This is a genomic window from Aromatoleum diolicum (genome assembly GCF_012910955.1).
Lineage (GTDB): Bacteria > Pseudomonadota > Gammaproteobacteria > Burkholderiales > Rhodocyclaceae > Aromatoleum > Aromatoleum diolicum.
In genome coordinates, this window is sequence record NZ_WTVQ01000029.1 from 1 (window position 1) to 57,278 (window position 57,278).

A 57,278-nucleotide genomic window follows, 5' to 3' on the forward strand; every position below is an offset into this window, starting at 1 on the left:
AGTGTGCCATCGCGCCCCAGTTCTGGCGACCGTGCTTGCGCAACCAGACCAGAACCGTCGACCGGCCTTGAATGCCGTAACGCTCCTGCGCCTGCTTGTAGGTCAGTTCGCCTTTTTCTACTTGCTCGACCACCGCCAGTTTAAAAGCCAGCGTGTAGTCCCGCTGTGTCCTCTTAATCCCCGTTTCCATCTGACTTCCCCTTTCTTTCCAGAAAAGGTGTCAACTTCTTTCAGGACGGGTCACACAAAACAAAAAAGCCACTCTTTCGAGTGGCTTTTCGCGGGAATCATTGGTCGGGGAAAGAGGATTCGAACCTCCGGCCCCTGCGTCCCGAACGCAGTGCTCTACCAGGCTGAGCTATTCCCCGACGCCTGTGCAGAAATCAGTAATTCCTGACAACTGCAAAGTCCGATAATTGTAGCAGCGCTTCTTTGAAAATGGAAGGGGGAAGTACGTCGATTGCGTCAATCGCCAGTTGCGCTTCAGCGCGCGCATAGCGACGGGCCTCCTCCAGCGCACCGGTCTGGCGGATCGCCGCCAGGATCGCTTCGAAATCGTCACGTCCGCCACTCTCGATGGCACCACGCACCAGCGCAGCCTGCTCGGGCGTACCGTGCTGCATTGCATGAATCAACGGCAGCGTCGGCTTGCCTTCAGCGAGATCGTCGCCGAGATGCTTGCCCGTGGCCGCTTCATCGGATGAGTAATCGAGCACGTCATCGATCAGTTGAAACGCGGTGCCGAGATGCATGCCGAACGAGGCCATGCGAGCTTCGAGTGCCGCGTCGGCGCCACCGAGAATCGCTCCCAGACGGGTTGCCGCCTCGAAGAGTTTGGCCGTCTTGTAGCGGATCACACGCAGATAGTCGTCGATTTCGACGTCTGCGTTGTGACAGTTGAGCAGTTGCAGCACTTCGCCTTCCGCGATGACGTTGGTCGCATCGGCCAGCACCTGCATCACGCGCATGTTGCCAACACCCACCATCATCTGGAAGGCGCGCGAATACAGAAAGTCGCCAACCAGTACCGACGCCGCATTGCCGAAGGTCGCATTGGCGGTCTTGTTGCCGCGGCGCAGGTCGGATTCGTCGACAACGTCGTCGTGCAACAGCGTGGCCGTGTGAATGAATTCGACCACTGCGGCGAGTTCGTGGTGATGCACGCCCTGATAACCCATCGCACCGGCCGAGAACAGCACCAGCGCCGGGCGCAGACGTTTCCCCCCGCTGTGGATAATGTACTCCGCCACCTGGCGGATGAGCACGACGTCGGAGTGAAGACGCTGACGGATGACCGCATCGACCGCTTGCATATCGGCGGAGATCGGCGCGTAGAGCTGCTGGGTCGACAAGGCTGGCGCGCTCAATGGAAAAAGGCGGATGTTATGGGTGCAACTGGCGTGCCGTCAAGAAAAGCGGCCCGAACGGAACGGCGCACCGGGCGCGGACTCACGGGCGCAAGGAGCGCACGATGTCGGGACGGTCGGTAATCACGCAATCAACACCCCACTCGAACAAGGTTCGCGCACGTAGCGGGTCATTCACCGTGTAGGCCACGACCCACAAACCGGCATCCCGCACCGCAGCGACATTCGTCGCATCGAGGTGCTTGTGAGCAACATGCAGGGCCACCACACCGAGACGGCGACATCGCATCTGCCAGTCCTTCGGGATTGCGCTGACCAGCAGCCCCCTGCGCAACTCGGGCGCCAATGTCGCAGCGACTTCCAGGGCCCGCTCGGAAAACGAGGACAGCAGCAACTCGGATGCGCCGGCCCACAACTCGCGCGCGCGTCGCACAACGACCTCCGCGGTAGCCTCTTCCGCCCCCTCGGACGGTTTGATCTCGAGGTTGACTGCAAGCCCCAGCGCCTTGCAGCGCGCCGCAGCGGCTTCAAGCGTGGGTAGCGGCTCGCCGGCAAAACGCCGGTCAAACCACGCGCCGGCATCCAGTGCGCGGAGGATTTCGTCCGGGGTATCGGCAACAGGACCACGGCCGTTGGTCGTGCGCTCGAGCGTTTCGTCGTGGATCAGCACCGGCGAACCGCTGCCGCTGAGCATCACGTCGAATTCCACCCCGCCGCAGGCATTGCCCAACGCGGCGTCAAGCCCCGCCAGCGTGTTCTCGGGCGCCAGCGTACCGCCGCAGCGGTGCGCCAGCACCGCAGGGAGCGGCCAGTCGTGGCGGGGCATGCGCGCTCGCTCTGCTCAGCGGGGAATCGGGAGCAGAGCCTGCACGCGGCTGACCGCCGTATCTAGCGCTTCCTTGGCAGGTTTCCGGTCAGCCCACACGGCGCTGAGTTCTTCGTCGAGGATGCTCAGCACGCGCGCGCGCCCGACCATCGGCGATGAACTCGAGTCCACAGTCGCGGGTTTGTGGCTGAGCTGCGACACCGCCACCTTGACGTTCTCGAGATCCGGCCCGAGAACCTCACTCTGCGCGGCAAATAGCCCGGCACGGTTGAGCGGCAGATAGCCGGATTCACGCTGCCAGGCGACCTGGTTCTCCGGCTGCAGCCAGAACGCGACAAAGCGTGCAACCCCCTTGTAGTCGGCTGTCGGTTTTCCGGCCGCGACCCACAGTGCCGCGCCATCCGCGAGCGTATTCTGCGGCGCACCGGGGAAATCATCGTGATAGGGCAGCGGCGCGACGCCGACCTCGAACGCTGCCTTGCGCCGGAAATCCGTCCAGCTCGACGAAGGCGCGGCGATCACGGCACACTCACCAGAAGCAAAACGCTGTTCGGCGTCGCTGTCGGCATCGAAGGTACGCAGATAGCGCGCCCGGTGCCAGCTGGCCATCATCGCCACGTGCTTGACCTGCAACATGCCATTGAACGACGCGCGCTCGCCCTTGCCCTGGCGCGCCGCAACCGGTTCGTTATGCCAGGCACTGGTGTTTTCGATCATCACGCGACCGTGCTGCGACACCGTATAGGGACACTGGGAGCCGCCATCGAACAGCTGGCCAAGTACCTGTTGCAGATCGAACCACGTTTTCGGGGGAGCATCCGGATTCAGGCCGACGCGCTGGAATTCCTTGCGGTTGATGTACATCACCGGCGTCGACAATCCGACGGGCAGTGCCAGCAACTGTCCCTTCGCATCAACCAGCGCGCGGTTCATCATGGCGGGCGGCTTGAGCGTCTGCAGCGGCACGCCGGCTTCGCGCATCACGCTCGACAGTGCCTTGTAACGCGGCTTGCCGGCCAGGAACTGCTCCACCGCCTCGCCCTGCAGAATCGCCATGTGCGGCGTGTCGCCGTCGTTCCATGCACCGGCCTGCAGACTGAGGCGGTACGCCTTGTTGCTCTCGTTGAAGCGCGTGACCAAGTTCTGCAGCGCTTCCTCGCGCTCCGGGCTCAGTTGGTGCACCAGACGAATTTCCTTGACGCCGCCCGTCTCCGCCGGCACCTTGGCTGCCTTCGGCTTGGCATGCGCCGCGCCCGACAGACCGATGAGAACGCCACCGCACAACAGGGCGGCAACTCCCGCCGTAACACCATCTCGCAACACTCGAGCCAAGGGCTTCATTCCTGCTTCCTTCACGACCGTAAAATGCGGAAAAGACAGAAGTATAGAACCACTTACCCCCACCGGCGTCGAGGGCTTGCAGGACATTGCATCAAGATTTTTCCTGGGATGACGTTAAAGACCTCATATCCAGTCGAAGGTATCCTCAAACCATGTTCGCGCGACGCCTTTTTCCCCTCCTGCTACTGCTGACACTGTGTGGCTGCGAGCAAGTAAGCAACGCACTCGACCTCCCCGACCCGAAGAAGGCCGCGGCTTTAGCCGAGGCGGACGGCAAGGCGATCGGCAGCGCCTGCCGGCATGCCGGACGCTCGCTCGAGGATTGCTACGCACTCAACGCGAAAGCGCAGAAAGCGGCGGTGTTCGCCGGATGGCGCGAGATGAATGACTACATGATGCAGAACAACCTGCCGACGGTCCCGTCGCTTATCCAGAGCCCCGTGCAGGCGACACAGACGGCCCAATCTGCCACAGAGGCGTCACCCGCTGCTACGGAGCCCTCAAACACTGCGTCGCCAGCCGAACAGCGTCCCCCGCGCCGCTCGCGCGCCACGCAGTAGGCGCGCTACGCGGGGCACATGACCGTGCGTGCACAGCCGGCCGCAAACGCCGGACCTTTGCGACCGGACGCGCGCGGCTTATCATCCGCGGCGATCCCGCAAAACCGATACCACACGGCCAAGGCCGCAGCGAGCCCCAACTGATGTCCCATACCCCACAAAATCGCCTCGGCCTTGCCGTGCATGGCCTGCTCGCGCTGTGCCGCGCCGGGTTTGAGAAGGAAGTCGCCGCCGAGCTCGACGAGCTTGCCACCGGACTCGGTCTGATGGGTTTTGTCCGGGCCCAGCCCGGCAAGGCTTTCGTCACATTCGAGGCATACGAGCCGGTCGCATTCGCCGATCTGGCCGAACGCTGCGACTGGCGCAGCCTGACTTTTGCGCGTCAGCTCCTGCCCTGGTTTGCCCGCATCGACAACCTGCCGGAGCGCGACCGCGCGACACCGATCGTGGCGACCGCGCGCGCAGCTGAACAGCGCTTTGCCGAGTTGGTACTGGAAACACCTGACACTGACGATGCCAAGCAGCAGTCGGGCTTCTGCCGCCGCTTTGCGCTGCCGCTGCAACTCGAACTGGACAAGGCCGGCGTGTTCCGCGAACGGGCAAAAGGCCTTCCCGAACTGCACATCCTTTTTCCCGATGCCACCACGGCCTGGCTGTGCGCGGCCTTACCGGGACGCGCCGCACTTTGGCCAATGGGCATACCGCGTCTGCGCATGCTGCGTGAAGCAGCAAGCCGGTCGACGCTGAAACTCGCCGAAGCGATCTTCACGCTCCTCACCGAAGACGAGCGCAACGCCAGCCTGCGCGCCGGCCTGCGTGCCGTCGACCTGGGCGCCGCACCCGGCGGCTGGACCTGGCAACTGGCGCACCGTGGCCTGCGAGTCACCGCGATCGATAACGGCCCGATGGCCCCTTCAGTAATGGCGACCGAAATGGTCGAACATATACGTGCCGACGGTTTCACCTGGCGCCCCCAGCGCCCCGTCGAGTGGATGGTGTGCGACATGGTCGAGCAGCCGACACGCATCGCCGCGCTGGTCGCCGACTGGATTGCCACCGGACGTTGCCGCCGGACGATCTTCAATCTCAAGCTGCCGATGAAGAAGCGCCTCGAAGCAGTCGAGCAGTGCCGCGCAATCATCACCAAGCGCCTCGCCCAGGAGGGCCCGTTCGAGTTGCGCTTCAAGCACCTATACCACGACCGCGAGGAAATCACAGGTTACCTGGCCCTGCGCAATCCGCGCGGAGGCTGACCCGCGCAGGCCGAAAAAACAGGACCGACGGCGCAACATTCGCACCGGATCCCGCATGTATAATGCTCGTTTTACAGCACCCGGCCTGCCGGTTGGCGCGAGCCCTTCCGGAACCCAAGCGTTCCGGTCATCGTTCATCCAATCGCCTCTCCTGGCGTCGCGCCCCACGCGGCAGGCCTCCATGGAAGAATGGCGCCTATGAGTTTCGCCGACCTCGGGTTGATTCCCGAGCTGTTACGCGCAGTAACCGAGACCGGTTACACCACCCCCACCCCGATCCAGCAACAGGCCATCCCGGTTGTGCTGGCGGGCAATGACATGATGGGCGGAGCCCAGACCGGCACCGGCAAGACCGCCGGCTTTACGCTGCCGCTGTTGCAGCGCCTCGCCCGGCATGCCAGCACCTCGACCAGTCCGGCACGCCATCCGGTTCGGGCGCTGATCCTCGCGCCGACGCGCGAACTGGCGATGCAGGTCTTTGAGTCGGTCAAGACCTACAGCAAGTATGTGCCGTTGCGCAGCACCTGCATCTACGGCGGGGTCGACATGAAGCCGCAGATCCAGGATCTGCGAAACGGCGTCGAAATCGTCGTCGCGACCCCGGGACGCCTGCTCGACCACGTGCAGCAGAAGACCATCCAGCTCGGGCAGGTCGAAATGCTGGTGCTCGACGAAGCCGACCGCATGTTGGACATGGGCTTCATCCCGGACATCCGTCGCATCCTCGACCTGCTGCCGGCCGCGCGCCAGAGCCTGCTGTTCTCGGCGACCTTTTCGGATGAGATCAAGAAGCTCGCCGACCAGATGCTGAAGGAGCCGCAACTGATCGAGGTCGCGCGCCGCAACATGGTGTCGGAGACGATCACCCACCGCGTGCACCCGGTCTCGGCTGGCCTGAAGCGAAACCTGCTCGCGCACCTGCTGCGGCACGAACCGGATACCCAGGCGCTGGTGTTCGTCGCGACCAAGATCGAGTGCGGACGCCTCGCGCACTTCCTCGAACGGCACGGCATTGCCGCCGACGCTATCCACGGCGACAAGGGCCAGGCGCAGCGCACCGATACGCTCGAAGCATTCAAGTCGGGCAAGCTGCGCGTGCTCGTGGCAACCGATGTCGCCGCCCGCGGGCTGGATATCGACGACCTGCCGTCGGTGATCAACTTCGAGTTGCCGCATACCGCCGAAGACTACGTGCACCGCATCGGCCGCACCGGTCGTGCCGGTCGCAAGGGACATGCGGTATCACTGGTCAGCACCGAGGAAAAACATCTCCTCGCAGATATCCAGAAGCTCATCAAGCTGGAAATTCCGCAGGAACTCGTGCCGGGCTTCGATCCGGAGCCGGACTTCTACGAATCGGGCAGTCGTGGCAAACACGGCCGTCGCCCCGCGGCCGCGAAGGCGCCGGAAACGACGCATGAGACGCCCCGCGAGCTGCCCCCCACGCGCGCGCCGCGTGCCGCAAGCGCCGGAAAATCGACGGATGTGCGGCGACGCGGAAGGTCCACCGTTGCGGCCGACGGTTTCGATTACAGCAAGCCCTACGAACCGGTCAATCCGGTCGCCGAGGCTTCGACATCCGGAGCATCCGAGGCAGGCTTCGACACCCGATCCGGACTGCCGCGGCGCAACCCCCGCCCGATTGCGGTGCTGCTCGGTGGCCTGGGGCGCAAATAGGCGTTCGCGATGACCGATCGCTCCTCACGATCGATCGCACGGCCGAAGGTTGCAAACGTATGAGCGACTGGAAATAGGGCCAGCAAGCCCGCCTATTCCGCGCAATCGGATTGGCAGGTTCAAGTATTCTGGTGTGACGCCGATAAGTCACCCGAATACTTGGAATGACCGCCCAGATGAACGCAGCCCGTCGCCCCCAGGGCAACGAAAACCCCGAAGAGCCCTTCATCCCGGATTTTTCCGAGGGAGCGGAGACCGGCCTGTATCTCGCGCTGTTCGAACTTCTCGACGAAGGGCTCATCATCACCGGTGACGAAGTCGTGCTGGAAGCCAACAGTGCGGCGTGCCGGCTGCTCGAACGCGATTACCGGCAAATCGCCGGTAAGCCGCTGGCGGACCTGTTCCCCTCCGAGCGTGACTTTCTCGATGCGCGTGCGCGCCTGTTCATTCAGGGGGAGATGCGCGGCAGCCTGCGCGTGTCGCTGCCGGGCGAACGGCATCGCAATCTGCGCTTCGTTGCCGCTGCGCGCATTCGCCCCGGCATTCATGCGCTGATCCTCAGCGCCGACGTGATTGCCGAAGCTTACGCGGATGCCCCGTTTACCGACGCCGCCCCGATCGACACCCTGTGGCCGCGACTGGCCGCGGCGCTCGAGCAACCAGTCATCGTCATCGACGAGCAGGGCCGGATCGCCGCCGCCAATACCGCGGCACTCGGCACGCTCGGGCTGACTCGTGGCAGCATAGTTGGACAGGCGATCGACACTTGCATGGGCATCGAATGGCCGGCCGCCGACGCAGCGCCGGTTGCCCGCCTGACCGTCCCCGGACGCAGGGCCGACATTGCCGCACGCGTACTTCCTGGCCCGAAACCGGACTGGCGGCTGCTGGTCCTCCCGCCCGCCGAACGGACTACTGTGCGACCGGAGGCTCCTGTTCAAGCCCCCGCGACCAATCGCATTGTCCAGCCGGCAACGCCTGGAGCCGGCAGTTCCGCGGACGACGTGCTCGAACGCATGTTTGCCGACAGCCCGCTACCTACCCTGTTGTGCGAGGGGCCGACCTTGCACATCTTCGCGGCCAACAATGCAGCGGCCAGAGTGTATGGCTACTCGCGCGAAGCGCTGTGCACGATGTGCGTCGGCGACCTGCGCGTCTGTCCTGGAGATGGGCGCAAACCGTCGGAGCCCGGTATCTGGCAGCACCGGCGCCAGGACGGCAGCACTTTCGACACCGACATCCTGACTTACCCGGTTCAATCCGCCTGCCACCCGGGCGCCACCGTGGTGATGCACGACCTGCCCGAAGCACCGCTGATGGCCTTCGAGACACGCCTGCGACATGCCGTCGATCTCGATCAGCTGGAAGTCCATTTCCAGCCACTGATCGACGCACGCAACGGCTCAATACGCGGCGGCGAGGCATTGCTGCGCTGGCATCACCCGGAACTCGGTCTGATTCCGTTTCAACGTTTCGCGGGCGTCGCGCGTGATGCCGGCCAGCTCATCCGCATGGGCGACTGGGTACTGCATGCGGCGTGCGCGCAAGCTGCCGACTGGACGCGCGCCGACGGCCAGGCGGTGCGCGTCACCGTCAATGTCGCAATCGAACAGATGCTGCATGGCGACCTCGCCGAGCGCGTTCGCCATGCGCTTGCCGCATCAGGCCTGCCGGCCGCGCAACTGGAACTCGATCTCGACGAACGCGTGCTCAAGGATGAAAATACGCCCCTGCTCACGACACTCAATTCGCTTGCCGAAATGGGCGTACAACTGGCCATCGATGATTTCGGCCGCGGCCTGGCATCGATCCCGCGATTGAAGCGCTACCCGCTGCGCGCCCTCAAGCTCGACCCTTTGCTGGTCGGCGAGGTTGGCGTGCGCGAGGACAGTGAAGCGATCGTCGAAGCGATTTCCAGCATGGCTGGCGTATTGGGGCTGGAAGTCCTGGCTCGGGGTGTTGCAGGTGAAGCGCAACAATCCTTCCTGTCGGCACTTGGTTGCCACCTGCAACAGGGGCCGCTATTCGGTCAGCCAATGACGGCTGATGCCTTCCGCGCCTATCTGCAACAAACGGGCGCGCGCAAAGCTCAGTAGGCGAGCAGCGTCCGACAGCTTTCCGTGCGGCCGGTGATGCGGCTGAAACTCGCGAGCTGCGCCTTCACGAATTCGTCGGACACGCGCTCATCGGCACAGTAATCACGCAGCTGCAGCGCGTAGGCGAGGTTTTGCATGTCGCGCACGGTGCGCGACAACGCAGGATAGCGGTAACCCGTGGTATCGCGGAATGACTCGACCGGTTTCCCGGCGCCCTCGGCAGTCGCAGCGGTGGCCGCACCCGACGGTGCTGGCTGGGCGCCGACGCCACCAGCCAGCAGCATTACAAAACACACGATCAGCGGGCGCGGCGACATCTGCCTACCCTCCTTGAAGCACGCGATGTCCCTGTAACGGCATTCATCGCGGCCATCTTGAGGGCTGCGGCCGGCCACCCATGCAGCGGTGACCGGCACACGGCCCTTATACACTCAGACCTCCAGCGCCTTCACGTGCGTGATCACCTCGCCGATGATCTGCTGCGCACTGCCGTACAGCATGCGGCAGTTGTCCTTGTAGAACAGCGCATTCTCGATGCCCGAGTAACCGGCCCCCTGGCCCCGTTTGACGACGATGACGTTGTGCGCCATATCCACGTTGAGGATCGGCATGCCGTAGATCGGGCTCGACTTGTCGGTGCGCGCGACCGGGTTCACGACGTCGTTGGCCCCGATCACCAGCGCCACGTCCGCCTGCGGGAAGTCGGCGTTGATCTCCTCCAGATCGAAGATCTTGTCGTAGGGCACGCCCGCTTCGGCCAGCAGCACGTTCATGTGGCCCGGCATGCGGCCCGCGACCGGGTGGATCGCGAACACCACCTCGACGCCGCCCTCTTCGAGCAGTTGCGCCATTTCCCACACCTTGTGCTGCGCACCGGCCACCGCCATGCCGTAGCCTGGCACGATGATGACCTTGCCGGCATAGCGCATCACCGACGCTGCGTCGAGTGCCGAGAGCTCCTTCATCGAACCCTCGATCGCCTCACCGCCGCCGGCCGCCTCACCGGTTATCGGCGTGAAGATGATGTTGCGGATCGGCCGGTTCATCGCCTTTGCCATCAACTGCGTCAGCAGCGTGCCGGAGGCGCCGACAACGATACCGGCGACAATCAACGCGGGGTTGCCGAGCACATAGCCCTCGAGACCTACCGCCAGACCGGTGAAGGCGTTCAGCAGCGAGATCACCACCGGCATGTCGGCACCGCCGATCGGGCTGGTGAGGATCGCACCGAGCGCCAGCGCAACGATAAAGAAGGCAATCACGATCGCGGACGGGGGCGTCTCGACGACCACGATTACCAGCCCCAGCACCACTGCGAGCGCGGCGAGCCCGAGGTTCACCATGTTCTGCGCCGGCAGCCGCCAGGCCTTGGTCATGATGCCCTGCAGCTTGGCGAAGGCAATGCACGAGCCGGAGAACGCCACCGAGCCGATCAGCGCACCAAGCACCGCCAGCGTGGTGGCGATGGCGCCGTGCGAGCCGCCGCGAGCGAACTCGAGTGCCGCGATCGCTGCTGCGGCGCCGCCGCCCATGCCGTTGTAGATCGCCACCATCTGCGGCATGTCGGTCATCTTGACGACGCGCCCACTCCACCATGCGACACCGCCGCCGAGCACGATGGCGGTGATCATCAGACCGTAGTTCTGCATGCCCGGGGTGTAGAAGGTGACGAGCGTCGCGGCGATCATGGCGTAGCCGGCCCACACGATGCCCTTGCGGGCAGTCACCGGCGAGCTCATCGCCTTGAGGCCGAGGATGAACACCACGGCGACTGCGAAGTACACCAACTGGATGACGCCGCTCATTTGGCACCTCCGGCCTTGGTGTCGCGCTTGAACATCGCGAGCATGCGTTCAGTCACCACGTAGCCACCGGCGGCGTTGGCCGCGCCGAGGAACACCGCGACGAAACCGATCGCAAGTTGCGCGGGATCGGCCGGATCGGCATGGCCGAGCACGACCATCGCGCCCACCAGCACCACGCCGTGCACGAAGTTGGACCCCGACATCAGCGGGGTATGCAGGATCACCGGCACGCGCGAAATCACCTCGTAACCGGTGAACGCGGCCAGCATGAAAATATATAGTGCGCTTATGCCTTCCACGATTGCGTCCTCCGTCACAGTCCCAGTACCTGTTTGACGCCCGCATGCCGCAACTCGCCCGCGTGGGTGAGGCAGCAACCGGCCATCACTTCGTCTTCCCAGTCGAGCGCAAGCGCTCCGTCCTTGATGAAGGGGGAGAGGAAGTTGTACAGGTTCTTGGCGTACATCTCGGACGCATGCACCGGCATGCGACTGGCGATGTGGGTGGGGCCGATCACGAGCACGTCGCCCACCCACACTTTCTCGCCGGCAACCGAACCTTCGACGTTGCCGCCGGATTCAGCGGCCATGTCGACGATGACCGCGCCCGGTTTCATGCGTGCGACCATGTCGGCGGTGATGATGCGCGGCGCACGCTTGCCGGGAATTGCGGCAGTCGTGATCAGCGCGTCGCACTGGGCGACGGCTTTGGCGAGGCGCTCGGCCTGTTTCGCCTTCTCCTCGTCGGTGAGTTCGCGCGCGTAGCCGCCGGTCCCGGCTGCGGTAACGCCGGTGTCGACGAACTTGGCACCGAGCGACTCGATCTGCTCGCGCGTTTCGGGGCGCACGTCATAGGCTTCGATCATCGCGCCGATGCGGCGCGCGGTGGCGATGGCCTGCAGTCCGGCGACGCCCGCACCGATGACGAGCACCTTCGCCGGACGGATGGTGCCGGCGGCGTAGGTGAGCATGGGGAAGAACTTCGGACTGTGGTCCGCGGCGATCAGCGCGCATTCGTAGCCGGCCACCGCCCCCTGGCTGGAGAGCACATCCATGCTCTGCGCACGCGAGATGCGCGGCAGCAACTCCATGGCGAAGGACGTGATCTGCTTGTCCATCAACTGCTGCGCGCGCTCCGCGCCGGACCACGGCTGCAGCATGCCGATCAGCACGCTGCCAGGTTTCATCGCCGCGATCAACTCCGGCGATGGCGGCTGCACGCACAGCACCACGTCGGCCGTACTGCACACTTCGGCCCCGCTCGAGGCGAACTGCACATCCGCAAACATCTCGTCGCGCAAGTGGGCCGACTGGCCGGAGCCAGACTGGATCACCACCTGAGCCCCGAGGCCTTGATACTTCTTCACAACATCCGGCATGACCGACAAGCGTCGTTCGCCGGGAATGGTTTCCGCTGGCACTCCGATTAACAGAGGCATTGGCCGTTCTCCCTGACTGATTGGTGTGATGAACCCTCGCGCGGATCGACTCCGACGGTGGCTAGGCATGGCAACCAGGCTTCACGCCCGAACCGCCCCTGCCCAACTCCGGCGCTCCCCCGTATCCGCGGGCAAATCTGCAGGTGAATGCGCCATCACCCTATTATTTTCCGATTGCCTCATGCCCACACAACCATGCAGTGCACAAGCGGCGCTTGATGGATAATACCGTTACATTAATCGAGCGCAACCCTGATTCTGCAGGATCATTCCTATGGGCACTCCTCGCGTCAATGCCAAACGCAGAAAATCGAAAGCCCTGACTGCTGCAAAAGCCGGACTGCCGCCGGGAACTCTGGTGCATGTCGGCGACGTCAAGACGGTGCAACCGCAGATCTCGCTGATCGCATATGACGACAGTGGCATAGAGGAGAAACGCTTCTCCAGCATCGCGGAATCGCGGGCATACCAGCCCGGCCACGGCCGCGTGTGGCTCAACGTGTATGGGCTGCAGGATGCCGAAATCCTTGGTGAAATCGGCCGGCGCTTTGGCCTCCACCCGCTGGTCCTCGAAGACATCCTCAATACTCACCAGCGCCCGAAGATGGAGGACTATGGCGACTACCTCTACTGTGTGGTGAGGGTATTCGAATACGATCCGGTCACCCGCACGCTCAACTCGGATCAGCTGAGCATCGTGCTCGGGGAAAATTTCGTCCTGACCTTCCAGGAGCGGCGCACCGGCACCTTCGAGCCGATCCGCGAACGCCTGCGCACGCCGCAGGCGCCGAACCTGAAGCACAGCGTCGACTATCTTACCTACACGCTGCTCGACGCGATCATCGACCAGTATTTCGTTGTCGTGGAGCAACTGGGGGATACCGCCGAACAACTAGAGGACGACGCCCTCGCCAGTCCCACGCCGACCTTGCTGCGAACCATCAATCTGGTCAAGCACGACACCCAGATGCTGCGACGTGCCATCTGGCCGCTACGCGAAGTGCTCAACAGCCTTATCCGCGGAGAAAGCGCGTTCTTCCGGCCGGAAACACGGCTTTACCTGCGCGACATCTACGACCACACCATCCACGTTATCGAAACGCTGGACGCCGTGCGCGAGCTTCTCGGCGACCTGATGGACATCTATCTGTCGGCAATCAGTAATCGACTCAACGTCGAGGTACGCATCCTCACCGTGCTGACCACGCTGTTCCTGCCCGCAACCCTGATCACCGGGATCTTCGGCATGAATTTCACGCACATGCCGTTGCTGGCGGATTCACAAGGTTTCTATGTCGCACTCGCACTGATGGGCAGCGTTGCGACGGCGATGGCCGCGATGTTCTGGCGGCGCAACTGGCTACGCCTGTAGCGCGGGAGCGTCCACCAACTTGATCAGTGCAAGCGAAATATTGTCGCCACTGCCGGCGCCGCGCTGCCGCGCCCAGTCAATAAGAACCTCCGCCGCGTCGCGCGCGCGGCGTGTGGCGATTGCGGCACTCAGTTCTGCGTCGGACAGGTGCCCCCACAGGCCATCGGAGCAGAGCAGAAAACTGTCGCCGGCCTGCGGCCGGACCGGATTGCCCAAGGCTACCTCTGGCGCGCGTTCGCTGCCGAGGCAGGACAGCAATACATTGCGCTGCGGGTGGATACGCGCGCCCGCCTCATTGAGCCGTCCTCGACGCTGCAACTCTCCCACCAGCGAATGATCCTCACTGCGACTGACCAGCCTCGTGCCACGAAAGTGATAGAGACGCGAATCGCCGCAATGGGCCCAGGTCACCATCCCAGGCTGCAATATCAGGACGACGGCCGTGCTGTGCGGATCCTGTTCGCTGGTCAGACGCGTGAGGCGAATGACGACATGCGCCTCGTTGACGATCTCTTCGAGCAGCCCCCTGGGCGTCTCGCATTGCGGCGAGTAGTCTTCGAAATTTTGCTTCGCCCGCAGCAGCACCTGCTCCGCGGCCATTGCACCACCGCTGTGCCCACCCATGCCATCGGCAAGTACGGCCATCACCGTGCCACGCTGGCGCGGGTGCGCAAATACCCCGACCCGGTCCTGTTGCTCGCGCCGGTCTCCGATATGACTTGCGACACATGTTTCGACAGTGAGCGGCATGATGGATAGCGAAGGTTATTGCGGCAGATGTTAGCGCCAGCTACGCCATTTGAGGTAGCCGCATCCGCCCTGCTAATCTGCCGCTCGTGACGTGAATCACACTCGAAAGCACTCTGCTTTCCAATTCCTTTACCACGACCGGGAGCCCTATGTACCGAGGACGCGCATACAACGAAGTGAAAGTCGGCGACAGCTTCGAAACGACGATGACGCTAACGGAAACCCACATCGTGATGGGTGCCGGCTTGTTCGGCGATTTCAATCCGCTGCACGTCAATCAGCGCGTTGCCGAGCAAAGCCGCTATGGCACGCGCATTGCGCACGGCTACCTGACCACTTCGTTCATGGCCGCGCAACTGGGCATGGTGTTCCACGGCACGGCGATCGCCTACCTCGAACACACCTCGCGCTTCACTGCACCGGTGCGCGCAGGCGACACGCTGACGATCACCTGGACGGTGGGCGCTCTCGAAGACAAACCGAAACACCAGGGCGGCATCGTCTCTCTGGCGGGCCTATGCATCAATCAGGAAGGAGAGAAGGTCGCCGAGGCCGAAGCCAAGATGCTGATCGCGGAAAATCCGCCGCGCTGAGCGACTGCACGCGGGAGGAGTCCCGCACGCAGTCGCCCCTCAGCTAGATCGGAAAGCCGTTGAGACGGCTATCCACAAGCTCGACCCAGTGACGCACCGGTGTCGCCGTACCGGCCTGCAGGTGGGTCATGCAACCGATGTTGGCCGACGCGATCAGCGACGCTCCGCCTTCGCCCAGTGCCGCGAGCTTGTTCTCGCGCAATTGCTTTGACAGCTCCGGCTGCAGCAGCGAATAGGTCCCCGCCGAACCGCAGCACAGATGCCCGTCACGCACCGGCGTTAGGGCAAATCCCGCGGCAGTCAGCAGTCCTTCGACGACACCGCGGATTTTCAACCCGTGCTGCAGCGTGCACGGCGACTGGAATGCCACGGCCAGCGCGTCGCCGCGACGGGTCTGCAACAATGCCGCAAGCTTCTCGCTCTCGGCTGCGACGATCTCGCTGACGTCGCGCGTGATCTCGGCAATACGCGCCGCCTTCTCGGCGTAGGCGGGATCCTGCACCAGCAGATGGCCGTAGTCCTTGACCTGCACGCCACAGCCCGAGGCGGTCATCACGATCGCCTCAACCTCGCCGCGCTCCACTGCCGGCCACCACGCATCGATGTTGCGCCGCGCGTCGGTACGCCCGCCTTCCTGATCGTTGAGGTGGAAGCGCACCGCGCCGCAGCAGCCGGCACCGGCTTGCTCGACCAGGGAGATCCCGACGGCGTCGAGCACGCGCGCAGTTGCGGCATTGATCGACGGCGCCATCGCCGGTTGCGCGCATCCCGCCAGCGCAATCATGCGCCGTGCGTGGCGCGGCTTCGGCCAAGGGCCGGCCGGACGCAACGCAGGAACCTTTTCCTGCAGCGCTTGCGGCAACAGCGTACGCACCGCGCGACCGGCCTTCATCGCCATACCAAATACATCGCTGCGCGGCACGAATTCGCGCAGCGCCCAGCGTTTGATGCGATCGGCGCCACGCCGCGGCACACGCTGCTCGACGATATTGCGGCCAATGTCGGCCAGACGACTGTAGTGCACGCCCGACGGGCAGGTCGACTCGCACGAGCGGCAGGTCAGGCAGCGGTCCAGGTGCAGACGTGTCTTTTCGGTGACGTCATGGCCTTCGAGCAACTGCTTGATGAGGTAGATGCGCCCGCGTGGCCCGTCGAGTTCGTCGCCGAGCAGCTGGTAGGTCGGACAGGTCGCGGTACAGAAGCCGCAATGCACGCAGTTGCGCAGGATCGCTTCGGCCTCGCGCCCTTCCGGCGTGTCCTTGATGAAATCGGCAAGCTGGGTTTGCATGGTCAGAGTCCGTTGTAGAAGCGGCCGGGATTGAAGATGCCTGCAGGGTCGAAGGCCTGTTTCAGGCGGCCATGGATCACCATCAGCGGCGCAGCCAGCGGGTGAAACACCTCGCCCTCGCGGTCGAACCCGCGAAACGCCGTGGCGTGCCCGCCAAGGCTGGCGACACGCTCACGGATCGTGTCGGCCGCCGCATCCGAGCGCAGCCAGCGCAGCGCCCCGCCCCATTCGATGAACTGCTGCCCGGCGAGTTTCACCGGCGCCGCGGAACTCGGAAGCGACAGCCGCCACAGGACCTCGCCCGGCGCTGTGGCGGTGGCAAAGAAATCATCGGTGTGTTCGCGCACGCTCTGCCAGAAATTCCCCGCCATGTCGGCCGCCAGCACCTCGCCACCGAGCTTGCGTTCAGCTGAACGGACGGCCGCTTCCGCCCCCGACAAACGCAGGTGGAGCGCGCCTTCGCACCACGCCGAAGCGGACAAGGGCAGGGGCTGCCCGCCCCAGTCGTTGAGGCGATCGATCGCTTCCTTCTCCCCCATCGCGAAACGCAGCGTCGTCTCCGCGACCGGGCGTGGCAGCACCTTCAACGACACGTCGAGAATCAGTCCCAGGGTACCCAGGCTGCCCGCAATCGCGCGCGACACGTCGTAGCCGGCGACGTTCTTCATCACCTGGCCACCAAAGGACAACACATCGCCGCGTCCGTCGATGATCTTCACGCCAAGCACGAAATCCCGCAGCGCGCCCGCCGCGTGTCGTCGCGGGCCCGAGAGTCCCGCCGCGACGCAGCCTCCGACCGTCGCGCCGGCACCGAAATGCGGCGGCTCGAAGGCCAGCATCTGATTGCGCTCGGCCAGCAGCGCCTCGAGTGCCGCCAGCGGCGTACCCGCACGCACCGTCACGACCAGTTCAGTCGGCTCGTAGCTGACCACACCCGCATGCCCGCGCGTATCGAAAACTTCGCCCGCCGGGTTGCGGCCGTAAAACCCCTTTGTCGCGCCACCGCGCAACTGCAGCGCCGTACCCGACGTCGCCGCGGCGCGCACCCGCTCGCACCATTGTTCAGTCAAATCGCTCATTCGCTCTCCGCCTTGCTCTGTACCTTGCTCCGCGCTTTACGCACATCCACTCTGTCCTCGCGCCGTCCGGCCATCGTCCGCAATGCCAACCACGAGCCGATCAACGACAACACCGGCACCACGACGAGGAGAAACTGGATCCAGCCCCGATCCATCAGAAACGGGGGATATCCGGATAGGGAATGTGGCCGTTGCTGACCCGCATGCGGCCATATTCCGCACAGCGATTCAGCGTCGGGATCGCCTTGCCCGGATTCAACAAGCCCCGCGGGTCAAACGCGGCCTTCACGCGGAAGAACATCGTCAGCTCGGGGCGCGTGAACTGGCTGCACATCTGATTGATCTTTTCGATCCCCACGCCATGTTCGCCGGTGATCGTGCCGCCAAGGGCCACCGACAACTCGAGGATCTCGGCGCCGAAGCCCTCCGCCCGCTCCAGTTCGCCCTCCTGATTTGCATCGAACAGGATCAATGGATGCAGATTGCCGTCGCCGGCGTGGAACACGTTGATGCAGCGCAGCCCGTACTTGCCTTCCATTGCCTGGATCGCCTCGAGCATCTCGCCCAGGCGCTTGCGCGGAATCGTGCCGTCCATGCAATAGTAATCGGGCGAAATCCTCCCCGCCGCCGGGAACGCCGCCTTGCGGCCGGCCCAGAAGCGCATGCGCTCGGCCTCGTCGCGCGACACGCGGATCTCGGTCGCACCGCTACTCTCCAGCACCGCGCGCACGCGTTCGATCTCTTCGGCGACCTCCTCCGGTGTACCGTCGGACTCGCACAGCAGGATCGCCTTCGCGTCGAGCGGATATCCCGCATGCACGAACTGCTCGACCGCCGCAGTCGCCGGCTGGTCCATCATTTCGAGGCCGGCGGGGATGATCCCGGCGGCAATGATCTCCGCGACCGCCGCGCCCGCCTTGATGACGTCGTCGAACGCCGCCAGCACGCACTGCGCGAGCTGCGGCTTCGGCGTCAGCTTGACGGTCACTTCCGTGACCACCGCCAGCATGCCCTCCGACCCGGTCACCAGCGCCAGCAAGTCGTAACCCGGCGCATCCAGCCCATGGTTGCCGATCTCGACGATTTCACCGTCGATCGTCACACCGCGCACGCGCAACAGGTTGTGCACCGTCAGACCGTATTTCAGGCAATGCACGCCGCCGGAATTCTCCGCGACGTTACCGCCGATGGTGCAGGCGATTTGCGATGACGGGTCCGGCGCGTAATACAACCCATGCGGCGAAGCAGCCTCGGAAATCGCAAGATTGCGCACCCCCGGCTGAACCACCGCCGTGCGTGCATGCGGGTCCAGATGCAGGATCCGGTTGAAGCGCGCCAGCGACAGCACCACGCCGAACTTGTGCGGCAGCGCTCCGCCCGACAGCCCGGTGCCCGCACCACGCGCCACCACCGGCACGCCGATCTCGCTGCAGATGCGCAGCGCCGCTACCACCTGCTCCTCGGTCGTCGGCAGGGCAACCACCATCGGCAACTGCCGATATGCCGACAGACCATCGCACTCGTAAGGATGCAGGTCTTCCGACTCGTACATCAATGCGCCCGCAGGCAGCACCCGCGCCAGCGCCTCCACCACCCGAGCCTTGTCGACGGCCGAAAAGTCCGCCTCCTGCTCCCCCAGGATTACCGGGTCCGACAACATGTTCATCGCTCACTCTCCAGTTCGTGCTGCGCTTGCACCGCACACACCGCCACCTTGCCCACCGCTGCGCCCCAACGCTGCGCATCCAGCCCCAATCGCCGCGCCGCGCCGACCAGGTGCGCCACCGCGGCCGCGCGTGCTGCCACAGCGTCACCGGCCGCAATCGCGTCGAATATCCTCGCATGCTCCGCCTGCGCGTCGCGCGCACGGCCAATGCGGTGCCCCTCCGCACTCCAGGTCGGCGCCCGGGAATCCGAAAACTGCTGGCCCATGAAGACCTGAAAACGCTCAATCTGCGTGTTGTGTGTTGCCGCCGCGACCGCCACATGAAAGGCATCGTCGTCGGACACCGCATCCGCACCGGATACCAGCGCCTCTGCCATTCGCTGGAGAGCCGCAGCCATGCGCTCAAGATCGGTACCCGAGCGGCGCTGCGCGGCCAATTCGGCCGCCCCCGTCTCGACCAGATAGCGCAACTCGAAAATATCCGAAACTTCGCTGTCGGAAATCTCCGCCGCCGGCAACGCATGCGCACCCGACGACGCACGCACCAAGCGAAAGCTCCCCTGCCCCGGCAACGCAGCCACATACGCCCCTGAGCCCTGCCGAGTCATCACACACCCATCAGCCTTGAGGCGCGAAATCGCCTCGCGGATCACCGCCCGGCTCACGCCGAAGCGCTCGCACAGCACTTTCTCGGTCGGCAGTAGCGCCCCGCTCTGCAACCCTTGCTCGCTGATCCACCCTTCCAGCTGGCGCGCCACGACATCGCTCAAACGCGGCGCACGCTCCGACCTCTCACTCGCCCCCATACGATTCGGCTCGCTCATCCAGGAAATTTGTCTGACAACATCCGAATCATAGATGTGCACCATCGCTCTGTCAGCATAGGGAATACCCGCGCCCCGCCGAGTCTCGCAGGCAAGCGCCCGAATCGCGCCTAAGTGCTGATTTCCTTGACGATTCCGCATCGATTCAGATAAAGTGCGCGATTCCTTTGCAAACCCATCAACTGGAGCAACACCATGTACGCGGTGATAAAAACCGGCGGCAAGCAGTATCGCGTCGCAGCCGGCGAAAAGATCAAGGTAGAACAGATACCGGCAGACGTGGGCTCCGAAATCACCATCGACCAGGTTTTCATGGTCGGCGAGGGTGAGTCGGTCAAGATCGGCACCCCGGTGGTTTCCGGCGCCACAGTAACGGCGACCGTGGTTTCCCACGGCCGTCACGACAAGATCAAGATTTTCAAGATGCGCCGCCGCAAGCATTACCAGAAGCACCAGGGGCATCGCCAGAACTACACTGAGCTTCGCATCGAAGCGATCTCGGCCTGAGTCCGGAGGTAATTCGACATGGCACACAAAAAAGCTGGCGGCAGTTCCCGTAACGGCCGCGACTCGGAATCGAAACGCCTTGGCGTCAAGCGCTACGGCGGCCAGTTCGTCCTCGCCGGCAACATCATCGTTCGCCAGCGCGGCACCGAGTATCACCCGGGCGAAAACGTCGGCATCGGCAAGGATCACACCCTGTTCGCGCTGACCAACGGCACCGTGCAGTTCACCGTGAAGGGCGCCCTGCGCCGCCGCACGGTCGTCATCGTGCCCGAAGCCGCCTGATTTCCGGCGTTACGGTTCGAAAAGCCCTATCCTTGCGGTAGGGCTTTTTTGTTTTTGCCACAGGCACACCACACATGAAGTTCATTGACGAATCACGCATCGAGGTCATTGCCGGTGACGGCGGAAACGGTTCGGCCTCCATGCGACGCGAAAAATTCGTCCCCCGCGGCGGCCCCGACGGCGGCGACGGCGGACGCGGCGGCAGCATTTTTGCGCAGGCCGACCGCAATCTCAACACCCTGATCGACTTCCGCTACACCCGCATCCACCGCGCCCAGCGCGGCGAGAATGGCGGCAACAAGGATTGCTACGGCAAGGGCGGCGAAGACATCGTGCTGCGCATGCCGGTCGGCACCGTCATCACCGACCAGGAAACCGGCGAATTCATCGCCGACATGGACGAGGACGGCAAGCGGGTCATGATCGCCCGCGGTGGCAAGGGTGGCCTGGGCAACATCCACTTCAAGTCGAGCGTCAACCGCGCCCCGCGCAAACGTACGCTGGGCGAGGAAGGCGAACGCCGCGCGCTGAAGCTCGAACTCAAGGTACTCGCCGACGTCGGCCTGCTGGGCATGCCCAACGCCGGCAAATCGACCTTCATCCGCGCCGTCTCGGCCGCCAAGCCGAAAGTCGCCGACTACCCCTTCACGACGCTTGCGCCGAATCTCGGCGTGGTACGCACCGATGAAAACCGCAGTTTCGTGATCGCCGACATCCCCGGCCTGATCGAGGGTGCGGCCGACGGCGCCGGACTGGGGCACCAGTTCCTGCGCCACCTGCAGCGCACCCGGGTGTTGCTGCATCTGGTCGACCTCGCACCGTTCGACCCCGAAGCCGATCCGGTACGCGATGCCAAGGCGATCGTCGAGGAATTGCGCAAGTACGACGAATCGCTTTACCAGAAGCCGCGCTGGCTCGCGCTCAACAAGCTCGACCTGATCCCCGAAGAAGAACGCGCCGCCCGCGTTGCCGCCTTCCTCGAGACCTATGGCCCGGTGGAAAGGCATTTCGAGATTTCCGCGCTCAACGGTGAGGGTTGCAGGAAGCTGATCTTCGCAATCCAGGACTTCCTCGACGCCGACCGCGCTCAAGCCTTGGCCGAACGTGCCGAACGCGCAGCCGAAGAAGCACGCCTTGCCGCGGAGGCCGACGCACGAGCAGAAGCCGCCTACGAGGCCCGCCTGAACGCCATTCTCGCCGAAGGCGACGACGCAACCGACGACGCCGACGATGTCGACGCCGGAGAGAGCCCGGATCAGCCAGGACGATAAACGCCCACCGTGGCATTGCGCCACGATTCCCTCCCCGTTAGCCCACGCTTGCCGTCATCGATCATGCGAAACAAGATCTGCAACGCACGCCGCCTGGTGGTCAAGGTCGGCAGCGCCCTCGTCACCAACAACGGTGCAGGCCTCGACAAGGCCGCAATGGCGGACTGGGCCCGACAGATAGCCGTACTGCGCAATGCCGGCAAGCAGGTGGTGCTGGTATCGTCCGGGGCAATTGCGGCCGGCATGCAGCGATTGGGCTGGACGAAGCGCCCGCATGAAATGCACAAGCTGCAAGCTGCGGCGGCCGTTGGCCAGATGGGGCTGGTCGAAGCCTACGAGGACGCCTTCTCGCGTCACGGCCTTCACACCGCACAGATCCTGCTGACGCACGAGGACCTCGCCGACCGCAAGCGCTATCTCAACGCACGCTCGACGCTGACCACGTTGCTGGAACTGGGCGTCGTTCCGATCATCAACGAGAACGACACCATCGTCACCGACGAGATCAAGTTCGGCGACAACGACACCCTCGGCGCACTGGTCGCCAACCTCATCGAAGCGCATGCACTGATCATCCTCACCGACCAGAAAGGCTTGTACACCGCCGATCCGCGTCAGGATCCGACCGCCACACTGATCTCCGAAGGTCGCGCCGAGGACAAGTCCTACGAGGCGATGGCCGGCGGCGCCGGCAGCGGCATCAGCAAGGGCGGCATGATCACCAAGATTCGCGCTGCCCAGCGTGCTGCGCGCAGCGGCGCCCACACCTGCATCGCCAGCGGCCATGAATCCGACGGCTTGATCCGCCTTGCCAATGGCGAACCGCTCGGCTCGCTGCTCTACGCCACCAGTTCGCCGCTGCAGGCGCGCAAGCAGTGGCTTGCCGACCATCTGCAACTCGCCGGCGACCTCGTGATCGACGACGGCGCCGTCGCCGCGCTGCGCAGTGGCCGCAGCCTGCTGCCCGTTGGCGTGATCGAAGTTCGCGGCGACTTCGAACGCGGCTCGGCAGTCGCCTGCCGCACACCGGGCGGCGAGGAGATCGCCCGCGGCCTCGTCAATTACAGCAGCACCGAATGCCGCCGCGTTGCCCGCAAGCCCAGCGTCGAAATCGAAAAACTGCTGGGCTATATCGACGAGCCCGAACTGATTCACCGCGACAACATGGTGTTACGCTAAACCTTGCTCAACGGCCGGCGTTCATAACCATGTCCGCAATCGACAGCCCCGCCCACCGCTTCCTGCTCGGAATCGCCGAGGATCTCTCCACCGGCGACGTCAGCTTCCCGACCTACCTCGACGTCGCCATGCGAATCCGCATGGCGTTGAACAGGCCTGACCTGACGGTCGATACTCTCAGCCGCGTCGTGGTCGCCGAACCACTGGTATCAGCCAAGGTCATTCGCTTGGCGAATTCGGCCGCCTTGAATCCGTCCGGCAAGGAAATCACCGATATCCGATCAGCCGTGATGCGGGTCGGCTTCTCTGCGATCCGCACTCTCGCCATTTCGGTCGCGATCCAGCAGCTGATGCTGGAAAAGGAGATGGCCCCCTACCTCGACAAGGCCCGCACCCTGTGGGAGCACAGCCTTGACGTGGCCGCGCTCTCCTACGTCATCAGCCGGCGGATGACGCGGATCAATCCGGATGAAGCCATGTTCGCCGGACTGGTGCACGACATCGGCCACTTCTACCTGCTATCGCAGGTCGCCCGCCACCCCGAAGTCGTTCGCGACGCGGACGAACTCGGACGCATTCTCGACGAGTGGCATTCGAGTATCGGCCATGCCGTGCTCAGCGCCCTCGACGCTCCTGAATCCATCCTCCAGTCAGTCCGCGACCACGAAGCCCCATACGCCGGCGACCGACCGAAAAGCCTGGCGGAAGTGCTCTTCACCGCAAACGGTATCGCCACCCACGCAAATCCGTTCTCGGGCCCGCAGGGTGCCCCCCGTCCGGCCGTCGCCGATCACGTCATATCGATAATTGACGAGTCGCACCAGGAACTGAATTCAATCATTGCAGCATTGGGGCCGTAGCCGCCAGACGGGCGTCCAAGCCAAGCAGGGCCTCCCGACAGGATGTTCAACCGAAATCCGCACCTTGCCCCGACGAGACGAGATACGCGGCTCGGTGCATGCGCTAGTATGACAATTCGTGGCAGCGCGTATCTCCGGTCTCGCCATTGATTGAATCTATCCGTGTGAAACGGTGGAGGGACGTTTCGTGACACACCGAAAGCGCATCCTGTTCATCGCCGAGGCCGTTACACTCGCCCACGTCGCACGTCCTTATGCACTGGCCCGCGGCCTCGACGCGGCTGACTGGGAAATCGTCTTCGCCTGCGCGGACACCTATCTGGCGCTCTTCCCGGACTGGCCGTGGCAGCGGGTAGACCTCCAGTCAATCGCCCCGCAGGTGTTCATGCGGCGGCTGGCCCAGGGCCATCGCCTTTACCCGCGGGAAACACTCGAGCAATATGCCCGCGAGGATTTACGTCTTATCGACACACTGCGTCCGGACGTGATTGTCGGCGACTTTCGGCTCTCCCTGTCGGCAACGGCCCGTGCGGCTAGAGTGCCCTACGTCGCTCTGACCAACGCGTACTGGAGCCCATATGCAACGAGGCGCCGCATTCCGGTACCAAGCCTGCCAATGACGCGGGCACTCGGCGTACCCCTCGCCTCGGCACTTTTCACCCTTTCTCGCCCTCTCGCCTTCGCCTGGCACACGCTGCCGCTCAATAGTCTGCGCCGCGAGTACGGCCAACCATCGCTCGGATTCGATTTACGTCGCGCATATACCGATGCGGACATCACTCTGTACGCCGATATACCGCAACTTGTACCCACCAGCGGACTGCCCGCGCACCATCGCTACATTGGGCCGGTCGAGTGGTCGCCACCGATCCCGATGCCGGAACTTCCGCGGCAACAAACTGCGGATAAGCCTTTCGTCTATGTAACGATGGGCAGTTCGGGATCAGCCACGCTCCTGCCGACAATTCTCAGTGCGCTATCGGGACTGGACTGCCAGATCGCCGTCGCTACAGGCGGCATTCGCATCCACGACGCCCCCGCCAATGCGATTGTGGCCGACTATCTTCCAGGCGATCGCATGGCCGATTGCGCGCGCCTCGTCATCTGCAATGGCGGCAGTCCAACCAGTCATCAAGCGCTCGCGCGCGGAGTACCGGTACTCGGAATTCCTTCCAACCTCGATCAGCACCTGAACATGGAGTACGTAACGGCCTACGGCGCCGGCCTTTCGCTGCGCCCCGAGAGTGCCACGGTGCAGCGCTTGCAAGAAGCAATACGCACCCTGCTGCACGCCCCCGAATATCGGCGCCGAGCCGGCGATCTGGCCAACATCATGCGGGAGCAGAACCCGGCCGGAGCACTGGCCGGCACCATCACCGAAATCCTGGAGCTGCACTCATGAGAAAAATATCGCCGGGTCAGATCGCAACTTTCATCACGATCCTCGCCATCGTCCTGATGCTCGCGGCGGGCACCGCGTGGGGAACGCTTGGAGCACTACCGCTAGGGGACTTCCGCGGCATCGCAATCGTGGCCGCAGCCGCGATCCTGGTGATCGTCTATGGCATCGCTGCGTACAGATTGTTCCTGTGGCTGCAGCCCCTGCCCGAAGGGGAAATTCCACACAACTCGCGCGCCGAATTCATCTACCACGTATATCTGCTGTTCTTTCTCGTGCTTTTCTACCCCCTCATGCGCAGCGGCGCCGTCCCGGTTCCGATCCTTCGCCTGATCTACCTGGCACTTGGCGCACGCCTGGGTGAAAACACGTACAGCTCCGGAATCATCCTGGATCCGATTTTCGTCGAGATCGGCAGCAACAGCATTGTTGGCCAGTTCGCCCTGCTCGTTCCCCACGTGATCGAGGGCGAGAAACTTGCACATTATCCAATCCGGATTGGCAATAATGTGACCATCGGCGCGCACTCGTGCGTGCTGTCCGGAGTCACTATCGGCGACGGCGCAATCGTCGCGACCGGCGCCGTTGTCTCCAAGGGCACGCGGATCGCGCCCGGAGAGGTTTGGGGTGGCGTGCCGGCGCGGCGCCTTCAACCCCAGAGTCAGCGCGACAGCAGCACGGCGGCAAACAGCTGATAGTGGCGACGCCTTTGCTCAGTCGTCCCCCAGTCTGGCCCTCGGCCGGCCACACTTGCCAATAAGGTCCGCATCACGAGGCAACTTCAGGCCGGAGCCTTCCTCCGCTACAGCCCAGACCTTGTTCCGATTCACGCGAAAGCACCGCGAAATCGCCCGCTGTAGCCCTATACGGAATAATCCCACTCGTCGAAGTACCTGCCCCATGCATCGGATATTCTTTTCTTCAACTGAGGCGACAAATCCGAAAGCTCGCTCTTTTGATAATTGCTGATCTTTCCCAGGTAGCTGCCCAGAGACGGCTTCATCGCCTCAAACCCGGGCAAACCGAAGTGCTCATAAATTGATTGAATCTGCAGCATCGGATGCTGCTCGATCTCTTCATAGGAAAGCTCAAAAAAGCGATTCTTGGGCACAAGGTCACGCTCTTCCAGGAACACATCGTGCATCGTCTTATATTGCTCGATGATTCTCGCCTCCAAGCCGCTGTTATCGGCCCGCTGCAGTTGCATCATCTCCTGCATGATCTTGATTGAGCGTGCGTACGACTTGAACACCACATAGGGATTTCGGTGGATATGGATGAAGAACGCGTCGGGAAACAGTTCGAGCAGTAACTTTATGCGACAGGTATGCGGCGGCGATTTCAGAATAAGTTGACGTCCGCTCAGCAGGGTCAGTTTCTTCATGAAAAGCAGAAAACCATCCTTCCAGCGCGACCGTTCATCATAGGACACGTCCCTGAAAGTCAAATACTTGTCGTACGCCAACCCCTCCAGTGGGAAAGCCACGTCCAGGATGGGAGACAGCCCGGTAAGCACCGCCAGCGCCACCTCATCCTCCATCGGCGAATCCAGGGTTGCCTCCATGTTATCGATCAAGCGCGTCTTTGGAGAAAGCAGCTTGAAGGCCTTCGCATTTTTTGCCGCTGCCTCGGTGGTCAGGAACGTGTGCGGATTTGTGACCTGGTAAAAATTAGGATATGCAAACTGCGTATCCAGGGAAAGCAGGTTATGAAGGTGCGTGGTCCCGCTGCGCCAGTGTCCAAGAACAAATATTGGGGCTTTGATCTGAACGTCGCGAATTCTTGATTCAAACTCTCTCGATTCGCGAGCGCTCCGAACCGATGTTGCGATGCTGTTGAGCGTAACGAAGGCCGCCCGCGGCCAATAGCGCGGGGCGATCCTGAAGCCGTGTCGTCTAAGCAATGACATCCAGTCTGAAAATGTGAGTCCGCTCATGGGCGTGAACACATTCCTGACCAGAAATACCCTGAGCGCTTCAGCAGCGTGCTCCATGCTAAGGCTCCTCAAACAGTTATTCAGGTGCGCTGGTTGCGGGGACGGTCTGTCCGGCAACTCGAAGGGTACTCCGATGCATGACAACGGCGCAAACGGTATCGCGAGCTTGCCTCGGGCAACGCAAGGGGAAGCGTAGCCACGGGCAAAGCCGCCGTTCCCAGTTCGCGCGATACCGCTGAGGGAAGTGCAGCCAGGCAAAAAAAAAAGGGGCAACAAGTTGCCCCTTTTTTGCTACAACCAAGCAGATTTCACTTAATCGGCGGATGGAGTTGAATATTGCCGCCGTCGATGAATCCACCTACCGAATAGATAACGGGACTCGCCGGATCGCTGGTCGCGTGGATTTCGATCGTATACACGTCCGCGCAGTTCGTGCAAATCTGAGCCGCCGTCGCATCGGTAGTGGGATCGCCAACAAGCGCGCCGATTTGATGGATGGTTTCACAAATCGGGTTGGAGACCTGTTTTCCACCGGCGCCGGGTTCGCCAAGATCCTCGAAGTGGACTCTCACGAAGTGCAATGTGCCACCCTTGCCAGGAACCACCAACGGATCGTTCTTCAGCGGTCCGCTCTGCACGTTCTTGAACGCCCCGATACCCGTGAAATCAAGTTGCTTGAACGGGGCGGGCCGTGCCGGCTGACAGTTCACCGGGTCGACGCACGTGACGGTCACTACCTTCGTTTCCGCCGGCGCGCTCGCCGTACCCAGGTGCAAGACGAAGTCTCCCTGTGGTCCCTTCTGCTGATGGTGAGTCCATTCGCCAAACGGTTGCGGCTGGGAGGCCGTTGGTGCGCCAATCTGTCCGCCGAACGTATAACGATTGCCGCCGGTGGATATGGCGGTAGCGAGCTTGGCGAGCGTGATTTCGCCCTTCCCGTCAACGCCGCCGCCGGTCATGCGGCAACCTTCCTCAGTCACCTCGATGGCGGAAAACTCCGAATTGGCATCGGCCTTCAGCACCAGGTCGAGCGGCAGCACCACATAAGGTGTCTTTCCGATCGGATCACCATCAGGCACCGATGCGTCGAATGTGCCGATGAGCGTAATCAGGGTGTCGAAAGTGGTGTTGGAAAGACTTACGCCCGCGCCGGCCGGATCCGCCTCAATGTATTGCGTGTTGTAGCTGTCGACCGTGTTCCGGATCAGATTGTTGCCTCCGACCCCCTGCTGAAACAATCCTGAAACGCCCACCAGGGTGCCCTCCAGGAAAGCAATACCATCGATGAAATTGTTGTTTACAGGTCCCGGAGGGTTGGAATCCGTGTTGCCGACGTTCGAATCTGGCGTGTCGTCAAAATAGAATTTGTAGCTGCCGGTCAAAGTCGTGAACTGAATGATTCCCGGCGCAATCAGCGTAGCCGACTCCTCACCGGAAAAGGCGGCTGTAACTTCAAAACACCCGCTACCCGCATCACAGGTTGCCCCATTCTTCGAAAGAGTATTAGGCGAAATATTACCGCCGTCCGGGGCCAGCATGGCGTTCAATCGGGCATGGCCATGGACGTTGACGATTACCGTGTTGCCAATGGATGCCAGGCCAACCCATTGGGCAAACGTCGTGACGGTATTTCCAGAAGCAATTGCTGGCACCGGCAAGGCATTGACGACCACCAGATCGCCGGACGACTGCCAGTCGAACTCATTGATGCCCGTCACATTGTATACGCCATTTCCCGCAGTACTGAACTGAACGTCAGTGGGAAATTCCGCGTGTGTAGACGGCGAAATGGCGCAGAGCATGAAGCCCAGCGCCGCCGTAATTGCCTTGATCGGCGTGTTCATTTGAGACCTCCCCCAAAAGACGCAACACACTCACAAGGGCTACCCACGCGCTGGCGCGGGCAGCCCCTTTACGGCACTCAAGCTACGCGCGCGGTTGCGCGGCGACGGAGTCCCGCGAGGCCCAGCAGGCCGCTACCCAGCAGAATCAGCGTGCCCGGTTCAGGAACCGGTGTAGCTGAAAACTCCGAATTGGCGTCGGCTTTACGGACCAGGTCACCCGCCACAACCACTCGTCCGGCGACCGTATCCCCGAGATCGTCGGCCGAAGCTTCGTTCAGGGAGACCAAGGACACCAGGGTATCGAAAGTTGTGCCGGACAGCGGTTGCAGGGACTGCGGATCGGACTGGATAAAGCTGGACAAATAGGCGTCGACGCTGTTGACCAGATTATTGTTTCCGCCCGCGCCAAACTGGAAGGTTCCGTTTACCGACAGGAGACTGCCGGAAAGGAAATCTGTTCCGTCGGTAAATCCGGCACCGGTTTCCACCACGGAGTCTGGCGATTCATCATAGAAGAACGAATACGTACCAGAAATGGTGTTGAACTGGAGAATTCCCGGCGCGATCAGCGTCGCCGATTCGGTGCCCGTCAGGGTCGCGGTGATCTCGAAGCCTGCGTCCCCGTCTACCGTGCCGTTGGTGTCCAGGGTGGCAGGTGCGACGCTGTTGCCCAAGGCGTCGAGCATGTCATTCAGTCTGGCCTGGGCCGCGATGTCGAAGGTCACCGTGTCGCCGACAACAGCGGTGGCCGCCCAAATGGCGAGCGAGTCGACAAGGACGCCATCCGCAAAGGAGCCAGTTCCGCTCAAGTTGTCCGAAATAAGCAAATCGCCCGACGACTGCCAATCGAACTCGTTGATTCCCGTGATGTCGTAATTACCTAGCGCGCCGTCATCAACACCTGTCCCGGTTCCCGTGGTGGAGAACTGGACCAGGGTATCCACGGCCTGAGCCTGCGGCGAAAGGGACAGCGCCGCCAGGAGTGCGCCAACCGCCGAAGCTGTCTTGAGTTTGGTTTTCATTGTTGCCTCCTACTTGATGCTGATGAGGAATGTTTGCGCGGGTCAGCGAAGCGGATCTGACGACAACCAACCTAAGCAATCTCCAGGCCAAATCTGTAGTGGCTTGTATTTACGTGAGAAATCCGTGCCCATACGACGCAGCGCGAGTGCAGGACAGGGCGAGTGTAAAATTTTCCGACGGCGACGAACGGCTAGAATCGTTATGGAATTTGCGCCGATTCGGCAACGCGCAAAAGCGCGCACAGGGCCGCTTGCCGGGCGAATCGGCAAGGGCATTTCCGGCGGGCCAGTGGTGTCACGGATGGGGCGCGGAAGTTGCGATGTGCAGCGATGTCGAACTAGACGAGCAAGTCGCCCAGATCCTTGCGAAGCGATCGCGACGCGGGTGCTGCGGAGCGCCCCACCCGGCAGAAGAATACGAAGGGACTGCCCGCGTTTGCGCCCACCAGAGATTCGAAATCGCCAGCAAGCACGAGAGCTTGGCGACCGATTTCGGGCAAGGCCGAGAACGTCCTGCCGCAGCGGGCGTACCATCGAAAAATAACGGGCGTCATCTGCGGCTGCAAATGCAGACCGACGGCGCTCGCGGACAGCCAGAGACGCTGCATGGCGACGCCCGCGCGAACGTAGTCGGCGAGCCCGACGGGAGCCTCACGCGGGCGCAGCAGGACATGCGCGGCACAGCCCAGCGCCGGGAGGAAATCCAGCTGGATGCGGGGAGGAATCGTGCCCAACAGGTACCGGTTGAAAAATGCCACGCGCTCCCAACGCTGCATCACCCACTTCATCAGGCGGGCGGTAAGCGGATCGACCCCCACCGCCCCCTCCGGAATCCGGTCCTTGCTGTAACGCGCACCCCACTCGATGATCTCCCGATGGACCGCATAGGCCTCCGGGCACGTCAGGCGGATATGCGCGTTGTCCCATAACAACCGCGCGACCTTGAGTCGATCGCGCGATGACTCCAGGAACTGCACGTCGTAGGCGGGCCCGGGCGCGGCCGCCAGCGCACTTCTTTGCACGGCCGTAAGCGGCTTGATCGACATCGGACGGCGTTGCACAACGCGCTGTTCGACAAAGCTCAAAAGCGGATCGACGGACACGCCAGACGACTCGCGAAGTAGCACATCGTAGATCGGGCAGCTGTCCTCCGCGGCGTTTCGCACGCTCCAGCTGGCATCCAGCCCGAAGCCGGTCGCAGCAAGCCTCAGCGTTTCCAGCAACGCTCCGTGAGCCATGTGACTGGCATGGCCATCGAAATCGTACAGACACCAGTCACGCGTGTCATAACCATGAATCGCGATGTGATCCGGCGCGACGATCTCGAACCGCCAAGGCTGTGTGTTGTCGCCGCTTGGCGCCCAACGCGCGAGATCAAGAATGCGTAGCAGGGTTTCGCGCTCAGCCATGCTTCGCTCCGGCATTTTTCATTCGCCGTAACTGCTGACGCGCGATCCACAAGCCGAGGACCTGAAGCGGATTGCGATTTCCCCCAGGGCGCCATGTTCGGACAAGACGGTTTGTGTACGCGTCGAACTGGTAAGCCCGCGGCGCGGCGAACACCTTGCCGCGCCCGAGAAGGATCTTGAGCCCTTCAGCAGCCGTAACGCCGGCGCACAGCTGACATGCAACTATAGTGGATGGACCACGCCGTTCAGCAAGGTTTACGTACGAGGGATCGGCAAGATATCCGCGCTGCAGCATCGCCGGCGACAAGCCCAGGAGAAATCGTATCGCCATTTCCTCCTCGTCGCAGCCGTCGAGACAGAAGTACTCTTCGAAACTCATCCCTCCGGGGAGAAATGCCAGCATCGCCGCCCCCATCCCGAGCGGTGCGGCCGTGACAGCCGGTATCCCCAGACGGTGGCAGGCCGCGAACGTTGCGCGGCGGGCTGCGAACGAGAAAAAATCGAGACCATCGACGTAAAGATCGACCCCTTCAAGGAACGCGTCAAGATTCTCGTCTGCCACACCCTGAGGGAAACGGCGGACCTCCAGCTCGGGATTGATATCGAGCGCCATCTCCGCCAGCACGTCAACTTTCGGACGCCCGAGCGTCGACATCATTGCCCCGGCCTGCCGATTGAAATTCACGACGTCAAAACTATCGAAGTCGGAAATATTGAATGCGCCGATGCCGAGCCGCGCGAGCGTTACCAGATGTACGCCACCGACCCCCCCCATGCCGGCAATCGCGACGCGCTTGCGCCGCAGAAGCCCTTGCTCCGCCTGGGTCACCCAACCGAGGTTCCGGACGAACGCGGTATCGTAGTCGAACGTACTCACCACTCTTCCCCTTTGTTGGAGTGCCGCCTGAGTCATGATAGAGAATTCATTCCATGAGAGAAACGTACGTCCACCGATATTTGCGGCCCCGTTCGCGGAATCTGACACATACCCGCCGATACCAAGATGGACTATGATTACCCGGCAGGAGTCGCGGCGGGAGGATCTTGCAGGCCGGGATCGGGACCTCCATTGGAGACCTGGCACCCTGGATTCAATAAGCATACCGGTAACAGAGCCAAAGGAGACTGCCGTTGCTTCTGTTCGACCGATTCAATCTCGGCCATGGATTCAGAAAATACTTCGAAATCCATCCAGCGACGACTGATTCGCTGCGCGATGACGTCTATCGTGTTCGGCATGAGGTGTATTGCGAAGAACTCCGCTTCGAACCGGTTCGACCTGACCGGCGGGAAACCGACGAGTACGATTCGCATAGCCTTCACTGCCTGTTGAGCACAAGCACGGAACCGAGGAAACCAGTCGGGTGTACCCGCGTCGTCCTGGCCAAGGCCAACGAACCGGATTACCTGCTGCCGTTCGAGCGCACGTGCGCGGCGACGCTGGACCGTTCGATCGTAGATCCGGCACGACTTCCCCGAGAGCAGATCGCCGAGGTTTCGCGGCTCGCGGTGCGCTCCGCCTACCGCCGCCGACGCGGCGAAACGGTGGCTGACGCGCCGATCCATGACGAAGACTTTGGTTCAACAATACAGCCGCGCTTCCCGTACATTCCGATCGGGCTGTATCTGGGTGCCATTGCCCTCGCTGCGCGGAGCGGAATCGAAACCCTTTTCGTACTGACCGAACCACGCCTTGCCTCGCATTTCGCCAAACTGGGGGTCGATGTGCGCCAGATCGGCGGGGCCGTCGAACACCGGGGGACACGCATTCCATCGATGATGGATGTGCAGGGCATTATCAAGGGCATGCGGTTCCTGCTGAAGCCGATGTGGCGGACCATTCAGGAAGAAATCGAGATGGCGTATGAGCAGTCCGCCGGCTCGGATCCAAAGGACAAACGAGCGCCTGATGACCCTCGCAAATAAAAACCGCGCCCAGAGGCGCGGTTTTTATTTGTTGATGCAACCAGCAATCAGCCTGCGATTGCGTCCCGGATCTGTTCAAGCGTGCTCGGATCGTCGATCGTGGTCAGGTCGCCCGGATCGCGACCTTCGGCAAGGGCCTGGATGGAACGGCGCAGCATCTTGCCCGAACGGGTCTTGGGCAGGCCCGAGATGAAGTGTACGCGCGCCGGCCGGGCAATCGCCCCGAGCAGATTGTCGACAGTCTTCATCACTTCCTTCTCCAGCCCGGCACGCTTCTCCGCGGAGTCGACACGCGAGGCATCCTTGACCACGGCGAAGGCCATCGGCATCTGTCCCTTGAGCTGATCGGCGACGCCAACCACGGCCACCTCGGCAATCGCCGAGTGCGCCTGGATGGCTTCCTCGATCTCGCGCGTCCCCAGACGATGACCCGCAACGTTGATGACGTCGTCCATGCGCCCGAGGATGGTGTGGTAGCCATCTGCGTCCTTGATACCCCAGTCGGACGACGAGAAGATCACGGGGTCCTTGAACAGCGTGAAGTAGGTGCTGACGAAGCGGTCGTCCTGCCCCCACACGGTCGACAGGCAACCAGGCGGCAGCGGCGGCACGACACCGACGATTCCCTTCTCGTCCGCCCCGCACTCGGTCCCGTCTTCGCGGAAGATGCGCAGATCGTAGCCATAGGCCGGGAAGCTCGGCGAACCGTACTTGATCGGGGTCTTCTCGATGCCACGGATGGCCGACAGCATCGGCCAGCCGGTCTCGGTCTGCCAGTAATTGTCGATGACGGGAATGCCCAACTCGTCCATGATCCACTTGTGCGTGGTCTCGTCGAGCGGCTCGCCGGCGAGGAACAGGTGTTTGAGCGAGGACAGGTCGTACTTCTTGAGGAAGGCCGGGTCCTGCTTTTTCAGCACGCGCACCGCGGTCGGCGCCGAGAACATCACGGTGACCTTGTACTTCTCGACAATCTGCCACCAGATGCCGGCATCCGGACGCAGCGGCGTGCCTTCGTACATGATCGTGGCCATGCCGGCGAGCAGCGGGCCGTAGATGATGTAGCTGTGACCGACGACCCAGCCGATGTCGGACGTCGAGAACATTGTTTCGCCGGCGTCGCCGGTGAAAATGTGCTTCATCGACGCGGCCAGCGCGACCGCGTAGCCGCCGGTGTCGCGCTGCACGCCCTTGGGCTTGCCAGTGGTGCCCGAGGTGTACAGGATGTAGCTCGGCTCGGACGATTCCAGCCACGTCACCGGCACCTTCGCGTCCATGTGTTTCGCGCGCAGTTCCGCATAATCGACGTCGCGGCCGGCGACCTTCGGGAAACCCTTGTCGAGGCCACGGTCGATGATCAGGACTTTCTTCGGCGGAAATTCTGCCAGCTTGCAGGATTCGTCCACCAGGTGCTTGTACGGCACCGGCTTGCCGTTACGCATACCAGCGTCGCTGCTCACCATCAGCACCGGTTTGGCGTCGTCGATGCGGGTCGCGAGCGAGCCCGCGGCGAAACCGCCGAACACCACCGAATGGATCGCACCGATGCGCGCGCAGGCGAGCATGGCAAATGCCGCTTCCGCAATCATCGGCATGTAGATCAGTACCCGGTCACCCTTGGTGACGCCGAGGTCTTGGTAAATCGCCGCCATACGCTCGACTTCGCGCTGCAGCTCGGCGAACGTATAGATCTTCTCTTCGTCGGTTTCAGTGGAAATATAGACGAGCGCGCGATCGTTCGGGCGCTGGGCTGCGTGGCGGTCCACCGCATTGAAGCAAAGGTTGGTTTCCCCCCCTTTGAACCACTTCACAAACGGCGGATTGGAAAAGTCGCAGATCTGCTCTGCGGGCTTGTTCCAGTCGATGAGCTGGCCCTGCTCGGCCCAGAATTCATCGCGCTTGTCGATGGAACGGCGGTGAAATTCCTTGTACGTGGTCATAAGCTTCCTCTCCCTTCAATGATCCCTGCACTTACTGACATGCCATCAGGCGCTTGACGGGCACCGTCACCAACCGGTTGTCCGTAGCGCCACCTTTTTTTACTGCTTTGTTTTTGTTGTATTGCGATGCTGCCACTCAGGCCTTCTGTGTGCCCTGTGTGCCAGCCTCTGGGCCGGCATTGTAGTTATTCAAGCGTTCAAGCGGAATCCCGCAGGCGAGTCGGGATTCCATCAGTTGCAGCAACGGCATCAGCGTTGCTATCACCAGGGGCAACTGCGTGACAAGCTCGGCGGTCTCACCCGCCTTGATCTGGGAAAGTGCTTGATCGATGCTGATCACCTGTTTCAACAGGCGGTCGACGATCTCCTGGCTAACCTCACCCTGATCGCCGACCACCCGGTTACCACCTGCCTGCTTGCCCGCATCCACCCGTTTGACTGCAACACCGATCAACTCGCTGACGCTTTGTACGCCGTCCACTGCCGAACTGGCGACACCGACCGTGACGCTAATGCGGATACGGTCCTCGCGATAGGTCATGACCAGCTTTTCCATCGCCTTCTGCATGCGCAAGGCGAAGGCGCAACAGCCCGGGAGATCCGTGCTCGGCGACAGCACGACGAACCGTTCGGGAGCGAGTTGGGTGACCGTATCCTCCTTGCGCACCCGGGTCGAGAGAATGCCCGACAACTTGCGGGTCACCAATTGAGCCACATGCGCGCCGTACGAGGCGGTCAGCTGGTCGTAGCGATCGATCTCGACAACCAGCGCACTGAGGTCGGCCTGATGGCGCCGCGCGAGGGCAAGCTCCTGCTCGCCGCGCCACTTCATGTAGGACTCGGTGGCAAGACCCGACACGGGATCGACAGGGCTCTGATTGGCGAGTGCCGCGCGGCTTTCTTCCAGTTCCCGACGCGCCTCCGCGAGTCTGGTGAGCGAGTCGAGGCGTGCCAGAAGTTCCGCGGCACCGATCCCCTTGGTGATGAAATCGTTGGCGCCGAGCTGTCGCGCTCGCTCACGGGCACTATCGTCCTCGTCGCCGGAAATGACGATCACCGGCAATTCGTGCACTCGCGACAACTTGGAACTGCGTATCCGCTGCAATAGACCGTAACCGTCGAGTTGCGGCATGCCGATGTCGGTGAGCACCAGCTGGATCGTCGGGTCGACCAACAAGGCCTGCCAGCCCGCCTCGCCATCGACCTCCTCGCGGAATTCGAAGCGGCCGCGAATCAGCTTCACGATCGAGGCCCGCACCATGCGCGAGTCGTCGACGATCAGCACCTTGGGCAACGGCTGATGTTCTTGCTCGCTCATTGAGGCAGGTCTCCCGGAACGGGTGTCAGGCACCGATATTCACTACGGTACGGCCCTTGATCTCACCCTTTATGAAGGCGTCGAAGGCGTTCGGCAAATCGTCGAACGCGATCGTCCGAGTCACTGCAGCCAGATGACGCGGCTTCAGGTCTGCAGCCAATCGGTCCCATACACGCTGCCGCGTGGGGAAACCCATGTAGCCCGAATCGACACCCAGCAGGCTGACCCCGCGCAGGATGAACGGAAACACTGTGGTATTCAGGTTGAAGCTGGCTGCGTTGCCAATACTTGCGACCGTGCCTGCCTGTTTCATGGTCGCGAGCACCCAGTGCAGGATTTGCCCACCGACGTTATCGACTGCACCGGCCCACTGCGCAGCCTCGAGCGGGCGCACCTTGTCGAAATCGATGCCGTTGCGCAGCCGCACCTCCGTGGCGCCAAGCATCTTCAGGTAATCGGTTTCTGATTCCTTGCCGGTCAGCGCGACCACGTGGTAACCGAGTCGCGCCAGCATGTCGATGGCCAAGCCGCCGACGCCGCCCGTGGCGCCAGTGACAACGACCGGTCCATTCGCGGGAGCAAGGCCGTTGTCTTCCATGCGAACGATCGCCAGCGCCGCGGTGAACCCGGCAGTCCCCAGCGCCATCGATTCAAAAAGATCAAGTCCGTCCGGCAACGGAATCACCCACCCCCCCGGAACGCGAGCGTATTCGGCATAGCCACCATGGTGTGCCACGCCGATATCGAAGCTGGTGGCAATGACCTTGTCACCCGGCCGGAATCGCACATCCGCGCTTTCGACCACCTCACCCGACAAGTCGATACCACCTGCGCAAGGAAAGCGCCGGATGATCTTGCCGGCACCGGTCGCCGCGAGCGCATCCTTGTAATTGATGCTGGAATACCGGACGCGGATCAGTACCTCGCCTGCGTCGAGCCCGTCCCTATCGAGTGTCGCCATGCCGCTGACGACTTTCTTGTTCTCGTCCTGATCGATCAGGAACGCTTTGAACGGTGCATTCACTTGCGGCCTACTCCTCTCCGGTTGCGGTGCGGTGCGGTGCACGAACGTGGTGTTTTTGGGGCCGATTATAGCGAATACCGGCGACCTTCCTTTCAACTCTCCCAATTACCCCTTCATTTCGCAGGATCCGAGGCCGATAATCCCGTCATCAGCCTCCGGCACGACTTTCATGGCCCTCATCGACGCCCCGCTCAATTCGGTCGACGCCTACGTCGATTTCATGTCTGCACAAAATGTGCCGGTACTGCGCCGCACGCTGCGGGAGTTCGAAGTCCTCGCCGTGGGGCAGGATTCCGTCAGCGGCAAGCAGATCGCCGCCGTCGTGCTGGCCGATCCGCTGATGACGATGAAGCTGTTGACCACGCTGCAGGCCAACCGCCCCGCCAAGCAGAATCACGACATCACGACCATCGACCGCGCGATCATGATGATGGGCATCACACCCTTCTTCAACAAGTTCTCGGCGATGCCAACCGTCGAGGACACCCTGGCCGAGCACCCCAACGCGCTGATCGGTGTGCTCAAGGTCATTGGCCGCGCGCGCCGCGCCGCCCACTATGCGCGCGACTGGGCGATCCTGCGGCATGATCTGGATGTCGACGAGGTCACGGTCGCGGCGCTTCTGCTCGAAGCGGTCGAGATCATGTGCTGGACCTTCGCACCGACCCTCACCTTGCGCGTGTACGAAATGCAGCGCGCCAACCACTGGCTGCGCAGCACCGAGGCGCAACGCAAAGTGTTCGGCGTCAGCGAGCAGGAAATCCAGGTCGCCTTGGTGCGGGCGTGGAAGCTGCCGGAGTTGCTGATCACGCTAATGGACGACGCACACGCCGACAATCCGCGCGTGCGCAACGTCCAGCTCGCCGCGGACTTTGCACGCCACCTCGCGTCCGGCTGGGACAACGACGCACTCCCTGACGACATCGCCGAGATCGGAAAACTGGTGCATCTGGGACGTGAGCCGCTTCTGGCGCGCCTGGGAACCCCTGCAGAAGAGCTTTACCGTTTCTTCCCACCCGCAACCTGAAACGGAACCGGGCCACGTATGTGCGGGGCCCAAACGGGACGAGCGCGCGCGCCCGCGCTGGGACCGGTTTGCAGAGACGGGATTGCGTATATGATGCGGCGAAAATAACGGGAGGACACACAATGAGCATTTCTGCAGCTATTGCGTTCGGCATTCTTGTCGTTTCGCTGCTCTATGCGGTTGTCGCGTACAACGGGCTGGTGCAACTCAAGCACAACATTGCCAAGGCTTGGGCCAATATCGACGTGCTGCTCAAGCAGCGCCACGACGAGTTGCCCAAGCTGGTCGAAGTCTGCAAACAGTACAAACAGTTCGAACAGGCAACACTGCAACGGGTGACGGAAGCCCGCGCGCGCGTCGCCAGCGCCCGCGAACAGCAGGACGTCACCGCACTCGGCAAGGCCGAAGGCATGCTGCGCATGGGCCTGGGGCAGATTTTCGCGGTTGCAGAGGCTTATCCCGAACTCAAGACGAACGAGCATTTCATGCAACTGCAGACCCGCATCACGGCGCTGGAAAACAGCATCGCGGACCGACGCGAGTGGTACAACGAATCGGTCAATCTCCACAACGTGCGCATCGAGCAATTTCCTGATCTGTTCATTGCCCGGGTATTCCAGTTCGCAGCAAAGCCTCTGCTCGAATTCGCCAGCGCGGAGAAGACTGATATCGACCTGAAGGCGTTGTTCAGCGTCTGATCCCGGTAGCGCCCCCCGCAGCATGCTGACCCGCCTGCGCCGCGACACCGCGAACGTTACGCTGCCGACACTGCAGTTAGTCACGGTCGCAGCGATCGTTAAGACCCATCCTGGCTGGGGCTGGGTGGTCGGCTTCGGATTTCTGATGACAACGGGCCTGTATGGTTGGCTGCGCTCCATCAAGGCCGGCCGCCTCATCACCGACACCCCGACCTCACGCGTTGCGTCCGCCGCACAGGGTTATGTCGAACTGCGCGGACGCGGGCGCCCGCTCGACGGCACACCACTGCTGTCGCCCGTCAACGGCTTGCCGGTGCTGTGGTACCGGGTACGCACCGAACGCAAACAAAGCGACGGCAAATGGCGCCACGTCGCCACCGACGAGAGCGATGCCTCCTTCCTGCTCGACGATGGCAGCGGTGTGTGTGCCGTTGATCCGGAAGGGGCCGACATGATGGTGAGCCGGCGTGAAGTGTTCCGTCAGGGCGAGCTACGCCACACTCAGTGGTGCCTGATTGCGCAGGACCGGGTGTACGTCATCGGCGATTTTGCGACGCTCGGCAGCATTTCGCCGGAGCTCGACACCGCCCGCCAGATCCGCGAACTGCTCGATTACTGGAAGTCCGACCGTAAGGATTTGCTGGCGCGCTTCGATCTGGACGGCGATGGGGAAATCGATCTGCGCGAGTGGGAGCTTGCCCGTAGTCAGGCACGGCGCGAAGTGATGAAGTTGCGCCACGAGGTACTCTCGGCGCCGGAAGCGCATGTTGTGCGCAAACCGGGGGCGAATCGTCTTTACCTCATCTCGGATCTCGATCCGGACGGCCTGGCGAACCGTTACCGCCTGTGGTCGGCCTTCCATCTTGCGGTGTTTCTTGGCGCAATCGCCGCTGCCGCGTGGTTTCACGGCATCGGCGGTCTCTTGCGCTGAAGGCGGAGTCAGCCCGCACGGCCTTCCAGGATTTCCCAGCGCTCCATCGCCGCTTCAACCTCCGATTCCAGTGCGTCGAGACGCGCCTTGATCCGGGTGATCTCCTGCGGGGCCTGCTGGTAGAGCACCGGGTCGCCCATGCGTGCCTGCAAGGCAGATTGCTCGGCCTCCAGCGCAGCGATGCGATCGGGCAAGGCGTCGAGTTCGCGCTTCTCATTGAACGACAGCTTGCCGGGACGTGGGGCCGGTGCAGACTTGACAGTGGTCGGCGAGGCCTGTCTTGCCTGCGTCGCAACCGAACGCGCCTGCTCCGCGTCACGTTCGGCTGCGGCCTGCGTGACCCGCTGCCAGTCGGCGTAACCTCCCGCGTACTCGCCCCAGCGACCATCGCCTTCGGCGGCGATGACCTGCGTGACGACGTTATCGAGGAACGCACGATCGTGGCTGACGAGAAACAGGGTGCCGTCGTAGCTCGCGAGAAGTTCTTCGAGCAGATCCAGGGTTTCGATGTCGAGATCATTGGTGGGCTCATCGAGCACCATCACGTTCGCCGGACGCGCGAACAGGCGTGCCAACAGCAAGCGGTTGCGTTCTCCACCGGACAGCGACTTGACTGGCGAACGCGCCCGCTGCGGCGCAAACAGGAAGTCGCCGAGATAACCGATGACATGCTTGCGCTCGCCGCCGATCTCGACAAAATCGGAGCCCGGGCTGATGACTTCGGTCAGCGGCAGTTCAGGGTCGAGTTGTGCTCGCAACTGGTCGAAGTACGCGACGGATTGACGCGTGCCGCGACGCACAGTCCCGGCATCTGCCTCAAGTTCGCCGAGAATCAGTTTGAGCAGGGTGGTCTTGCCGGCGCCATTCGGTCCAATGAGACCGACCCGGTCGCCGCGCATGATGCGCGTCGAAAAATCGCGCACCACGACCCGATCGCCAAAACGCTTGGTGACATTGGTTAGCTCGGCGACCATCTGACCGCTCTGCTCCCCCTTGTCGACGGCCAGCTTCACACTGCCGAGCCGATCACGTCGTGCCGCACGGTCCCGACGCAACGCCTCCAGGCGACGCACGCGGCCCTCGTTGCGCGTCCGACGGGCCTCGACACCCTTGCGAATCCACACTTCCTCCTGCGCGAGCACCTTGTCGAAGCGTGCGCTCGCCTTCGCCTCGGCATCCAACTCTTCGGCCTTGCGCCGCAGGTAGTCACTGAATCGTCCAGGGTAGCTGCCGAGCTTGCCACGGTCGAGCTCAATGATACGGGTGGCGATATTGTCAAGAAAGACACGATCATGGGTAATCACGACCACTGCGCCGCGAAAGTCGCGGATCAGCGATTCCAGCCACAGGATGCCGTCGATGTCGAGATGGTTGGTCGGCTCGTCGAGCAGCAGGAGGTCCGGCTCGGCAACTAGCGCACGCGCCAGCGCGACGCGCTTGACCCCGCCACCCGACAGGCTGGAAATCAAGGCGTCGCCGGGTAGCGCAAGGCGGACAATGACTTCATCCACGCGCTGATTGAGCCGCCAGGCATCCGCAGCGTCGACTTCATGTTGCATCGCAGCCAAATGTGCCAACGCGTCCGGAGTCGCCGACTCCGCAACTGCGTGCATCGCGTCGTGATACTGCACCAACAGACGGGCCGCATCGCCCAGGCCGTCGGCGATCGTCGCAAAGACATCGCGCTCACGCGGGAAGTCCGCCTCTTGCGGCACATAGGCCACTTTCAGTCCGGACTGGCGCCACACCGTACCGTCATCGAGCATTGCCTCGCCTGCGATAGCCTTGAGCAGGCTCGATTTGCCCGAGCCGTTGCGCCCGATCAGCGCAACCCGCTCACCTGCGTCGAGCTGGAACTCCGCATGGTCGAGGAGATCGACGTGCCCATAGGCAAGGCAGGCATTGTCGACGGAGAGCAGAGGCATGGTGAGTTACTCGTTGTAAAGGAAACGCATTTTACCGGCCTGCTAAGATGGCGGGCATGATCACGAATTGCGCATCGCAACATTGGTCAAAATCTTCCCCATCGCGAGACCACATGGAACAACTGCTGGAAAACTTTGGCGACGCGAATCACGACGAACTGACGCTGTGGGTACGCCTGATCGATCATCTGCGCCCGCTGCGTGCATCCGATACCGAACGCGCGATTGGCAACTTGCGCCAGCTTTCGGACACCCTGGCGCATCGACCCGAGCTACGAGCACAGCTTAACAGTGCGTTCGGGCGGCTGTTTCGCGAACGCAAGCAGGTCTCGCTCTATGCGTCGTCCGGCCTGCTGCCGTCCACGGGCTTCTTTTCCGAAATCGCGCGGCGCATCGCGGGACGGCTGTTGCCCGACGTGATCGACACCGCGTACATGAAGGACGTCCTGGCAGTATTGTTTCCGCGCCGCGACGACGAAGAGTGGGTCAACGCCATCCCGGACGAACTTTGGCAAGCCGTCCTCCATACATTGCTCGCCGACGAAATACCGGCCGCGGAGACCGACATCCGTACCTTGCCGCAAGGCATGGCGGAAATCCTTGAAGCCCTGCGCGTTCTGTCCTATCACGTCTCCGCAATCGGTCTGGACCCGGAGTTCATCCGCATCGACCCGGACCTGGAGGAGCACGAATCCGCTTTTCTCGCCCAGAATGCCGAGCTGCTTGCCTACATCGACCATTACAAGAATTGGTGGGCCAGCCCGACCGAGCTTGTCGAGGACGAAAAACACCTCAAGGTCATGCTCGACCAGTGCGAGGAGGTTGTGCAGCGCGTGCGCCGCCGCGCGACCAAGCTCGGCACCAGTCTAACGCTGACGTTCAAGCTCGAGCGCCTGCGCCAGCATCTGCGACGCATTACGCGACTTCTCTCCTTACTCGACGGATTGCGCCGGCGCCGCATGCTGGCGGATGTTGCGCCGCAGATCGTGCTCCTGTTCAAAGAGCTGGTACGCTCCGAATGCCGCAAGAACCGCCTTTCCGACTACGTCGGCAAGAATGTCGAATTGCTGTCGCTGCGCATGACCGAAAGCGCCAGCAAGACAGGCGAGCGCTACATCACCTCGACACGTAGCGAGTATTTCGGAATCCTTAGGTCAGCCGCACTCGGCGGCGTTATCATCGCAATGATGGCGGGATTCAAGCTCGTCCTGGGCCGACAGGATTTCGCCCCCCTTACCGCCGCTCTCACTTTTTGTCTGAACTATGGCATCGGCTTCGTTCTGATCCACGTTTTGGGCGGCACCGTCGCCACAAAGCAACCGGCGATGACCGCCAACGCCATCGCCGCCTCGATTGGCGAGACGCGTGGCAAGGGCCGAGAACTGGAAAATCTGGTCGAACTCATCGCGCGCACCGTGCGCAGCCAGTTGGCAGCGATCATCGGCAACGTCGGCGTCGCGGTGCCGCTGGCAATGGTCGTCGCACTATGCATCGCGGCAAGCAGCGGAAATCAATTCGTCAGCCCGGACAAAGCCAAGCTGCTGCTCGACGAGATCGACCCCACTGGCGGCGCCCTGTTTTTTGCCGCAATTGCCGGCGTGTGCCTGTTTCTGTCGGGTCTGATTGCCGGCTACTACGACAACTTGTCCGCCTACGGACGCATTCCGCAGCGCCTGCTGCAACTAAGCTGGGCGCGTCGGGTGTTCGGCGAGGCCCGCATGCAGCGTATCGCCCGCTACGTCGAGAACAACCTTGGTGCGCTGGCGGGAAATTTCTTTTTCGGTTTTCTGCTTGGTGGCGTTACCGCGCTGGGCGTGCTCTTCGGCCTGCCACTGGATATCCGCCACATCGCATTTTCATCCGCCTACGTCGGTTACGCCACGGTCGGGCTGGATTTCGAGCTCGGCTGGCGAATGGTGGTGCTGGCGGCATCCGGCATCGCATTGATCGGGCTGACCAACCTCGCCGTAAGCTTCTCCCTGACGCTATACGTCGCGATGCGCGCCCGCCGCATCACTTTTGCGCAGGGGCGCACCCTGATCGGGATGACCCTACTGCGCTTCCTGTCTCGCCCGCAGGATTTCCTGCTGCCACCGAGCAGCAACAAATCCGACGATCCTCCGCAATCCGGCCCCGCGCGTGAGGAAGTCAGAAGCAATGGTGCAATCAACACGTGATAAATGCAGCCGAATAATGCGGCGCGCTTGGTCCTGAGCGCCCGAACGGCTAGAATTGCGCGCCTCTCCTCGTAGTTCAATGGATAGAACGAGCGCCTCCTAAGCGCTAGATGTGAGTTCGATTCTCGCCGAGGAGACCACGCTACCGGTTATTGCAGCCCCTTGAGCAAGGCCTTGAGGTGCGCCACCGGAATGGCGTACGTAATGCCGGATGGATCACTGAGGGCACTTTCCTTGGTGTTCTTGACGAACACCATATTCACTATCCCGAGAATCTGACCCGTTTCAGTGTCGAACATCGGGCTGCCGCTATTCCCCGGATATGCTGTCGCGTCAAGCTGATAGACGCGGAACGCATCACTGGCGAGGCGCCGGATCAATGCGGGATTAAGCGCCCCGGAATTGGCCTGTGGAATGCCGATTGGCGTTATCGCGGCAACAATGCCACGGTGGGTCACAGGCGACAAACCCAGCACGCTGCCGATCGGAAACCCGGTAAACGCGATGCTCTGCCCTTCACTCACCAACTCGCTATCCGCCAGCGGCAAAGCGGGCAATGGCGCTCCCTCCAGGCTCAGCACGGCCAAGTCGCTGTTCTTGTCGACCGACGTCTTGGTGACCTTGCGCACCATGCTCTGCACCTCACCGGGTAAGGCGATCACCAGCGATTCGAACTGCTCCGCCGGAGACAACGCTGGAATAACATGCGCGTTGGTCGCGACGAGGAGGCCATTTCCAACCACGAAACCAGTCCCAAGAAATCGAAAGGGAGGGGTTCGTGTGCGCTGGTACGTACCCACTGCCACGATCGACGGCTTGATGCGTGGCACGGTAGCGACAAGGTCAGCGGATGCGGTGCCGGGCCACGGTGCGCACAGCCATGCCAGAGTAAGCAACGGGATCCAGCGATTGCAACGCCGACAGCAGACTGAAGCTCGCCTCAAGAATCCACCTCTCGCTGACTGACGAGTTCGAGTCCGGGCAACACGGTGCTGGGTTCCGTAATACTGCTGTCGTAAGGATGCTGACGACGCTTGACGAATGCCAGGATCCGTGCCACATAGGCTTTTGTTTCCGGGTATGGCGGCACCCCACGGTAGCGATCCACGGCTCCTTCACCGGCGTTGTAACCTGCCGCCGCTAGCGCGATGTCACCGCGAAAATAAGCCAACAGCCACCGCAAATATGCCAGACCGCCCTTGATGTTATCAACCGGGTCGAACGGATTGCGAACATTAAAGCGCGCCGCCGTCGCCGGAATCAGCTGCATCACCCCCATCGCATTTTTCGGCGACACCGCGACCGGATTGAGGCCTGATTCGGTCAGGGCAATCGCGAGCGCAAGGCGCGGGCTGATGGCGTAATCGCGCGCCAGCTTAACGACCGTGCGGGCAATGCTCTGGCGCGGAGCCGCCAGTGCCTGAATATGGCTTTCTGCGCTCCAGCCCGCCTCGAGTTGCTGTTCGGACGGTGGCTGCAGACAGTCTGGCACGTCGCCCACGTAATCGCCGGTAAAACGTCGCATCCGCTCGGCCTGTGCGTGTCCCAGAAACGCGGCCATCGCGAACAGCGTACCGGCATATGCATCACTGCGCGGCAGACCACGTCCGTTCGCATACATCCAGCCCAACGAATGCATTGCTTCGGCATCACCCAACCGCGCCGCCTCGCAATACAGCGCAGCGGCCTTAACGGGATCACGCCCAACACCTTCGCCATGTTCGTGGGCGACAGCTTGTTCAAGAAGATAGCGTGCGCGCCCGGCAACCGCCCGATCTGGGAAGGACTCGGGTCCGTCCCTTTTCGCGATCGCGGCAGTGGATACCGCAACGCCCGCTGCCAGCAGCCACGGCGCAAGCAAGCGAAATCGTCGGTTGGCCCTGCATCGCTGCTTCATCCTTGCCCCTCCCGGCCCGACCTGCGTCTGCGCCCTTACCTGCGTTCTAGCAGATCCGGCTAAAGCCGCCAAACAGTTACGCCTGCTGCCGCTAACGAGTGATGGTCATAGGTGGACTTAACATCCACGAAAATCCCGGCAGGCAGAAGCTTGTCAGTCATTCCTTCGAGCGGCATTTCGAGGTAGGCGCGGTGCGACACCGCGGCAACCACGGCTGCAGCACGCGGCAGTGCGTCCCATTCCGTCAGGCTGACGCCATATTCGTGCCTAGCCTCCGCCGACGCCGCGACGGGATCATGAACATGTACCCGGCAGCCAAAACTCTCCAGCTCCCGGATCACGTCAATGACCTTGCTGTTGCGCAGATCGGGGCAGTTTTCCTTGAAGGTCAGCCCTAGCACTATCACGTCACAGCCGCGGATCGAATGGCCCGCCTGAATCATCTGCTTGACGGTCTGCTCGGCTACATATTTGCCCATACCGTCATTGATCCGACGCCCCGCAAGGATCACGTCGGAGTGATACCCAAGCATCTCGGCCTTGTGCGTCAGGTAGTACGGATCGACACCGATGCAGTGCCCGCCGACCAGACCCGGCCGGAACGGCAGGAAGTTCCACTTCGTTCCGGCTGCCTGCAACACTTCGAGGGTATCAATGCCGATCTTGTGAAAGATCACCGCCAGTTCGTTCATCAGCGCGATGTTCAGGTCGCGCTGGGTGTTCTCTATCACTTTCGCCGCCTCGGCCACCTTGATTGAACTTGCAGGATAGATGCCGGCGGTGATAATCGAACCGTAGATGTCCTTGACTTTCTCCAGCGTCTGCGGGGTGTCACCGGAAACAACTTTGACGATCTTCGTGACGGTGCGCTCCTTATCACCCGGGTTGATCCGCTCGGGGGAATAACCGACGAAAAAGTCCTGCTTCCATTTCATCCCGGACTCACGTTCGATGATCGGGACGCAAACCTCTTCGGTCGCCCCCGGATACACCGTCGATTCGAAAACCACGACCGCACCACGCTTCAAATTGCGTCCAACTGTCCGCGATGCCCCGATCAACGGCGTAAAGTCGGGCTGGTGAGCGTGATCAACCGGTGTCGGCACGGCGACGACGATGAAATCCGCCTCCGCGAGCACCTCCGGATCGGAATGACAGGACAATCGCGTCGCAGCACGCAAATCCTCGGACGAGACCTCTCCTGTCGGGTCGAAGCCTTCGCGATAAGCCGACACCTTCTCGGCCGACAGATCGAACCCCAGGGTCCGGAATTTCTTGCCAAATTCCACGGCAAGCGGCAGGCCCACATACCCCAGGCCAATGACAGCAAGTGTGGTCATGTGTCGACTTCCATAAAAAATTAACTGCTCTTACGCGCTGATGGGCCCACTCAGAGCTTGTCCTTCAGCGCGCCCAACTCCGTGCGATGGGGACTGTCTGCCGGCAATTTTTCCAACAGCGTGGTAACTTCCTGGCGCGCTTCATCCTTGCGACCAAGCCTTACGTACGTCTTGGCCAGATTGACCCGCATTGCCCAGCCGGTCGGAGCCAGCGATACCGCTCGACGCAGGTTCTCCACGCCTTTCTCGGCCTGCCCAAACTCCACCTGCAGCATCCCCAGCGTGTCCAGCACGGCTGGATTGTCCGGCGAAAGGCGCAATGCCCGTTCCGCCAGCGCAAGCGCTTGCGGATCCTTTCGCTGGCCGGCGATCCACGCGAGATTGTTGATGACCAGCGGAGCATCGGGCTTGATTTCATTCATCTTGCGGTAGAGCTTTTCAGCATCATCCAGACGACGTTCAGTAAGCGCCCGGTCCGCGAGAAAAGCTCGCATTTTGATGTCATTAGGGTTTGCGCGGAGCCAGTCGCTCACTGTCTTCACCGCATCGGCGCTCTTACCGCTGTGCATCTGCGTCGCATACAGCTTGATCGCAACTTCCGACGTTTTTTCAAGGTCGAGCGCCTTGCGAAAAGCCGGCAATGCCAGCGCCCAGTTTTTCGTAAGAATATGGATATCACCTTCCAGCGCCCAACCGGTGGACATTTTCGGACGTTGCTTCTGAACCGTACGAGCGATTTCGAGCGCGTCGTTGGTCCGTTTGTCTTCGAGGTACAGCAATACCAATCTCCGCTGCGCGTCGACGAAATCAGGCTTGAGACTCAGTGCGCGCTTCAGGGATTGTTCCGCTCCCACACGATCCTTTGTCAGACGCTGTGCGTCAGCCAGCTCGATCAGGGGTGACACGGCCTGAGGAAGCAAACCCACCTGCTTGCTGAACGCCGCGATTGCCTGCTGCTGATCACCCGCAGCAAACTGCGAACGTCCAAGCATGCGGAGCACCCTGGGATCATTGGGGTGTGCTGCGGCCACCTCCTGCACCATTGCCAGTGCCTTCTTCGTATCACGCTGCTCCAAGTCATGGTGCACAAGTGCCAGCTTGGGCGCGACGGCGGCCGGATCCGAACGGGTCGCACGCTCAAGCACCTCACGGACCGCTTCGGGCTTGGCCCCGGTGCTTACAAGCAGATCTGCCAGGAGCAAGTAAGCTTGAATCCTTTTCGGATTCGCCGCGATGATTGCCTCGAAACGTTTTACCGCATCCTGCGGACGCTTCTCCATCAGATCCATCCGCGAGAGACTGAGGGCAGCAGGCAGATGATCGGCCTTCAGCGCGAGCGCCTTCTCCAGCGCCGCACGCGCACCGGTCAAATCCTTTTTCGCTGCAAGGATCCCGCCCTTGAGCGTATACGTCTGCGGACTATCCGGCTGTTTACTCTCGAGCCTACGCTGTGCGGCAAGTGCCTTGTCCAGCTCCCCACGTCGCAAATGCACCAGAATAAGGGCTACATCGGCCTCCCCGACACTTGTCGAAAATTGTGACGCCGCCTCAAGGTCGCTCATTGCGTCGACAGAATCGCCTGCGAACAACCGCGAAATGCCGAGTTGCATCCGCGCTACCGCGTCATCCGGCCTTGCTGCCGCGACTCTTGAAAAATTTTCTGATGCCTTTTCGATATCGCCGTTTGCGGCGTAGATCTGCCCAGCGAGTTTCAGCGTTTCCACGTCGGGCGCGTCGGCCTCGAGCAGGGGATCCAATGTCTCCAACGCCGACAACGGCTCTCCTGAAGCCAGTTGCGATTGCGCCAGGGCCCGGCGTGCTACCGTCTGGCCCGGTGCCCGCCCAACGACCGCGGCCAAATGCTCCTGGGCAAGTACATGCTCATTGAGACGCGCATGGATCATTCCAGCCAGCACGCGGCCAGGCAGGAAGTCCGGTGTCAACCGGACAGTCTCAGAAATGTGCTCACGCGCCACCGACAATTTCCCATCGCGGAATTCGACCATGGCCTGCAGATACCGCGTAAGCGGATGAGCGGGGGCCACTTTCCGCATCGCCTCGAGGCGCGGGCCCACCGCCTCGAAGTCCCCCTTCTGAAGCAACAACGAAATCAGCACGAAGTGATAATTGATCGCGCTGGGGCGAGCTTTCACCGCAGCCCCTAATGCATCGATGGCCTCGCCGACCTGCTTGCGGGCCAACAGCACGTCCGCACGCAAGACATGTGCTTCGGCCTCATCACGCCCCCCCGGACGCGCTGCCAACACCGCATCAGCCGCCGCCATTGCCCCATCGAGGTCAGCAGCAATGAGTTGTGTCCGTCCCAAGCCGATTTTGGACGAAGCATCCATCGGATTTGCGCTCAGCGCCGCTTCGAAGGCAGCTTTGGCGTTTGCGGTATTTTTCCGCCCCAGATGGGCATCCCCTACCGCCCCCAACACCAGCGCCTGGGCAGTCGGATCCTCAAGGCTCGTACCTTCGAACTCCTTCAGAACCTGATCGAACTCCCCTAGCTGCACCATTGCACGAGCCAGCGGCGGACTGACCTGAGCCGCAGGAAAACCCAACTCCCCCGCGCGGCGCAACTCCTTGACTGCGCCGGTCAGATTCCCCTGTTGCAAGTTAACCGTGCCCAGCAGAAAACGCGCCTCGGCCAGTTTGCCGTTTTCCTGTAACGCGTTCTTCAGCTGAATGCTTGCTGCGTTCAGATCATTTTTCGCCAGGTATTGCCGAGCCGATTCGACCATCGCTTCAGGACTGTCGCCGCACCCCGCCAGCAGCGCAACACACAGCGCCCCCAGCACGAGTCGTCGACCAGATGCAGGAAAAACCATCGCACGAGACACGGTCAATTCTCCTTCTTCAAACCAAAGCGATTCATCAGGTCGTACAGTGATGGCCTGCTGATACCAAGAATATCGGCTGCCCGCGCGATGTTTCCGTTCGTGCGAGCAAGCACACGTACCACCGCGCGACGCTCCGCCTCGTCACGCACATGACGCAGATTAAGGTGCTCAAGGTCCGCCTCCACGGGGTCGAGTCCAAGATCCTCCGCGGTGATACGCGTTGAATCGGCCATGATGACTGCACGCTTGAGACAGTTTTCCAGTTCGCGGACATTACCTGGCCATCGGTGCGATTCGATGGCCGCCAACGCATCATCGCCCAAATGCATGCCGCCTCTTCCGCTTTCCTTGGCAAAGCGCTGGATGAAGGCATGCGCGAGGAGGGTCGCATCCCCTTCCCGGTCACGTAACGGCGGGATGTCAATCACGATCTCGGCGAGCCGGTAATAGAGATCTTCGCGAAACAGGCCGGCACTGATCTGCGCCTTGAGATCGCGATGGGTTGCGCAGACCACACGCACGTCCACGGGAATTTCGGTGCGCCCGCCAATACGCTCAATTACCCGCTCCTGCAGAAAGCGCAACAGCTTCGCCTGAAGCGCCATTGGCAGATCGCCGATTTCATCGAGAAAGAACGTACCCTTATGCGCTGCTTCGATTTTCCCCAAGGTCTGTTTGGCCGCCCCGGTAAAAGCGCCTTTTTCGTAGCCGAAAAGTTCGCTTTCCAGAAGATTCTCTGGAATGGCGGCGCAATTGATCGCCATGAACCGTTCGCGCACACGAGGCGACAGCGCATGCAGACCACGTGCCAGTATCTCCTTGCCAGTGCCACTCTCACCCAATAACGCTACAGTCACATTAGCCGAAGCAAGTTTTTCAACCGTACGGCATATCTTTAGCATTGACGGGTCTCGGGTCAGGATGCCCGAGAGCGCGCTCCCCTGCTGCGCTTTAAGGCGCATGTTTTCCGCCTGAAGATCGTGCAACCGAAAGGCGCGATCGATCGTCAGCGCCAACAATTCAGGCTCAAAGGGTTTGCCGAAAAAATCGTATGCCCCCATCGCCACCGCCTTTACTGCATTCTCGCGGTCATGCTGGCCAGTCAACACAATCACCTTGGTATCCGGCGCCAACGCCAGCATCTCGCCTAACAACCGAAAGCCCTCAACCACATCATCCGGTGTCGGTGGCAGCCCCAGGTCCATCGTCACCACTGCGGGTTCGTGCCGCCGCAACTGGGCGATGGCACTCTCCCTGTCGTCGGCAACGATCGTCTCGAACGCATCGAACGCCCAACGCATCTGCTTCTGCAGTGCGGGATCGTCCTCGACTATCAGGAGAGTTCGTCGCTTGTCGTTCATGATCCCTTCGTCATCATCGCAAGATTGCGATCAACTGCCGCCCCCGCGAACCGCCGCCGGAAGCGTGACAGTTACCCGTGTTCCCCGCCCAGGTTCACTATCAAACAAGAGGCGACCACCGAGTTCGTGAATATACTGCTGGGCCTCAAATACGCCGAGCCCCATGCCACCCGCCTTGCTTGTCTGAAATGGCTTGGAAAGACGTTCACGGATAAACTCCTTTGTCATTCCGCAACCATTGTCCTCGACCAGAACACGAACTGCATCACCGTCAACCCGGGCCACCCGCGTCACTACACTACCATCCTCCGGCGTCGCGTCGAGCGCATTCTGCACGAGATGCCCAATCACTCGCTCCAACCGTTCAGGATGCGCCAAAACCTCGATTGGCAATTCATCCGAGATATCCACTTCAACTTGCGGGCGGTGATGACGCTTGGCCACCTGCACACGCCCGATCAACGCACCCACCTCCACCCGCCGCGGAGGATCAATGGAACGCTTCTCCTGCAACTGGGCCATCAACGCGCGCATACGTGACTCCACATGAGCGACCGTTGCGAGCATATCCTCCTGAAACTCCGGGTTATGCTTGTGTCGCTCGGCATTTTTCAGCATCAGCGATAGCTGCGCGACAAGATTCTTCAGATCATGCACCACAAACGCAGACATGCGATTGAAGGAGTCGAACTTCCGCGATTCGAGCAAGGCCTCAGCAGCCTGCATCCGCGCGAGATAACTCGCCGCCTGCCGTTGTGCCGTCTTGAGTAGATCCAGCACCTCCCAGTTAACCTCGAAAGGCGTTCGTGGTGCATTCAGCACTGCGAAGCCAACCAGAGCGCCCGCTGACTTAAGTGGCAACACCAGCCAGGCGTCCGGCATCGACGACAGCCACTCGGGCAGCGTCAGACCCTCGTAGAGCCCGGGACGAGCACGAAACTCCTCAAGGTTGATGATCCACTCGCGTTCGTCAAGAAATCGACAGAACGCGCTGCCTTCATCCTCGATTGCATCCGATGCGATCTGGTTGAGACGCGCGTGTATGGAATAGCGCCCACCCGAGTCCCTCAACCAGAGCGCGCCGCCAGAACTTTCGACAAGGTCGGATAATGCCTTGATGACCGACTGACCGAGGTCCATTGTTCCACCGGCAGCCGACATAGCCTGGGTAAAGCGCAACCACTCATTACGGTAATCGTAGCGATATGGAAACAGATGCTTGTTGAGGAACACACGCAGACGGGCCCGCTGAGCCCCCGAGAATAAAAAAACCCCGAGCAACAGCAGACCGGCGAACAACAACGCAAGCTGGAGCGCGCGCCCCCAGTCACCACCGACGTAGCGAACGTAATAGCCGGCCCCGGCAATCACAAGCAGGTAAAGACCCGACAATGCCAAGGCCGTCGAGTGGAAAACCATCTCCCGTGATACCGTGATATGCAGTGTCCAGGCAGGGTTTCGGCCTGCCGACAACGCAATCAGCGGAATCGTCAGCGCATGCGCCACCCCTCGCACGCCCCAGACGTCGGCGTCCAGCCGGCCGAACAGAAAACCATCCGCAAATAGATACAACTCAAAAATATACCCGGCTGATAGAGCCAGGCACAGTGGCTTCAAGCCCCACCGTGACTCACCCGGCATTCCGCGAAACAGCTGCTCGACCAACACCAGCCCCAGCACGGCCCCGCCAAGAAAACTTCCCAGCAGCAGTTTGGTCGCGACCTCCCCGAGCGCAAAGTCGAAGCCGGCATTAACGACCGCCAGGAGTTCCGCGAGAAGCACCCCGGTCGTCACCAGCACCGGCCAGCGCCGGCGTGCCGCCCCAAGCGGCTGTAGCAGAATGAGGAGAAACCCGAGCCAGCAGACCTGGCGCAGGATATCGAGCACCCAGCCCAACAGGCTGATCCAGGCAGCCGGATTCGCAACGACAAATGTGCTCGCGAGCGCCCACAAGGCGCTGCTCGCGACCGCCACTAGCAAGACCCCGCCGGCTACCCCGCCCCGCCACCCGTGCAAAAGGTAAACACCAAACAACACATAGGCACCGGAAGCAACGCCATAACCCAACCCCGCTGCGTTTGACAACTCAGCCCCCATTCACCCTCCACGGCAAGCCTTCGTCTGCGGCCGGCACGTTGGAATTCGGCGGCGCGGCACGCTGCACCCGGTCATACGTCACGGGAGATCTGCTCAGTGTGCCCCTTCTCCGGTCAGAACAACACGGACGGTCTCGAAAAGTACAAGCGTGTCGAGTACCAGATTGTGATTCTTCACGTAATAAAGGTCGTACTGGAGTTTCTGGATTGCGTCATCCACCGAAGCCCCGTACTGGTAACGGACCTGTGCCCAGCCGGTCACTCCCGGTTTCACACTATGGCGAACCGCATAAAAGGGTATCTCACGCTCAAGCTGGTCAACAAAATAAGGCCGTTCCGGCCGCGGACCAACAAGGCTCATCTCACCGGACAGTACATTGAACAGCTGTGGCAACTCATCAATGCGCAATCTGCGGATCACCCGCCCCACACGCGTCACCCGATCATCGCCGGATGATGCCCAACGCGGCTTGCCATCCTTCTCGGCATCCCGCCGCATGCTTCGGAATTTGATTACGCGAAATACTCGACCCCGCTGGCCAACCCGTTCCTGCCGATAAAACACTGGCGCGCCATCCTCAAGCACGATCAGTACTGCGGTCAGAAGCATAGCCGGCAAGGCTACGACCAACAGCGTACCGGATGCGATCAGGTCAAAACACCGCTTTACGGCACTGCGTGCCAGCCCCTGCCGGAACCCGTCACCATAGATCAGCCAACTCGCCTTCAGTGAGTCGATCCGCACCTGCCCCTTCGCGCGCTCAAAAAACGACGACAAGTCCATCACGCAAACGCCGCGGAGTTTGCAGTCAAGCAATTCGCGAATTGGAAGGACCCCTCCGCGCCGCTCCTTTACAGCCACGATCACGTCATGGACGCGCCGCTGCCTGACAGCCTCGAGGAGCCCGTGATCGCCGGACACAATCTGAGCGGGATCGACATCAATCGAATCCTCGTTTCCAGAGGGATAGAACCCGACAATCTCCATACCGCCCTGCGCCGGGCTACCGAGCGATCTCGCCACCGCCGCAGCCTCAGGCCCGGTACCGATAATCAAGACGCGTGGAGCAAACGCCGACGTCGCCCGATGCCGATTCACCACTCCCCGCATCAGGAGTACAAGGCCAAGCAACAGCACAACGGATATCTGCATCGCCTCCGATGCAAAGTAATTCCATGGCAACACCGAAAACACGCCGAAAGCCAAGGGGATGCTGACCAAAATCGAGACCAGCACACGTGCCGTGGTGCTACGCACCGAGCCATCGCTCGACGTTGACCGGTACAAACCCAACGCACTATTGAGTACGATCATCACAGCAGCAAACAACAAAGCGGACGGAACGATGACGCGCCAATCCACCGTTGTGCCGTGCACTTGAAAGGCAACCGCCAACAGGACTGCGACAAAGAGCACCGACGCATCGAAAACGATCTGCTGCAACGTATGCGATGGGAAATACTGGCTGAACACCCGTAGCATGGTACTCGTCCCCCGTTCCCAAGATCCGGCTTCCGATCGATGTCACGGCGACAATTAGCGCGCTATGCTGTCACCGTCGGTTCTCGGCACAGCCACGCGTCATCGCAGCAAGGACCTTGACGGACTCTAACGCCTGCAGCGAGAAGCTGTCGTTAAACACGTCACAGCCTCTCTATACACACTCGCTTGGCATTATTCATACCGCACAGAATGCAATTTTTTATCTTTTAGATTCAACAGATTGATAAATCTTTAAGACATCCTGCAAACGCCGTGAAATTTGCGCTACGACCTCCTCTGCCTCGTGAAAAAGCTTGCCCAATGTAATGAAGCCGTGAACCATCCCCTCTACTCCAAGATGCTCCACCGCGCCGCCCTCCAAACGTACACGTTCCGCAAACGCAAGACTGTCATCGGTAAGCGGATCGCATTCTGCGGTAACTAGCAGCACCGGAGGCAAACCGGCGAGCGACTCAGCTCGCATCGGCGACGCCCGCCAATCCTCGACGTCCCCTTGTGGAAGGTATCGCTCGACGAACCATACAAGACTCTCTTGATCGAGAAAGTATCCCTGCCCGAACAACTCCCGCGATGTCCTAGCACTCTGCATCTCCGTACTCGGATAAATCAACACCATGTAGCAGATAGGCACCGATCCACGATCACGCGCAAGCAGGGCCGTGACGATTGAAAGATTACCCCCCGCACTGTCACCCGCAAGCGCGATGCGATTCGGATCTACCCCTAACAGAGCGGCGTTCTCCCACGCCCATTCAGCCGCAAACAAGCCATCCTCGATCGCCGCCGGAAATGGATGCTCAGGCGCAAGCCGATACTCTACGGAGAACACCGCACATCCCGAGGCATTCGCGAGTTGCCTGCAAAGCGAGTCATGAGTTCCGACGTTGCCGACGCACCATCCGCCGCCATGAAAATAAATTACCAAGGGCAACACGTCGTCCGCAGCCGCCGCCAGAGGACGATATAGGCGGGCCAGCAGTGCCGCCCCATCGTCGCGCGCCATAGGTACCTCGGTCGTCGACGCCACCGGCTGCGGTGCGGCCCCGAACGCAAACTGCAACTTGCTGAACGAATGCCGTGCTTGCGCTACGGTCAATTCATGGAAACGTGGCGCGCCTACGCGATAAACCATATCAAGCAAGGTTTTCGCTTGTTCCGAAAGTGCCATCGTAAGGAGACGAACAACCCAGAGGTCCAGGTTGCTGCAATGGGAGTTCAAAGAAGATTGATTGTAACAGACCCCCCGAGCCGACCTTTCCTCTGACCTCTGCCCTTCGGCAACAGTCATCGGCTTCTTGCGGGGCAGGTCGCTCGCGCATGGTAAACCGTTCGGCGAATGGGAGGTGATGTTGAAGGAGCAGCGCGAAGTGTCGGCGCAGGCCCAATATTGCCCCTGCCCCTCTCGCGCGTTGATGCTGTTGTCGGGAGGGGGCGGCCGTCCCGTTGTTTGCCGCCGATTGCAAGGCCTTTTGCGTTTTGGCGGAGGGTGTCTGTGTGGAGTTGACGTAAAAAAGCCGCTGATCCTGTAGAGGAAGAGCGGCTTTTTTGGCATAGGTAGTCTGACGATGACCTACTTTCGCACCCACGAAGGGCACTATCATCGGCGCGGTCCTGTTTCACGGTC

49 protein-coding genes and 2 tRNA genes are annotated in these 57,278 nt (G+C 61.8%); 19 read left to right on the forward strand and 32 right to left on the reverse strand.

Annotated elements, in window-relative coordinates; translation table 11 throughout:
- The 5 genes from GPA25_RS16010 to GPA25_RS16030 form a co-directional block, all read right to left on the reverse strand.
- Positions 1 to 190, reverse strand: a 190-nt coding sequence (locus GPA25_RS16010) for a helix-turn-helix domain-containing protein (protein WP_169259103.1), incomplete at its 3' end; no start/stop codon positions are given.
- Between the two features lie 101 nt (positions 191 to 291).
- A tRNA-Pro gene (locus GPA25_RS16015) sits at positions 292 to 368 on the reverse strand.
- A gap of 15 nt (positions 369 to 383) precedes the next feature.
- Entirely contained in the window at positions 384 to 1,352 is a 969-nt protein-coding gene (gene ispB / locus GPA25_RS16020; protein ID WP_169261408.1) for an octaprenyl diphosphate synthase, read from the reverse strand.
- Positions 1,353 to 1,449: 97 nt separating this feature from the next.
- Positions 1,450 to 2,193: a glycerophosphodiester phosphodiesterase gene (ugpQ, locus tag GPA25_RS16025; RefSeq protein WP_169261409.1), complete on the reverse strand. Its 744-nt coding sequence runs from the start codon at positions 2,191 to 2,193 to the stop codon at positions 1,450 to 1,452.
- Between the two features lie 15 nt (positions 2,194 to 2,208).
- The gene (locus GPA25_RS16030; RefSeq protein ID WP_169261410.1) at positions 2,209 to 3,534 is read right to left on the reverse strand and encodes an extracellular solute-binding protein; all 1,326 of its coding nucleotides are present in this window, start codon (positions 3,532 to 3,534) and stop codon (positions 2,209 to 2,211) included.
- A 152-nt stretch (positions 3,535 to 3,686) separates the two neighbouring features.
- On the opposite strand from GPA25_RS16030, the gene GPA25_RS16035 reads away from it, so the two are divergent.
- The 4 genes from GPA25_RS16035 (at position 3,687) to GPA25_RS16050 (ending at position 9,120) form a co-directional block, all read left to right on the forward strand.
- Positions 3,687 to 4,094 (forward strand): hypothetical protein, encoded by a 408-nt coding sequence (locus GPA25_RS16035; RefSeq protein WP_169261411.1) that lies wholly within the window; start codon positions 3,687 to 3,689, stop codon positions 4,092 to 4,094.
- A 143-nt stretch (positions 4,095 to 4,237) separates the two neighbouring features.
- Entirely contained in the window at positions 4,238 to 5,347 is a 1,110-nt protein-coding gene (gene rlmM, locus GPA25_RS16040) for a 23S rRNA (cytidine(2498)-2'-O)-methyltransferase RlmM (RefSeq protein ID WP_169261412.1), read from the forward strand.
- A 198-nt stretch (positions 5,348 to 5,545) separates the two neighbouring features.
- On the forward strand, positions 5,546 to 7,024 hold the full coding sequence (locus tag GPA25_RS16045; protein ID WP_169261413.1) for a DEAD/DEAH box helicase: 1,479 nt from the start codon (positions 5,546 to 5,548) through the stop codon (positions 7,022 to 7,024).
- Between the two features lie 176 nt (positions 7,025 to 7,200).
- Positions 7,201 to 9,120, forward strand: coding sequence for an EAL domain-containing protein (locus GPA25_RS16050; protein ID WP_246265771.1), 1,920 nt, complete (start codon positions 7,201 to 7,203; stop codon positions 9,118 to 9,120).
- Here the strand turns inward: GPA25_RS16050 and GPA25_RS16055 are convergent.
- From GPA25_RS16055 to GPA25_RS16070, 4 genes are read right to left on the reverse strand one after another with little or no spacing between them, the layout of a single operon-like run.
- Positions 9,114 to 9,551, reverse strand: coding sequence for a hypothetical protein (locus GPA25_RS16055; RefSeq protein WP_343034968.1), 438 nt, complete (start codon positions 9,549 to 9,551; stop codon positions 9,114 to 9,116). The genes GPA25_RS16050 and GPA25_RS16055 overlap by 7 nt on opposite strands.
- Positions 9,552 to 10,925: an NAD(P)(+) transhydrogenase (Re/Si-specific) subunit beta gene (locus GPA25_RS16060; protein WP_169261415.1), complete on the reverse strand. Its 1,374-nt coding sequence runs from the start codon at positions 10,923 to 10,925 to the stop codon at positions 9,552 to 9,554.
- A complete protein-coding gene (locus GPA25_RS16065) occupies positions 10,922 to 11,224 on the reverse strand; it encodes a proton-translocating transhydrogenase family protein (protein WP_169261416.1) in 303 nt (100 codons plus the stop codon). Before GPA25_RS16065 ends, GPA25_RS16060 begins: the two co-directional genes overlap by 4 nt.
- Positions 11,225 to 11,238: 14 nt before the next feature.
- The gene (locus GPA25_RS16070) at positions 11,239 to 12,363 is read right to left on the reverse strand and encodes an NAD(P) transhydrogenase subunit alpha (protein WP_169261417.1); all 1,125 of its coding nucleotides are present in this window, start codon (positions 12,361 to 12,363) and stop codon (positions 11,239 to 11,241) included.
- A 274-nt stretch (positions 12,364 to 12,637) separates the two neighbouring features.
- On the opposite strand from GPA25_RS16070, the gene corA reads away from it, so the two are divergent.
- Positions 12,638 to 13,735, forward strand: coding sequence for a magnesium/cobalt transporter CorA (gene corA / locus GPA25_RS16075; protein WP_169261418.1), 1,098 nt, complete (start codon positions 12,638 to 12,640; stop codon positions 13,733 to 13,735).
- Here corA and GPA25_RS16080 read toward each other — a convergent pair.
- Positions 13,724 to 14,485 carry a PP2C family protein-serine/threonine phosphatase gene (locus GPA25_RS16080; protein ID WP_169261419.1) on the reverse strand — a complete coding sequence of 254 codons (762 nt, stop codon included), beginning with the start codon at positions 14,483 to 14,485 and terminating at the stop codon, positions 13,724 to 13,726. The genes corA and GPA25_RS16080 overlap by 12 nt on opposite strands.
- Before the next feature lie 149 nt (positions 14,486 to 14,634).
- Between GPA25_RS16080 and GPA25_RS16085 the strand changes: the two genes are divergently transcribed.
- Complete coding sequence (locus tag GPA25_RS16085) at positions 14,635 to 15,078, forward strand: MaoC family dehydratase (RefSeq protein ID WP_169261420.1); 444 nt, start codon at positions 14,635 to 14,637, stop codon at positions 15,076 to 15,078.
- A gap of 43 nt (positions 15,079 to 15,121) precedes the next feature.
- On the opposite strand, the gene glcF is transcribed toward GPA25_RS16085, so the two are convergent.
- The 5 genes from glcF to GPA25_RS16110 are packed head-to-tail and all read right to left on the reverse strand — an operon-like array spanning position 15,122 to position 20,076.
- Positions 15,122 to 16,366 carry a glycolate oxidase subunit GlcF gene (glcF, locus tag GPA25_RS16090; RefSeq protein WP_169261421.1) on the reverse strand — a complete coding sequence of 415 codons (1,245 nt, stop codon included), beginning with the start codon at positions 16,364 to 16,366 and terminating at the stop codon, positions 15,122 to 15,124.
- Positions 16,367 to 16,368: 2 nt separating this feature from the next.
- Positions 16,369 to 17,445, reverse strand: a complete 1,077-nt coding sequence (glcE, locus tag GPA25_RS16095) for a glycolate oxidase subunit GlcE (RefSeq protein WP_169261422.1) — start codon at positions 17,443 to 17,445, stop codon at positions 16,369 to 16,371.
- Entirely contained in the window at positions 17,442 to 17,600 is a 159-nt protein-coding gene (locus tag GPA25_RS16100) for a hypothetical protein (RefSeq protein ID WP_169261423.1), read from the reverse strand. The genes glcE and GPA25_RS16100 overlap by 4 nt, the downstream gene beginning before the upstream one ends.
- Positions 17,600 to 19,111: an FAD-linked oxidase C-terminal domain-containing protein gene (locus GPA25_RS16105; RefSeq protein ID WP_169261424.1), complete on the reverse strand. Its 1,512-nt coding sequence runs from the start codon at positions 19,109 to 19,111 to the stop codon at positions 17,600 to 17,602. Before GPA25_RS16105 ends, GPA25_RS16100 begins: the two co-directional genes overlap by 1 nt.
- The gene (locus GPA25_RS16110; RefSeq protein ID WP_343034969.1) at positions 19,108 to 20,076 is read right to left on the reverse strand and encodes a FadR/GntR family transcriptional regulator; all 969 of its coding nucleotides are present in this window, start codon (positions 20,074 to 20,076) and stop codon (positions 19,108 to 19,110) included. The genes GPA25_RS16105 and GPA25_RS16110 overlap by 4 nt, the downstream gene beginning before the upstream one ends.
- Positions 20,077 to 20,130: 54 nt before the next feature.
- Between GPA25_RS16110 and rplU the strand changes: the two genes are divergently transcribed.
- From rplU to GPA25_RS16145, 7 genes are all read left to right on the forward strand, one after another.
- Positions 20,131 to 20,442 carry a 50S ribosomal protein L21 gene (gene rplU, locus GPA25_RS16115; RefSeq protein ID WP_011236298.1) on the forward strand — a complete coding sequence of 104 codons (312 nt, stop codon included), beginning with the start codon at positions 20,131 to 20,133 and terminating at the stop codon, positions 20,440 to 20,442.
- A gap of 18 nt (positions 20,443 to 20,460) precedes the next feature.
- The gene (rpmA, locus tag GPA25_RS16120) at positions 20,461 to 20,724 is read left to right on the forward strand and encodes a 50S ribosomal protein L27 (RefSeq protein WP_050416912.1); all 264 of its coding nucleotides are present in this window, start codon (positions 20,461 to 20,463) and stop codon (positions 20,722 to 20,724) included.
- Between the two features lie 74 nt (positions 20,725 to 20,798).
- Positions 20,799 to 21,995 carry an Obg family GTPase CgtA gene (gene cgtA / locus GPA25_RS16125; RefSeq protein ID WP_169261425.1) on the forward strand — a complete coding sequence of 399 codons (1,197 nt, stop codon included), beginning with the start codon at positions 20,799 to 20,801 and terminating at the stop codon, positions 21,993 to 21,995.
- Between the two features lie 63 nt (positions 21,996 to 22,058).
- Positions 22,059 to 23,174 carry a glutamate 5-kinase gene (gene proB / locus GPA25_RS16130; protein ID WP_169261426.1) on the forward strand — a complete coding sequence of 372 codons (1,116 nt, stop codon included), beginning with the start codon at positions 22,059 to 22,061 and terminating at the stop codon, positions 23,172 to 23,174.
- Between the two features lie 29 nt (positions 23,175 to 23,203).
- The gene (locus tag GPA25_RS16135; RefSeq protein WP_169261427.1) at positions 23,204 to 24,034 is read left to right on the forward strand and encodes an HDOD domain-containing protein; all 831 of its coding nucleotides are present in this window, start codon (positions 23,204 to 23,206) and stop codon (positions 24,032 to 24,034) included.
- A 187-nt stretch (positions 24,035 to 24,221) separates the two neighbouring features.
- Positions 24,222 to 25,436: a nucleotide disphospho-sugar-binding domain-containing protein gene (locus tag GPA25_RS16140; protein ID WP_169261428.1), complete on the forward strand. Its 1,215-nt coding sequence runs from the start codon at positions 24,222 to 24,224 to the stop codon at positions 25,434 to 25,436.
- Complete coding sequence (locus GPA25_RS16145) at positions 25,433 to 26,128, forward strand: DapH/DapD/GlmU-related protein (RefSeq protein ID WP_169261429.1); 696 nt, start codon at positions 25,433 to 25,435, stop codon at positions 26,126 to 26,128. The genes GPA25_RS16140 and GPA25_RS16145 overlap by 4 nt, the downstream gene beginning before the upstream one ends.
- A 167-nt stretch (positions 26,129 to 26,295) precedes the next feature.
- Here the strand turns inward: GPA25_RS16145 and GPA25_RS16150 are convergent, their stop codons facing one another.
- The 5 genes from GPA25_RS16150 to GPA25_RS16170 all read right to left on the reverse strand — a co-directional run bounded on the left by GPA25_RS16150 (position 26,296) and on the right by GPA25_RS16170 (position 32,557).
- The gene (locus GPA25_RS16150; RefSeq protein ID WP_169261430.1) at positions 26,296 to 27,426 is read right to left on the reverse strand and encodes a sulfotransferase family protein; all 1,131 of its coding nucleotides are present in this window, start codon (positions 27,424 to 27,426) and stop codon (positions 26,296 to 26,298) included.
- Between the two features lie 251 nt (positions 27,427 to 27,677).
- Positions 27,678 to 29,213, reverse strand: coding sequence for a hypothetical protein (locus GPA25_RS16155; protein ID WP_169261431.1), 1,536 nt, complete (start codon positions 29,211 to 29,213; stop codon positions 27,678 to 27,680).
- 77 nt (positions 29,214 to 29,290) lie between these two features.
- Positions 29,291 to 30,235 (reverse strand): flocculation-associated PEP-CTERM protein PepA, encoded by a 945-nt coding sequence (gene pepA, locus GPA25_RS16160; protein ID WP_169261432.1) that lies wholly within the window; start codon positions 30,233 to 30,235, stop codon positions 29,291 to 29,293.
- A 338-nt stretch (positions 30,236 to 30,573) separates the two neighbouring features.
- Positions 30,574 to 31,644: a nitroreductase family protein gene (locus tag GPA25_RS16165; protein WP_169261433.1), complete on the reverse strand. Its 1,071-nt coding sequence runs from the start codon at positions 31,642 to 31,644 to the stop codon at positions 30,574 to 30,576.
- The gene (locus tag GPA25_RS16170) at positions 31,637 to 32,557 is read right to left on the reverse strand and encodes a ThiF family adenylyltransferase (RefSeq protein WP_211163165.1); all 921 of its coding nucleotides are present in this window, start codon (positions 32,555 to 32,557) and stop codon (positions 31,637 to 31,639) included. Before GPA25_RS16170 ends, GPA25_RS16165 begins: the two co-directional genes overlap by 8 nt.
- Before the next feature lie 218 nt (positions 32,558 to 32,775).
- Here GPA25_RS16170 and GPA25_RS16175 point away from each other — a divergent pair, with 218 nt between their 5' ends.
- The gene (locus tag GPA25_RS16175) at positions 32,776 to 33,570 is read left to right on the forward strand and encodes a PEP-CTERM/exosortase system-associated acyltransferase (protein WP_169261434.1); all 795 of its coding nucleotides are present in this window, start codon (positions 32,776 to 32,778) and stop codon (positions 33,568 to 33,570) included.
- Positions 33,571 to 33,617: 47 nt separating this feature from the next.
- Here GPA25_RS16175 and GPA25_RS16180 read toward each other — a convergent pair whose 3' ends face one another.
- The 3 genes from GPA25_RS16180 to GPA25_RS16190 all read right to left on the reverse strand — a co-directional run bounded on the left by GPA25_RS16180 (position 33,618) and on the right by GPA25_RS16190 (position 37,852).
- Positions 33,618 to 35,510, reverse strand: a complete 1,893-nt coding sequence (locus GPA25_RS16180) for a propionate--CoA ligase (RefSeq protein ID WP_169261435.1) — start codon at positions 35,508 to 35,510, stop codon at positions 33,618 to 33,620.
- Between the two features lie 136 nt (positions 35,511 to 35,646).
- Positions 35,647 to 36,828 carry a GGDEF domain-containing response regulator gene (locus GPA25_RS16185; protein WP_169261436.1) on the reverse strand — a complete coding sequence of 394 codons (1,182 nt, stop codon included), beginning with the start codon at positions 36,826 to 36,828 and terminating at the stop codon, positions 35,647 to 35,649.
- A 25-nt stretch (positions 36,829 to 36,853) separates the two neighbouring features.
- Positions 36,854 to 37,852: an acrylyl-CoA reductase family protein gene (locus tag GPA25_RS16190; RefSeq protein WP_169261437.1), complete on the reverse strand. Its 999-nt coding sequence runs from the start codon at positions 37,850 to 37,852 to the stop codon at positions 36,854 to 36,856.
- A gap of 169 nt (positions 37,853 to 38,021) precedes the next feature.
- Here GPA25_RS16190 and GPA25_RS16195 point away from each other — a divergent pair, with 169 nt between their 5' ends.
- The 3 genes from GPA25_RS16195 (at position 38,022) to GPA25_RS16205 (ending at position 40,508) form a co-directional block, all read left to right on the forward strand.
- The gene (locus GPA25_RS16195; protein WP_169261438.1) at positions 38,022 to 38,879 is read left to right on the forward strand and encodes an HDOD domain-containing protein; all 858 of its coding nucleotides are present in this window, start codon (positions 38,022 to 38,024) and stop codon (positions 38,877 to 38,879) included.
- 122 nt (positions 38,880 to 39,001) lie between these two features.
- Positions 39,002 to 39,577: a LemA family protein gene (locus GPA25_RS16200; protein ID WP_169261439.1), complete on the forward strand. Its 576-nt coding sequence runs from the start codon at positions 39,002 to 39,004 to the stop codon at positions 39,575 to 39,577.
- Between the two features lie 22 nt (positions 39,578 to 39,599).
- Positions 39,600 to 40,508 (forward strand): EF-hand domain-containing protein, encoded by a 909-nt coding sequence (locus GPA25_RS16205; protein ID WP_169261440.1) that lies wholly within the window; start codon positions 39,600 to 39,602, stop codon positions 40,506 to 40,508.
- A gap of 8 nt (positions 40,509 to 40,516) precedes the next feature.
- On the opposite strand, the gene GPA25_RS16210 is transcribed toward GPA25_RS16205, so the two are convergent.
- Entirely contained in the window at positions 40,517 to 42,433 is a 1,917-nt protein-coding gene (locus GPA25_RS16210) for an ATP-binding cassette domain-containing protein (protein WP_169261441.1), read from the reverse strand.
- A 113-nt stretch (positions 42,434 to 42,546) separates the two neighbouring features.
- Between GPA25_RS16210 and GPA25_RS16215 the strand changes: the two genes are divergently transcribed.
- Positions 42,547 to 44,610 carry a site-specific recombinase gene (locus tag GPA25_RS16215; RefSeq protein WP_169261442.1) on the forward strand — a complete coding sequence of 688 codons (2,064 nt, stop codon included), beginning with the start codon at positions 42,547 to 42,549 and terminating at the stop codon, positions 44,608 to 44,610.
- 65 nt (positions 44,611 to 44,675) lie between these two features.
- Positions 44,676 to 44,750: transfer RNA gene (locus tag GPA25_RS16220), tRNA-Arg, on the forward strand.
- Positions 44,751 to 44,759: 9 nt separating this feature from the next.
- Here the strand turns inward: GPA25_RS16220 and GPA25_RS16225 are convergent.
- The 8 genes from GPA25_RS16225 to GPA25_RS16260 form a co-directional block, all read right to left on the reverse strand.
- Positions 44,760 to 45,512, reverse strand: a complete 753-nt coding sequence (locus tag GPA25_RS16225) for a trypsin-like peptidase domain-containing protein (protein WP_169261452.1) — start codon at positions 45,510 to 45,512, stop codon at positions 44,760 to 44,762.
- A 38-nt stretch (positions 45,513 to 45,550) separates the two neighbouring features.
- Positions 45,551 to 46,507 (reverse strand): transglycosylase SLT domain-containing protein, encoded by a 957-nt coding sequence (locus tag GPA25_RS16230; protein WP_169261443.1) that lies wholly within the window; start codon positions 46,505 to 46,507, stop codon positions 45,551 to 45,553.
- Positions 46,508 to 46,566: 59 nt separating this feature from the next.
- Positions 46,567 to 47,847: a nucleotide sugar dehydrogenase gene (locus GPA25_RS16235; protein ID WP_169261444.1), complete on the reverse strand. Its 1,281-nt coding sequence runs from the start codon at positions 47,845 to 47,847 to the stop codon at positions 46,567 to 46,569.
- Between the two features lie 50 nt (positions 47,848 to 47,897).
- Positions 47,898 to 50,693 carry an XrtA/PEP-CTERM system TPR-repeat protein PrsT gene (gene prsT, locus GPA25_RS16240; RefSeq protein ID WP_169261445.1) on the reverse strand — a complete coding sequence of 932 codons (2,796 nt, stop codon included), beginning with the start codon at positions 50,691 to 50,693 and terminating at the stop codon, positions 47,898 to 47,900.
- Between the two features lie 2 nt (positions 50,694 to 50,695).
- Entirely contained in the window at positions 50,696 to 52,054 is a 1,359-nt protein-coding gene (prsR, locus tag GPA25_RS16245) for a PEP-CTERM-box response regulator transcription factor (RefSeq protein ID WP_169261446.1), read from the reverse strand.
- 30 nt (positions 52,055 to 52,084) lie between these two features.
- The gene (gene prsK, locus GPA25_RS16250; RefSeq protein WP_169261447.1) at positions 52,085 to 54,151 is read right to left on the reverse strand and encodes an XrtA/PEP-CTERM system histidine kinase PrsK; all 2,067 of its coding nucleotides are present in this window, start codon (positions 54,149 to 54,151) and stop codon (positions 52,085 to 52,087) included.
- A gap of 93 nt (positions 54,152 to 54,244) precedes the next feature.
- A complete protein-coding gene (locus tag GPA25_RS16255; RefSeq protein ID WP_169261448.1) occupies positions 54,245 to 55,633 on the reverse strand; it encodes a TIGR03013 family XrtA/PEP-CTERM system glycosyltransferase in 1,389 nt (462 codons plus the stop codon).
- A 220-nt stretch (positions 55,634 to 55,853) separates the two neighbouring features.
- A complete protein-coding gene (locus GPA25_RS16260; RefSeq protein ID WP_169261453.1) occupies positions 55,854 to 56,822 on the reverse strand; it encodes an alpha/beta hydrolase in 969 nt (322 codons plus the stop codon).
- Positions 56,823 to 57,278: the final 456 nt, after the last annotated feature.

What these genes read in the sequence shown, in the direction of transcription:
- ugpQ (WP_169261409.1), bottom strand. Translation starts at nt 2,193, where the DNA reads ATGCCCCGCCACGACTGGCCGCTCCCTGCGGTGCTGGCGCACCGCTGC.
- GPA25_RS16030 (WP_169261410.1), bottom strand. Translation starts at nt 3,534, where the DNA reads ATGAAGCCCTTGGCTCGAGTGTTGCGAGATGGTGTTACGGCGGGAGTT.
- GPA25_RS16035 (WP_169261411.1), top strand. Translation starts at nt 3,687, where the DNA reads ATGTTCGCGCGACGCCTTTTTCCCCTCCTGCTACTGCTGACACTGTGT.
- rlmM (WP_169261412.1), top strand. Translation starts at nt 4,238, where the DNA reads ATGTCCCATACCCCACAAAATCGCCTCGGCCTTGCCGTGCATGGCCTG.
- GPA25_RS16045 (WP_169261413.1), top strand. Translation starts at nt 5,546, where the DNA reads ATGAGTTTCGCCGACCTCGGGTTGATTCCCGAGCTGTTACGCGCAGTA.
- GPA25_RS16050 (WP_246265771.1), top strand. Translation starts at nt 7,201, where the DNA reads ATGAACGCAGCCCGTCGCCCCCAGGGCAACGAAAACCCCGAAGAGCCC.
- GPA25_RS16060 (WP_169261415.1), bottom strand. Translation starts at nt 10,925, where the DNA reads ATGAGCGGCGTCATCCAGTTGGTGTACTTCGCAGTCGCCGTGGTGTTC.
- GPA25_RS16070 (WP_169261417.1), bottom strand. Translation starts at nt 12,363, where the DNA reads ATGCCTCTGTTAATCGGAGTGCCAGCGGAAACCATTCCCGGCGAACGA.
- corA (WP_169261418.1), top strand. Translation starts at nt 12,638, where the DNA reads ATGGGCACTCCTCGCGTCAATGCCAAACGCAGAAAATCGAAAGCCCTG.
- GPA25_RS16080 (WP_169261419.1), bottom strand. Translation starts at nt 14,485, where the DNA reads ATGCCGCTCACTGTCGAAACATGTGTCGCAAGTCATATCGGAGACCGG.
- GPA25_RS16085 (WP_169261420.1), top strand. Translation starts at nt 14,635, where the DNA reads ATGTACCGAGGACGCGCATACAACGAAGTGAAAGTCGGCGACAGCTTC.
- glcF (WP_169261421.1), bottom strand. Translation starts at nt 16,366, where the DNA reads ATGCAAACCCAGCTTGCCGATTTCATCAAGGACACGCCGGAAGGGCGC.
- glcE (WP_169261422.1), bottom strand. Translation starts at nt 17,445, where the DNA reads ATGAGCGATTTGACTGAACAATGGTGCGAGCGGGTGCGCGCCGCGGCG.
- GPA25_RS16100 (WP_169261423.1), bottom strand. Translation starts at nt 17,600, where the DNA reads ATGGATCGGGGCTGGATCCAGTTTCTCCTCGTCGTGGTGCCGGTGTTG.
- GPA25_RS16105 (WP_169261424.1), bottom strand. Translation starts at nt 19,111, where the DNA reads ATGAACATGTTGTCGGACCCGGTAATCCTGGGGGAGCAGGAGGCGGAC.
- GPA25_RS16110 (WP_343034969.1), bottom strand. Translation starts at nt 20,076, where the DNA reads ATGCGGAATCGTCAAGGAAATCAGCACTTAGGCGCGATTCGGGCGCTT.
- rplU (WP_011236298.1), top strand. Translation starts at nt 20,131, where the DNA reads ATGTACGCGGTGATAAAAACCGGCGGCAAGCAGTATCGCGTCGCAGCC.
- rpmA (WP_050416912.1), top strand. Translation starts at nt 20,461, where the DNA reads ATGGCACACAAAAAAGCTGGCGGCAGTTCCCGTAACGGCCGCGACTCG.
- cgtA (WP_169261425.1), top strand. Translation starts at nt 20,799, where the DNA reads ATGAAGTTCATTGACGAATCACGCATCGAGGTCATTGCCGGTGACGGC.
- proB (WP_169261426.1), top strand. Translation starts at nt 22,059, where the DNA reads ATGCGAAACAAGATCTGCAACGCACGCCGCCTGGTGGTCAAGGTCGGC.
- GPA25_RS16135 (WP_169261427.1), top strand. Translation starts at nt 23,204, where the DNA reads ATGTCCGCAATCGACAGCCCCGCCCACCGCTTCCTGCTCGGAATCGCC.
- GPA25_RS16145 (WP_169261429.1), top strand. Translation starts at nt 25,433, where the DNA reads ATGAGAAAAATATCGCCGGGTCAGATCGCAACTTTCATCACGATCCTC.
- GPA25_RS16150 (WP_169261430.1), bottom strand. Translation starts at nt 27,426, where the DNA reads ATGGAGCACGCTGCTGAAGCGCTCAGGGTATTTCTGGTCAGGAATGTG.
- GPA25_RS16155 (WP_169261431.1), bottom strand. Translation starts at nt 29,213, where the DNA reads ATGAACACGCCGATCAAGGCAATTACGGCGGCGCTGGGCTTCATGCTC.
- pepA (WP_169261432.1), bottom strand. Translation starts at nt 30,235, where the DNA reads ATGAAAACCAAACTCAAGACAGCTTCGGCGGTTGGCGCACTCCTGGCG.
- GPA25_RS16165 (WP_169261433.1), bottom strand. Translation starts at nt 31,644, where the DNA reads ATGGCTGAGCGCGAAACCCTGCTACGCATTCTTGATCTCGCGCGTTGG.
- GPA25_RS16170 (WP_211163165.1), bottom strand. Translation starts at nt 32,557, where the DNA reads ATGACTCAGGCGGCACTCCAACAAAGGGGAAGAGTGGTGAGTACGTTC.
- GPA25_RS16180 (WP_169261435.1), bottom strand. Translation starts at nt 35,510, where the DNA reads ATGACCACGTACAAGGAATTTCACCGCCGTTCCATCGACAAGCGCGAT.
- GPA25_RS16185 (WP_169261436.1), bottom strand. Translation starts at nt 36,828, where the DNA reads ATGAGCGAGCAAGAACATCAGCCGTTGCCCAAGGTGCTGATCGTCGAC.
- GPA25_RS16195 (WP_169261438.1), top strand. Translation starts at nt 38,022, where the DNA reads ATGGCCCTCATCGACGCCCCGCTCAATTCGGTCGACGCCTACGTCGAT.
- GPA25_RS16200 (WP_169261439.1), top strand. Translation starts at nt 39,002, where the DNA reads ATGAGCATTTCTGCAGCTATTGCGTTCGGCATTCTTGTCGTTTCGCTG.
- GPA25_RS16205 (WP_169261440.1), top strand. Translation starts at nt 39,600, where the DNA reads ATGCTGACCCGCCTGCGCCGCGACACCGCGAACGTTACGCTGCCGACA.
- GPA25_RS16210 (WP_169261441.1), bottom strand. Translation starts at nt 42,433, where the DNA reads ATGCCTCTGCTCTCCGTCGACAATGCCTGCCTTGCCTATGGGCACGTC.
- GPA25_RS16215 (WP_169261442.1), top strand. Translation starts at nt 42,547, where the DNA reads ATGGAACAACTGCTGGAAAACTTTGGCGACGCGAATCACGACGAACTG.
- GPA25_RS16230 (WP_169261443.1), bottom strand. Translation starts at nt 46,507, where the DNA reads ATGAAGCAGCGATGCAGGGCCAACCGACGATTTCGCTTGCTTGCGCCG.
- GPA25_RS16235 (WP_169261444.1), bottom strand. Translation starts at nt 47,847, where the DNA reads ATGACCACACTTGCTGTCATTGGCCTGGGGTATGTGGGCCTGCCGCTT.
- prsR (WP_169261446.1), bottom strand. Translation starts at nt 52,054, where the DNA reads ATGAACGACAAGCGACGAACTCTCCTGATAGTCGAGGACGATCCCGCA.
- prsK (WP_169261447.1), bottom strand. Translation starts at nt 54,151, where the DNA reads ATGGGGGCTGAGTTGTCAAACGCAGCGGGGTTGGGTTATGGCGTTGCT.
- GPA25_RS16255 (WP_169261448.1), bottom strand. Translation starts at nt 55,633, where the DNA reads ATGCTACGGGTGTTCAGCCAGTATTTCCCATCGCATACGTTGCAGCAG.
- GPA25_RS16260 (WP_169261453.1), bottom strand. Translation starts at nt 56,822, where the DNA reads ATGGCACTTTCGGAACAAGCGAAAACCTTGCTTGATATGGTTTATCGC.